We start from the raw sequence: 55944 nt of genomic DNA, 5'->3' as shown, positions 1-55944 counted from the left end.
GCACCGGAACGTCCAAGGGCTCGACTGGGACAGCGCGGGCCGGCTGTGGGCGAGCGAATTCGGTCCGGACAGAGACGACGAACTGAACCTGATCGTCCCCGGCGGCAACTACGGCTGGCCCGAGGTGACGGGAGCCCCGCACCGCGAAGGGTTCCTTGACGCCAAAGTGGTGTGGCCCTCGACGGCGGACTCCTCGCCCAGCGGGCTCGAAATCGTTGGCGACACGGCCTACCTCGGCGCCCTGCGTGGCCAGCGGCTTTGGGCGGTACCGCTGCGCGGCGAATTTGCCGGCGATCCTGTGGCCTATTTCACAGGCAAATATGGTCGGATCCGCGACGTTTCGCTCGCCCCGGACGGACGCCTCTGGGCGCTCAGCAACGGCCAAAACCCTGATTTTGTGCTGGTTTTGGGGCTGTCCAACTAGCCGGGGAGCCCCGTCGGCCGCTCGATTTCACACTGCACTAAAACTCGTGTAGAGTTTCATGTCGTTGCGGAGAACACCGCGGGAAATAAAAAGCCCGGGGCGAACGAAAACAACAGCTGCACCTCTAGCTCAACTGGCAGAGCAATTGACTCTTAATCAATGGGTTCCGGGTTCGAGTCCCGGGGGGTGCACAAGCCAAAACCCCGTCTTTTCGGTCTGACCGGAAAGACGGGGTTTTTTGTTTTGCATGGATCGGCGGCCCTGGATCCAGGGCCGCCGGGAGCGTACCCACATGCGACGCCGGCGGCGACCCGGTCAGGCGTTGCTGTCAGGCGTTGCTGTCAGGCATCGCGGTACTTCACCGACGCGAGTCCGCCGCCCACTGCGGCTGCCGTCCAGGCAAGCACAACAAGGCCGCCCTGGACCGGGGTTAGCCGCTCGGGCGAGGTCCGGATGGCGACCATGTCGCCCCCGGCGGACGCGGGCAGGAACAGGCCGACGTCCTGGAAGGCGTCCCCCAGGCCCGACAAGATGGCAACGATTACCGGAAGAATCATGAGGATGCCCAGCGTGGCGACAAGGCCGCCGGCGCTGTTGCGCAGCATGGCACCAATGCCAAGGCCCAGGACGGCGATCAGAGCCAGGAAGACGGCGGCGTTGAGAATGCTCCGGACCACACCGTCGGCGGTAAGTGCGTAGTCCAGACCCTGCGGCTGCAGTATCGGCTGGGCCACAGCGTACGAGATGAGAGCTCCGAGGATGCCGGTGGCGAAGGCGGTTGCGGCGATGACGAGCGTTTTCGACAGCACGGCGGTCATCCGGCGTGGCACGGCGGTGAGCGTCGTGGTGATCATGCCGGTGCTGTATTCGGAGCCGATCTGGATGACGGCCAAGGAGGCGATCAGGAACTGGGCGACCATGATCCCGGTTGCGGGGACTTCGCGGGCAAATATGCTGAATTCCTTCAGGATGCCCTCCCGCTCAGCTCCAGCGGGCCCGCCGTAGACGGCGAACGAGGCAGCCATGTCTGCCACGGAGAAGGCTTTGAGCATGCCGACCCCGACCATGCCGAGCAGCGCGACGGCGAGGATGACGTAGCTGGAACGCAGCGAGGTCAGCTTGATCCACTCGGCGTGCACGGCCCGGAGGAAGGTGAGCCTGGTCCCGCTGTCCCGGCGAGGGACGGCAGTGGCACCGTTGCTCGAGGTTACTGTGGTGCTCATCGGTTTCCCTCTCCGGCCCCGGCCAATGCGGCGGAGCGGTATTCGACGTCGTCGCGGGTCAGTTCCATGAAGGCCTCTTCGAGCGTCGCCCGGACCGGGGTCAACTCGTGAATCAGTGCATCGCATTCCCGCGCTATCCAGGCGATCTTCCGCGGTTCGGCACCGGAGACTTCCAGGAGGCCCGGTTCAAGTTCGCGAAAGAGGATCCCGCTGGCTGCCAGCCCCGCCTGCAACCGGGTTGATTGGTCGCTGCGCACCAGCGCCCTGTCCTGCCCCTGGGCAAGGATCTCGGCTACGGGCGCGTCCGCGATGATCCGGCCCCGTCCGATGACGATCAGGTGGTCGGCAGTCTGCGCCATCTCGCTCATCAGGTGCGAGGAAAGGAAGACCGTCCGGCCCTCGGCGGCGAGGCCTTTGGCCAGGTTGCGGACCCACTGGACGCCTTCCGGATCGAGTCCGTTGACAGGCTCGTCGAAGATGACCGTCCGGGGATCCCCCAGCAGTGCGGCAGCAATGCCGAGGCGCTGGCCCATGCCGAGCGAGAACCCTTTGACGCGCTTGCGGGCCGTCTCCGAGATCCCGGTCATCGCCATGATTTCCTCGACGCGGCTGCGGCTTATGCCGTGTGTGGCTGCCAGAACGGACAGGTGTTTGAAAGCGCTGCGGGCCGGGTGAACAGACTTGGCATCCAGGAGGGCACCGACTTCGTGCAGCGGCGCCGCGTGCCCGGCATACGGCCGTCCGTTCACCAGCACCCGCCCCGCGGTGGGCCGGTCCAGTCCCAGGATCATGCGCATGGTGGTGGTCTTGCCGGCCCCGTTCGGGCCCAGGAAGCCGGTCACCTGCCCTGGCCGGACGGTGAACGTGACGCCGTCAACGGCGGTGCGCTTCCCGTAGGTCTTGGTAAGGCCGAATGCCTCGATCATGGTCCAGCTTTCTTCTCGGCGAGTCTGGCGGCTGACGTTCCGTTCGGAGCCAGCACACAACTCACCGCCCCCGCTACCAGTAAACATGCGGGGGTGCCGCCTGCGCGGGATTCAGGCGCCGTTTTCTGCATTTCTTCTGCCGCGGGTTCTTGCGGCACGCGGGGGTTTACGGGACGCGGGCGCTGTACCCCGAGTACCGGGCCAGGCTGGTGTAGCCGGCCTTCGAGCCCACAACGCGCACACTCATGACGTCGTAGCGGTCGGCCCAGATGATCCGGTAGTAGCGGCCGGTGGCACCGGAGATTGCCGCGCCGGACCGGTACCACTGGTAGCGGAAAGCAGTGCCGGCGGTCCAAGTGCCGGTGTTGGCGGTCAGCGTGTACCCGTAGCGGGCGGAACCGGAGATCCATGGCCGCGTGGAAACAAGTGTTCCCGCCGCGATGGCACTGGTCGTGGCGGAATCCTTCACGATGGTGGTGTACCCCGCCTTGATCCCGCCGACCCGCAGCCGCATGATTTTCCCCTGATCGGCGCCCCCGAGGGTGTACTTGGGCCCGGTGGCCCGGCTGATGGGAAGACCGGAGCGGTACCACTGGTACTTCAGGAACGTGCCGGCAGTCCAGGTGCCCGGTACCGCTGTGAGCGTGTAGCCCACCTTGCGGGTGCCGCTGATCATTGGTGTCGGGCCGGTAAGGGTACCGCGCGCCACGGCAGCCGGCGAAGGCGAGTCAAGGGTAGCCGATCTCTGGTCGGGCCACGATGCCGTCACCCGGACCTTCAGGGTCTGGCCAAGGTCGCCGGCTCCGAGGGTGTAATGGGTCCCGGTAGCCCCGCTGACCGCTACGCCGGACCGGACCCATTGGTACTGGCGTGCCACGTCGGCCGGCCAGTCCTGGGGGCCGGCCGCCAGCGTCGAGCCGACCCTGGCCGTCCCCGAGAGGGAGGGCTGCGGGACCACTGCGACGGGACTGGTGGTGGCCGCACTCGGGTTGTAGCCGTCGGCGGAGCCGGTCACCGTGACGCTCAACAGGGCGCCTGCGTCCGTGGTCGCGGCCGGGTAGGTCACGGCCGTGGCGCCGGGGATCGCGACGCCGTCGCGCCTCCACTGGTAGCTCAGTGAGGCTCCTTCGGGCGACCACGTTCCCGCCGAAACCGTAAGCGCGTGTCCGACGACGGCGTCCCCGTCGATCCGCGGCACGCCGGCCGTGATGTAGGGGACGGCACTTGGCAGTACGGAGCCGACGGCGGCGGCCGCGTCCACTAGACCGTTGCCGCAGCCTCCTGTGCTGCAGGTGCCCGGCAGCGGCCTGGCCGTCTCCTTGAGGATTGTCTCGACCTGGGCCGGGGTGAGGGCCGGGTCCGCGGACAGCATGAGGGCCGCGACGCCGGCAACGTGTGGGGCGGCCATCGACGTGCCCTGCATGTAGCCGTACGTTTCGGAGCCCTGCACGGTGGTGCCATTGTTCCAGGTCGAGAGGATGGTGTTGGCCCGGCCGGTGGAGCTGTCGCCGCCGGGGGCGCTGACGTCGACCTCGGGACCGTAGTTGGAGTAGTAGGCCTTGTTGCCTTCACGTCCGGTCGCGCCGACGGTGATGATGTTGTTGCAGTTGGCCGGGGTGGAGCCGGAGGCGGGTGAATTCTCGTTGCCGGCGGCGGCGACGACGGTGACGCCCTGCGCGGCGGCGTAGTCGAGTGCGGACTGGAAGTAGCTGCCGCACTGGCCGGATCCGCCCAGGGACATGTTGATGACCCTGGCGGGGTTCGCGTTGGCCGGGACTCCCGTAACGGTTCCCCCGGCGGCCCAGACGACGGCGTCGGCGATGTCGCTAAGGTAGCCGCCACAGGTGCCGAGGGCCCGGACCGGGAGGATCTTGGCGGAGTAGGCGACGCCGGCGATGCCGATGCCGTTGTTGGCCGCCGCGCCGATCGTCCCGGCGACGTGGGTTCCGTGCCAGGACGACGATGAGCCGTTGCAGGAGTCCCCTGCGTCGCTGGCATCGCCGTCGCGGCCGTCCCCGTCGTTCGACTTAGTGCTGTCGGAGATGAAGTCGTAGCCCGGGAGGACGCTCGTCAGGTCGCTGTGGGGCGTGATGCCGGTATCGATGACGGCCACAACGGCGCCCAGGCCGGAAGTGGTGTCCCAGGCCGCGGGCACGCGCATCCCTGCAGTGTCTTCGGACAGGTCCCATTGCTGCGGGTACAGCGGATCGTTCGGGGTTGATGCCGGGCGGACGAAGGTGTCTGGCTCGGCGTATTCGACGTTGGACTGGACGCGCAGGGAGGCAAGGACTTTGTCGCTCCCCCGAGGGGTCAGCGCGCCGTCGGCCTGGACGACGGCCGCCCCGCGTGCCGTGGCGTGCAGCTCCTTGACGGAGACGCCCGAGCTCCTGGCCGCCTGGCCGTAAGCCTTGGCCCGGGCGTGGGCCGTACCGGCGGTTCCGGTCTTGAACTTCACGACGAAGCGGCCGCTGGCCCCCGCGGGGGGCGCCGAGGCAGTCGAGGGGGAAGCGACCGGGCGTGAATCGATGGCTGGATCCGTAGCCGCTGCGGCCGGGAAGGCGAAGAGGGTGCCAAGCAGGACAGCGCCCGTGCCCAGTGATGCGACGGCCGTGGAAAGACGCCTTGTGGTCATGCGGGTCCTCAGGGCATGGCCGGCGTCGGCCGGCGGACGGGCGAGAGCGGGAAACGTACGCGCTCAACCAGCCCCGGGTCTCCGAAAGAACTTTAACCCAGAAGCATCGGGTCTCGCCGCAAATTGCGGGAGCCCTTGGTCTTTCCTGCGCGTTTCCTGCCGGTGCAGACAGCAACGTCCTAACCTGTGAGCGGGGCGCGCGACGCTGTCCGGGGCCTTCTTAGGGAGCCCGGTCCCCGCGGCGCCTGAGCCCCAAAACTGCCCAGGCTGACAGGAGCAGGCCTCCGGCCGCCAGCAGGAACGCCCCCGCGCGCAGTTCAGGACCGCGGCCCTGTGAAACCTGCGCAACGACCGCGGGGGCCTCCGAAACGGCGGATTGCGGCGACGACGGCGTTCCCTCCGCCGCAGAGGGCGTAGCAGTGGCCCCGGCCGGGACCGAGGCCGCGCCCGATCCCTGGACCGGGGCCTTGGAGGGCGCCGCCCGGACGGCGGTTTTCGCGGAGGGGGCCGGTGCCGGGCTGGAGGGTGCGGCGGACGATGGTGCCGGAGCGGCCGGAGCGGCCGGCGGTGCCGACGGTGCTGCCGGAGCCGTAGCCGGGGGCTTGACGGTGCTCGACGGCGTCGGGGTGGGGGTGGCCGAGGGCTCGCATCGGCCCAGGGGGATCAACACGACCGGACCGCAGGGTTCGGCGTCGGCCGGGGCGGCGATAGCGAGGGTAGTGGAGGCAACCAAGGCAAGGACGGCCAGGGCCGTGACAGCCCAAGAGGCACTCTTACGCGTTCGCATCCTAGACATCCTACGTTCCACGGATCGGCGCCTCGGGATTTCCGGACAGCTCGCGCCCTTACGGCGCTGGCCCGGGCCTAGCGCCGACCGGCTGCCGCCAGCTGGAAATGGATGGGCAACGCGAGCTGGATCGGTTCAGTGCCCAGCGGCTCGTCGAGCAGCTCGTTGATCGAGGTCTGCCCTTCCAGCTCAGGCGGTGGCACCGTTTCCATAGGAAAACCTTATGCGAGCCTCCACCCGGGGAGGGGTCAGGACACGGGGTGGGCTGGATCAGGGAACAGCCCTATGCAGCCCCGCGTCAAACGCGGGACTCACGTTGCGACGGGACCGGCTGCCGGCGAACAGCGGCTAGGATTTCGCCGGCGCCTCTTCGTGAGGGTCGCAGCCCTCACAGAAAACAGTTGTGGCGTATTCGCCGCAGCACTGGCAGTGATGTTCCAGGGACCTGGCTTCGAGGACGTACCTTGTCATGACCTCATGCTCGCCCAGCAGGGCTGGCTTGAACCCAGTAGTAGCTACTTGTTTCCCGCGCCGGGCTATCGGGGTCCGGAGCAAGCGCCGGCAGTGCCCTAACTTGTCGGCGCCAGTGGGCGACCGCGGCCTAGTTGGCTTCGGCGGACACAGTAGGCTCCACCGCTGTGACGATCGCCTTCGCTTCCGTCGTGGACATGCGGTTGGCCAGTTCCCGGACCACGGACTGCAGCTCGTGCCGCAGGGAGTCGGGATCGATCGAAGCGGCGGCGAGCACCGAGCGCTCCATGTCCGCGGCCGCAACGACGGCTTCGCGGCCGCGGTCCGTCAGGGTGACGACGTGGCTGCGGCGGTCCGAGGCGCTGCGCTCCCTGGAGATGTGACCGTGGGCTTCAAGCCGGCTCAGGGTTTTGCCCATGGTCTGGGCTTGGACGCGGACCAATTGCGCCAATTGCGCTTGGGTCATGGGTCCTTGAGCGGAGAGCACTTCCATCGCAATGACCCCGGCATGGGTCAGGCCAATGGCCCCCAGCTTCTCGTTCCAGGAGTGTTCTACAAGGCGTGCTGCCGTGGACAATAGGCGGCCCGTGGGCCAGCGATCCATATCAGGCATACCAAAGAGTATAGCGATTGTGCGATTCGTGGGCCGCGCCCGGGCTCACTAGGCTGGAATTCCCTAAAATTGTCAAGGAGATAAACATGCCTGAACGACTCGTTCCCGGAGACGACGCGCCGGACTTCCAGCTGTTGGACTCGGCCGGACGCGAGGTCGGCCTGCAGGACTTCCGCGGCCGGAACACGGTGGTCTACTTCTATCCGGCGGCTGCCACGCCGGGCTGCACCAAGCAGGCCTGCGACTTCCGAGACTCACTGGCGGCCCTGCAGGGTGCGGGCTATGACGTCGTCGGCATCTCCCCCGATCCGGTCGCGAAGCTCGCGGGCTTCGCGGCGGCCGAAGGACTCAGCTTCCCGCTGCTCTCCGATCCGGACCACGCGGTGGCCGAGGCGTACGCGGCATGGGGTGAGAAGAAAAACTACGGCCGCACCTATGAGGGCCTGATCCGTTCCACCGTGGTGGTCGGTCCGGACGGCAAAGTCACCCTGGCGCAGTACAACGTGCGCGCTACCGGCCACGTCGCCAAGCTGCTCCGCGACCTGAAGCTGGACGCCTAGCTGCCCTGCCCCGCAGTTCGGCCCCGGCGCCGGGCTGCGGGGCAAAACTGTAGACTGGTGCCTGGCATCCGCCGTCGAGGGTCTTTCGGGCCCGCGAACGAAGGCGCCGCGCGCGAGTGGTGAAATTGGCAGACACGCAGGATTTAGGTTCCTGTGCCTTCGGGCGTGGGGGTTCAAGTCCCCCCTTGCGCACAATGCAAAACCCCGGTCTTCGGACCGGGGTTTTGCTGTTTAACTCTGGAACTAAACCGGGGACCGCCCCTCCCGCACCCGCCAAAAAGCCCGGAATCCCGGCGAAGCCGCCCGCCCGCCCCGCCGCCCTGAACCGGTTCCGAAAAAGAATTTCGATTCCCACCCATCTCTTTCCGCCAAGCCCGCGAATACCCATTGAGACACCAACCAAGGGTCGGTGCCCGACAGTCGGAGAAAGGCCACAGCGGCAAAAACGTCGCTGCAGGCAATGAAATCGGCACAACAAAGGAGAATCGAAATGCAGACCATCAAGCGCACGACTTTCGCCGTTGCAGGTATCGCTGCTGCAGCCATGCTCAGCCTCACTGCCTGCGGCGGTTCCAGCACGGGATCCAGCTCCTCGGCTCCCGCTTCCACGCCGTCGGAGTCCGCCATGTCTTCCAGCATGGCCCCGTCACCGTCCATGAGCTCCTCCGCCGCAGCGATGGACCCGGCAGCGGACCTCGTCGGCTCCGGTTGCGCCGCCTACGCCTCGCAGGTTCCCGACGGTAAGGGTTCCGTCGCCGGCATGGCGCTGGACCCGGTGGCCGTAGCCGCCTCCAACAACCCGATTCTGACCACCCTGACGGCCGCCGTCTCGGGCAAGCTCAACCCCAAGGTCAACCTGGTGGACACCCTGAACGGCAGCGAATTCACTGTCTTCGCTCCGACGGATGACGCGTTCAAAAAGATCGACGCCGCCACCATCAACAAGCTCAAGACGGACGATGCCCTGCTGAGCAAGATCCTCACCTACCACGTAGTTCCCGGCAAGATCAGCCCGTCTGAAATCGTGGGCACCCACAAGACCGTCCAGGGCGGTTCCGTGACCGTCACCGGCAGCAAGGACGCTCTCAAGGTCGACGGCGCCAACGTGGTCTGCGGTGGCGTCAAGACCGCCAACGCCACGGTCTACATGGTCGACTCGGTCCTGATGCCCAAGTAGGCATCACCAAGACCTCCTGACCCGGATCCAGCCTGACTCCCTGGATCCACCTGGAGAAACGAAGGCCCGCACCGGACGGTGCGGGCCTTCGCCTGTTCCCTCCGGGCGGGTCAACTAGACTGGGGCTGTTCCGCAGCCGGCGGCCAACAAGTTCCCAGAGGTGATTCCTTCAGTGCCCAGCAGTACCGCGCCCATCAGTACCGGCCCCCGCAGGGCGTTGCGCCGCATCGCGGCCGGCTTCGGCGCGGTCCTGCTCCTGCTGCCGCTGGCCTCGTGCACCGGAGCGCCCGGCCCCGCACCCTCGCCCACCTCCGCCAGCGCGTCCGACGCCGGGCCCACCGCCACTTTCACCTTTGGCACCGCCTCGCGCCCGCTCGGCCTGGATCCGGCCCTGGTGTCCGACGTCGACTCCTACCGCATCACCCGCCAGATCCTCGAGGGCCTGATCGGCGTCGACCAGACCAGCGGCAAGCCAACACCCCTGCTGGCTACCGAATGGACGACCAGCGACGACGGCCGCGCCTACACCTTCAAGCTCCGCGAGAACGTGAAGTTCCAGGACGGCACGGCCTTTAATGCGGCGGCCGTGTGCACAAATTTCAAGCGCTGGTTCAACTTCCCCGCCGCCCTCCGCAAGCAGGCACCCGGCAGCACCTTCAAGGGTGTGTTTATGGCGCACGCGGACCAGGCGTCGCTGTCCATCTACAAGGGCTGCACCGCGCTGGCGGCAAACAGCGTCCGGATCGATCTCACCCAGCCCTTCACCGGGTTCCTCCAGGCGCTCACCCTGCCCGCCTTCGCGATCTCCTCGCCGCACGCCCTGGCCGCACAGTCGGCCGACGTGCTGAACCAAAAGCGCGAAGGCCAGCCGGTGTCCGCCTACGCCCTGCACCCTGTAGGCACCGGCCCCTACGTCTTCGACTCCTGGGACAACAACACCGTCACCCTGAACAGCAACAGGCGCTACTGGGGCGACAAGGGCCAGATCGGGACCATCAACTTCGTCACCTACGACCACCCGCAGGCCCGGCTTCAGGCCCTGCTTGACGGGAAAATCGATGCCTACGATTCCGTGACCGTGGGCAACTTCGACCAGCTGGTCAAGCGCGGCAAACAGATCATCCAGCGCGATCCCTTCTCCGTCATGTACCTGGGCATGAACCAGGAAGTCCCGGTGCTGCGGAAGCTCAAGGTCCGCCAGGCGATCGAGATGGCCCTGGACAAGGACACCTTGATCCGGAAGTTCTTCATTGACAACACCGCCGCGGCCTCGCAATTCGTCCCGCCGAAGCTGAGCGGCTTCAACAACAACGCACCCTCCCTGGGCTACGACCAGAACAAGGCCAAGGAGCTCCTCGCCGAGTCCGGCTACAAGGGTGAGGAACTGAAGTTCTACTACCCGCTCAACGTCACCCGGCCCTACCTGCCGACCCCGGAAAAGGTCTACGCGGAGATCAGCCGCCAGCTCACCGCCGTCGGGCTCAACATCAAACCCGTTCCGGTCGAATGGTCCGACGGCTACCTCCAGAAGGTGACCTCCCCCGGCGACCACGCACTGCATCTGCTCGGCTGGAACGGGTCCTACGCGGATCCCGATAACTTCGTGGGCCCGCTTTTTGGTGAAAATACCGGTGAGTTCGGCTACCAGGACCCCCAGGTGTTCTCGAAAATCTCCCGCGCCCGGGGCCTGCCGGACGGCAAGGACCGGACAGAGCAGTACCAGACCATCAATGCGCAGATTGCCGCGACCGTGCCCGCCGTGCCGATTGCGTTCCCAATCTCGGCACTGGCTCTGTCAGACCGGGTGCTGAAGTACCCAGCGTCGCCGGTCCTGAACGAAGTTTTCACGAACGTCGAACTAAAGCCTTGACGGGACGGCCCAATTTCAGTTAGTGGGCCGTGCGGGGATATTCTGTGACAGCCAGAGCCGCTGCTATCGGAGACTGATTGTGACTTTCATTTCCAAGACCCAACATGCCGACGTCGTCCTGATTGGCGGCGGCATCATGAGCGCCACGCTGGGCGCCTTCCTGAAGCAGCTTGAGCCGAACTGGACCATTTCGCTCTTCGAGCGCCTGGACCAGCCGGGGCTTGAAAGCTCCGATCCGTGGAACAACGCCGGCACCGGCCACGCCGCCCTGTGTGAGCTTAACTACTCCCCCGCAGCCAAAGACGGCTCGGTGGACACAGCGAAGGCCCTGCACATCAACGAGCAGTTCCAGCTTTCCCGCCAGTTCTGGTCCCACCTGGTCACCAACAACCTGATCGGTTCCCCCAAGGGCTTCATCAACACCGTGCCGCACATGAGCTTCGTGGTCGGCGACGCCAACGTCAAGTTCCTGCGCACCCGCTACGAGGCGCTCAAGCCGAACCCCCTGTTCCGCTCGATGGAGTACTCCGAGGACCACGCCCAGATCGCCAAGTGGGCACCGTTGATCGTCAAGGGCCGCGATCCGAAGCAGCACATCGCCGCCACCCGCGCCGCCGAAGGCACCGACGTCGACTTCGGCGCCCTGACCCGCGAACTGACCGGCTACCTCGCCAACAACGGTGTGGAAACCAACTACGGCCACGACGTCACCGGCATCAAGCGTGCCTCCGACGGCGGCTGGGACCTTGCACTCAAGCACCCGCGCTCCGGCGAGCACGGCTCGATCCACGCGAACTTCGTCTTTGTCGGCGCCGGCGGCGGTGCGCTGCACCTGTTGCAGGCCTCCGGCATCCCGGAAAGCAAGGGCTTCGGCGGCTTCCCGGTCTCGGGCCAGTTCTTCCGCTGCACGGACGAGACCCTCGCCGGCCAGCACAGCGCCAAGGTTTACGGCCAGGCCTCCGTCGGCGCCCCGCCCATGTCCGTCCCGCACTTGGACACCCGGTTCGTCAACGGCAAGCGCTCACTGCTGTTCGGCCCGTACGCCGGTTTCTCCACGAACTTCCTGAAGAACGGCTCCTACATGGACCTGCCGCTGTCCATCCGGCCCTCCAACATCATTCCGATGCTTGCCGTGGCCAAGGACAACATGGATCTCACCGCATACCTGGTTAAGGAAGTCGCCAAGCGGCACGGAGCCAAGGTCGAGGCCCTGCGGGAGTACTACCCGGAGGCCAAGGACGGCGACTGGGAGCTCATCACCGCCGGCCAGCGGGTGCAGATCATCAAGAAGGATCCGAAGAAGGGCGGCGTGCTGCAGTTCGGCACCGAGGTCATCGCCGGCCGCGACGGCACCATCGGCGCCCTGCTTGGCGCCTCCCCGGGTGCCTCCACGGCCGTGCCGATCATGATCGAGCTGCTCCAGAAGTCCTTCCCCAAGAACTTCAAGGGCTGGCAGTCCAAGCTCAAGGAGATGATGCCGGGCTACGGCATCAAGCTCAACGAGAACCCGGACCTCGCCGCCAAGCTCGAGGCCGAGACGGCCGCGGCACTCCAGCTGGAGCCGATCAGCGCCACCCGCTGAAACTCTTCCGGGTTGCGGCACGTTCAATCCCTGTGACGTCACGCTGTGACGTACCTCCGTCGACCCATCAGGAGACCATGAGATGTTCCGGCTGGCCAAGCTTTCGCTAGGAAACCGGGCGCTGATCGCGCTGATCACCGTCTTCGCGTCGGTCTTCGGCGTAATCACGATGACCTCGCTCAAGCAGGAGCTCATCCCGTCCATCGAGTTCCCGCAGATCACGGTCATCACCTCGATGCCCGGGGCCTCTCCGGAAGTCGTAGACAAGCAGGTCAGCGGGCCGCTGGAGACGGCGCTCAACGGCGTCGAGGGGCTGGAGTCGACGTCGTCGACGTCGCGCAACGGCGTTTCGCAGATCACCCTGGCGTTCACCTACGGCTCCAACCTGGACCGTGCCCGGAACCAGATCGACCGCGCCATCTCCAACGCGAAGCAGGCGCTGCCGAAGGACGTCCAGCCGCAGGCGATCGCCGGCAGCATCAGCGACTTCCCGATCGTCTATCTTGCGGTCTCCTCGGACAAGCCGTTGAGCGAACTCAACGCGGACCTGGCCCGCCTGAGTGTGCCGCGGCTGCAGAAGCTCGACGGCGTGCGCGGCGCCGAAGTAACCGGCGGGGCCACCCAGCACATCAAGATCCTGCCGCGGCCGGCGGCCATGGCCGCCTCCGGCACCACCATCGCGTCCATCTCCGAGGCGCTGAAGAACAACGGCAGCCTGGTTCCGGCCGGCAGTATCGAGGAGCAGGGCAAGACGCTCTCGCTGCAGATCGGCAGCCCGGTGGATTCCCTTGACGCGATCAAGGCCCTGCCGCTGGGGGGCGCCCGCGACGCCGCGACAATCGGCAGCGTGGCGGACGTCAGCATCACCGAGGACGCCCGCACCTCGATCACCCGCACCAACGGCAAGGAAACGCTGGCCGTCTCGGTCACCAAGAAGCCCGAGGGCGACACGGTGGGCATCTCCCACGCGGTCAAGGACGCCATCCCGCAGCTTGAGGCCGAACTGGGGTCCAACGCCAAGTTCACCCCGGTGTTCGACCAGGCGCCGTTCATCGAGAAGTCCATCAAGGACCTCACCACGGAGGGCCTGCTGGGTCTGGGCTTCGCCGTCGCCGTCATCTTGCTGTTCCTGCTCTCGGTGCGCTCCACGCTGGTCACGGCCGTGTCCATCCCGCTGTCCCTGCTGATCACCTTCATCGGGCTCTCCGCGACCGGCTACTCGCTGAACATCCTGACCCTCGGCGCGCTGACGATCGCGATCGGCCGCGTGGTGGACGACTCGATCGTGGTGATCGAGAACATCAAGCGCCACCTCAGTTATGGCGAGCAGAAAATCACCGCCATCCTGACCTCCATCCGCGAGGTCGCCGGCGCAATCACCGCGTCCACGCTTACCACGGTGGCGGTCTTCCTGCCGATCGCGTTCGTCGCCGGACTCGCCGGTGAGCTGTTCCGGCCCTTCGCCCTCACCGTCACGATTGCTTTGGTCTCCTCGCTGCTGGTCTCGCTGACCATCGTTCCGGTGCTGGCTTACTGGTTCCTGCGGACCCCGGCGGACAAGGCCGGCGCCTACGTTTCCGAAGCCTCAGCCCGCGAGACCGCCGCGAAGGCCCACGAGGCCGAGCAGCGCAGCTTCCTGCAGCGCGGCTACCTCCCGATCCTGACCAAGACCCAACGGCACCCCGTCATCACCCTGGTGGCGGCCGTTTTGGTCCTCGGCGGCACCGCAGCGATGTCGCCGCTGCTCGCAACCGACCTGCTGGGCCGTTCCGGCGAAAACAGCATGACCGTGCGGCAGGCCCTTCCGGCCGGCACCAGCCTGGCGGAGGGCAGCGCCGCGGCCGTCAAGGTCGAGAAGACCCTGCGCGGCATCGACGGAATCAAGGACGTCCAGGTCACCACCGGCAACGCCCAGTCCGGCTTCTCAGCCTTGCAGTCCACGGGGGCGGCGAATTCCAGCTTCACCGTCGTGACCGAGGAGAAAGCCAACCAGGGCAAGCTGCAGGACACTGTCCGCAAGGAGCTCGCCAAGATCTCCGACGCTGGCAAGATCACGGTGGGTTCGCAGCAGGGCGGATTCGGCACGACGTCGACTGTCGACATCACGCTCAAGGCCGCCAGTTCCGCCGACCTCAAGACCGCCAGCGACGCCATGGTCAAGGCAATGGACGGGGTTCCCGGCTCGTCCGAGGTCAGCACCAACCTGGCCGCGAGCCAGCCCGTGGTCCAGGTCAAGGTGGACCGCGCCAAGGCCGTTGCGGCGGGCCTGAACGAACAGCAGGTCGCCGGCGTCCTGGCCGCCACGATCAGTCCGGTCCCGGCCGGCACCGTCCGCATCGGCACAAACGACTTCCCGGTCCGGATCGGCGAAGGCACCCGTTTCACCAGCATCGGCGCCGTGCGCGACCTCCCGCTGCCGACGGCGCGGGGCCCGGTCCCGCTGTCCTCGATCGCTTCCGTGGAACAGGTGGAGGTTCCGGTCTCGATTACGGCCAGCAACGGCCAGCGGACCGCTCGCGTCTCCGTCACGCCGTCGGGCGGAAACCTGGGTGCGGTAAGCACCGAGGTGCAGGACCGGCTCAAGTCGGTCCAGCTGCCGCCGGGCGTCACGGCAGAGATCGGCGGCGCCACCACGCAGCAGGCCGAGTCCTTCGGCCAACTGGGGCTGGCACTGCTGGCCGCCATCGCGATCGTTTACGTGATCATGGTCGCCGCGTTCAAATCCCTCGTGCAGCCGCTGATCCTGCTGGTCTCCATCCCGTTCGCAGCCACCGGCGCCATCGCGCTGCTGCTGGTGACGGGCGTCCCGCTGGGGCTGCCTTCGCTGATCGGCATGCTGATGCTGGTGGGAATTGTGGTGACCAACGCGATTGTGCTGATCGACCTGATCAACCAGTACCGCCAGCCGCGCAACGGCGAGCCCGGCATGAGCGTGGCGGACGCGATCACGCACGGCGCACGCCAGCGCCTCCGGCCGATCCTGATGACCGCGCTGGCCACCGTGTTCGCGCTGACCCCGATGGCTCTGGGACTGACCGGCGGCGGGGGCTTCATCTCGCAGCCGCTGGCCATCGTGGTGATCGGCGGCCTCATTTCCTCCACCGCCCTGACGCTGGTCCTGGTGCCCGTGCTGTACCGCTTGGTGGAGGGCCGGCGCGAACGGAAGGCGCTGCAGAAGGCCAACGGCGGCAAGGCCACCCACGGGCGCCGGGCCCAGCCCGCGCCGTCGGACGCCGCGGACGCCGTCGACCGGCTCGATGAGCAGGACGAGGCGGACGAGCCGAACGAGGCCGACGAACCGGACGAGGCACCGGCGCTCCGCAACTAAACTCCGCCCCCGCCCCTCCCCTCCCCAACTAGCTCGCAATAGTTGTCGTTTTGCCCGCTCAAAACGACAACTACTGCGAGCTAGTTGGGTTCGTGCGGCCCGGGCCTGTGGATAACCGCCTGGGCGCCGCCGGAATTTGCCAGCATGGGGCCATGAAGACGCCGCAGCCCCTGCCGGACCCGGTTGCCCGTGCGCCCTTCACCTTCCAGGAGGCGCTCGACGCCGGGGTCAGCTACCGCCGGCTCCGGCACCGCGGGCTAGCATCGCCGAGCCGTGGCATCCGGATTCCTTGCGCCGCGGAAACGCCGCCCGACCTGGAGCCGCTGGTACGGCCCTTCACCCGGATTACGGAATTCACGGCCGCCTCGCACGCCACGGCATTCCGGCTCTGGGAGATGCCTGGATTCCTACCGGGGGCGGATGATCCGGGCATCCACCTGTCGCGGCCTGACTCCATGGCCATCCCCCGGCGGACTGGCGTGATCGGCCACGTCGGTCAGTTCTTCCCCGATGAGATCGTGAGTATCGGCGGACTCCTCGTGACGACGCGGGTCCGTACCTGGCTCGATGTGTCCCGGTTGATGGGGGTGGACGAACTCACCGTGGTGGCCGACCATCTGATCCGTGTGCCGCGGGCTGACCTGGAGGGCCGCAGTGACCCCCACGCCAGCATCGCGGACCTGGCCGAGATGCTGGACCGGCACAAGGGCACTCCCGGAATCCGGAAGGCCCGGCTCGCCTTGGAGCAGGCCCGGGTCGGCGCGGACTCGGCTCCAGAGACCCGGCTGCGGCTTGCACTGACGCGGGCCGGTCTGCCCGAACCCGAGGTGAACCCGCGCACGGAGTTGCTCAACGGCGTCGTGCGTCAACCCGATCTGGCGTATCCGGAATTTCTGGTGGCGGTGGAATACGAAGGCGACGGGCACTCCGAGGCCTGGCAGGTGATCCGGGACATCACCCGCGAGGAAGACTTCAGCCGGGGCGGCTGGACGCTGGTCCGGTTGTCCAAACGCCACATGGCCAACGACGCCCGCTCTGCGGTGTCGAAGGTCCGCGCCGCGCTCCTGGACCGGGGCTGGAGGCCGCGTTGACCTTCCCAACTGGCTGGCAGTTGTTGTCGTTTTGGGCCCTCAAAACGACAACAACTGCGAGCTAGTTGGGGGCGGAAGCCGATTCGGCGGTGTGTGCGGGGGCGGGGTCCGGGTCGGAGAATGCCAGCTTGGGTACCAGCATCAGGGCTGCGGCCGCAGCCAGTCCGGTGACCCCGCAGATGGTCCACACCGTGAGGTAGCCCGCCAGCGGCGCCGCGGTCTGCCCGGCGGCGGCAGAACCAGCGTCGGCCAGGACGTGGTTGAGTAGGGCAATGCCGAACACCGCCGACGCGAAGGCCCCGCCGATGGTCTTGGTCGTGTTGGTCAGGCCCGTGGCCATCGCCGTCCGGTTCAGCGGCGCCGCAGCGGCCGCCGCCGAGGGCAGCGCCGCCACGAGCGCCCCGGAGCCGACGCCGGCCACCGCCATGTTGACCAGGGCCTCGGCCAGGCTGCCGTGGAAGGGCAGGAAGAGCAGGTAGCCCAGCCCCACCAAGGTCGCCGCGCCCACCAGGGTCCAGCGCGGGGTCAGCCGGCGCGTCACCACGGGGTACAGCAAAGCCCCCACCAGCAACGCCAGCACGTACACGCCGATGATGATCGAGACCTGGCCGGCGCGCAGCCCCAGCCCGTAGCCGTGTAGTGCAGGATCGGTCCGGGCGAAGGTGGAAAGCGGGGCCTGGGCGCCCAGCACGGATACCCCGAACAGCCCCGCGGTCAGCTGCACCGGCCACATGGACTTGGACCGCAGCATCCGGATGTCCACCAGCGGATCCCCGCGGCCCAGCTCGACGCGGGTGAACGGAACGAAGACCAGCAGGCCGGCCGCGACCAGCGCCCAGGCCCACCAGGCCCCGGGGCCGCCCAGCCGCATGAAGGTCAGTCCGGACGTGATCAGCAGGAGCCCGACGGCGAGCAACGCGAAGCCGCGGGTATCCACCCGGCCGCCGCTGCGCTCGGTGGATTCCGGCACCCCGAAGCGGATCGCGAACCAGCACGCCGTCACTGCCAGGGCAGGAAGCATCAGCACCAACTGCAGTTGCCCTGCGAAGGCTTCCACGAGGGCACCGGCCGCGAGGGCACCGGCGATGACGCCGAATTCCAGCGCGCCGACAAGGGCCCCGGCCGCGCGGCGGGTGCGGGCGGCGCCGTCGGGCAGCCCGTGCACCCGGCTGAAGACGAGGGCGATTTCCAGCGGCAGCCAGACCACATAGAAGCCCTGCAGCGACCACGCCGCGAGGAACGTCCAGAAATCCGGCGCCAGCGCCACGCCCCAAGAAGCGGCGGCGGTGAGCACGGTGGAGACGAGCAGGATCCTGCGATGTCCGTACAGGTCTCCCAGTTTCGCGAGCACCGGCACGGCCAGGGCACTGACCGTCAGCTGGGCGGCCTCGAACCAGTTGACGTCGGCGTCGTGGATCCCCAGGTGCCGGGCTATGTCGGTGAGGATGGGGGTGTAGTAGCCCTGCAGGATCCCGCTGGTGAGTTCCACCAGGCACAAAAAAGCGACAACGCGGCGCATGGCGCGACCTTCCGGGCGGGCTGGGCATCTGGCGGCCAGCCGATTGATTGCATCCTAGAGCCGGGCCCCGCGCGCTCCCCGCAGGACGTGGAATATCCCGGCGTGGCGGACGTTAAAGAGGGTGATAGATGCAAATGCATGTAAATCGGTTATAGTAGAAACAGCTCCCGGAAGTCTCCGGTCACGGAAAGGCACATCATGCAGATCGGCGTATTCAGCGTCAGCGATATCACCACCGACCCCACCACGGGGCGCACCCCCACGGAACACGAGCGCATCAAGGCCTCGGTTGCGATCGCCAAGAAGGTCGAAGAAATCGGCATGGATGTCTACGCCATCGGCGAGCACCACAACCGGCCGTTCTTCTCCTCCTCCCCCACCACCACGCTCGCCTACATCGCGGCGCAGACCGAGCGGATCATCCTCTCCACGGCCACCACGCTGATCACCACCAATGACCCGGTGAAGATCGCCGAGGACTTCGCGATGCTCCAGCACCTCGCCGACGGCCGGGTGGACCTGGTCCTGGGCCGCGGCAACACCGCCCCGGTCTACCCCTGGTTCGGCAAGAACATCCAGGACGGGATCGAACTCGCGATCGAGAACTACTCCCTGCTGCGCCGGCTCTGGGATGAGGACACGGTCAACTGGTCCGGCAAGCACCGCACCCCGCTGCAGAACTTCACGTCCACGCCGCGCCCGCTCGATGGCGTTGCTCCCTTCGTCTGGCACGGCTCCATCCGCACGCCGCAGATCGCTGAGGTGGCGGCGTACTACGGCGACGGCTTCTTTGCCAACAACATCTTCTGGCCCAAGGAGCACTACCAGCAGCTGATCGGCCTCTACCGCGAACGCTACGAGCACTACGGCCACGGCAAGGCGGACCAGGCGATTGTGGGCCTCGGCGGCCAGTTCTTCATGCGGAAGAACTCGCAGGACGCCGTGAAGGAGTTCCGCCCGTACTTCGACAACGCCCCCGTCTACGGCCACGGCCCCTCGCTCGAAGACTTCACCTCGCAGACCCCGCTGACGGTCGGCAGCCCACAGGAAGTCATCGAGAAGACCCTGACCTTCCGCGAGTACTTCGGCGACTACCAACGCCAGCTGTTCCTGATCGACCACGCCGGCCTGCCGTTGAAGACCGTCCTGGAGCAACTGGACCTGTTCGGCGAGGAAGTCCTGCCGGTGCTCCGCAAGGAATACGCCGAGAAGACTCCGGCCCACGTTCCCGAGCCGCCCACCCACGCCGGTCGCGTGGCCGCCTCGCTGGCGGTCCGTGAGGCCGCCCCGCAGGACGCCTGATGTCCACGAAGGCTGCGCCGGCGGAAGCTGGCCGGGCGGGGGTACCGGCGGAACCGGGCACCAGCCCGGCCTCCCCGGTGCGGCTCGCCGCGCAGACCTGGGAGTCGCTGTTCCGGGCCCAGGTCGCGGTGATGCGCCGGCTGCAGGCAGGACCTGCCTTCAAGTCCCTGGCCCTCAACGAGTACGACGTGCTGTTCACGCTCTCACGCTGCCCGTCCGGCTGGCTCCGCCAGAATGAGCTCAACGACCATGTGCTGCTGAGCCAGTCGAGCCTGAGCCGGCTGGTGGAGCGGCTGGAAAAGCGCGGCCTCGTGGAGCGCAGGCCCGCCCCCGACGACGGCCGCGGCGTCCTTATCCGGCTCACCGAAGCCGGGCGGGAACTGCAAAAGACGATCGGGCGGGAGCATGTCCGCGACATCGCCTCCCTGGTGGGCCCGGCGCTCACCGCCGAGGAACAGCGCGAGCTGCTGCGCCTGACGGAGAAGCTGCGGGCCTCGGTGGCGTCGCGCTAGCTGTCCTGCTCCGCCGTCGGCCCCTGGGCGAGCCCAGCGGAACGGCTGCTAGCGGATGGCGAGCAGCGCCGCCGGGTCCTCAACCGGCAGCTCGCCGGTGACGGTGGCGGTGACCTTCAGTTCCTTCAGCAGGAGGCTGCCGCCCACCGTGGACAGGAAGGCCGTGTCCGAGGAGTCCCGGCCGGCCGTAATCCGGAGCATGCTCTCCCGCGGCGCCAGGCCGGTCGGATCGATGACGTGCCAGGCGCCGTTGACGTGGGCTTCGGCCACGGCATGGAAATCCATCGGGCTCAGCCCCGGAGCATAGACCGCGGCCAGCCGCGCCGGGACGTTCTTGGACCGCAGCAGCGAGATGGCCAGGTGGGCAAAGTCCCGGCAAACACCGCGCCGGTGCAGCAGGGTCTCGACGGCGCCGTCCGTCCCGCGCGAGGACCCGCTGACATAGCGCAGTTCGCTGAAGACCCAGTTCCGCACGGCGTGCAGGAGCTCCCCGCCGTCGAGGCCGCCAAACTCGGCGTACGCCGTCGGGAGGAGCCGGTCGGATTCGGCGTAGCGGCTGGGCCGGACGTAGCGGATGAGCTCCATCAGCCCGGGTTCCTCCGGAACGGCGGATCCGGTGACGGTGGCGCCGTACTCCACCAGCACCTCGGTGGGTTCGGCGAACTCCATGTAGTGGAAGCGACCGCCGTGGTGGTCCGAGAGCTCGGTCAGGGGCACGTCTTCGCCTCCGGCCGTCACGGACAGCGACTCCTCGAATCCGCTGTAGCCGGGGTTGCGGGCTACAGCGACCGCCATCGCGACCTTGGTATCGGCCACGGTCTTGAAGGCCAGGCGTGCGGACACGATGCGTTCCATGAATCTCCGGAGGGTGCGAGCGAAGCCGCTGGATTGTCAGCGGGAGGGCAATGTCCCCGGGCCGCCATGGTGCCGGCGGGGGGACTAGTTTTTGATCTTCAGCGACATTAGCATCCGCTGGACATTGGCGAATTCCGAGCCCTCGTTGACGTATTTGTCCGCCTCGCCCAGAGTGTCAAAGGACTGGGCCGGGGCGACTTTCTGGTCCGGAGCGAACGCCTTGAGCTCAATCAGGTCGCCGAAGGAGTAATCGCCCTTGCCTTCGGGGCCGCGCACGACGTTCCGCAGGGCGCAGGCTTTGCCACCCGCCCCGCCGACCACGTTGGTGATGCCGTACGAGCCGAAGTACTTGTAGCCCTGGATCACGCGGAACACCACATGCGGGTCGATGGTTCCTTCCCCGCCGAGGTGCGGCAGTTCCACCGGAACGCTGCTGACCACCACGTACGGCTTGGCCGTGCCCGGCTTGCAGACGGCCGCCGCCTGCGGCCGGAGTCCGGTCTGCAGCGTGGCCAGGTACCGGCCGTCCGCGTCCTTGACCTCGATCTTGAGCGCCCCCGGCAGTGAGCCCTGCGCCGGGGTGACGGACTGGGCAATCCACTCCTGCGGCAGGTCGAAACTCACGTTCTTGCCGGGATCGGAGTACGTTTTCCAGGCCGCCGCCGTGGCACCAGCGGAGGCGGTTGCGGAACCAGAGGCGCCCGCGGAGGCCGAGCCGCCTGACGCGGCGGCCGGGGACGACGCACCGGCGGAGGAAGCCGCCGTCGAGCCGGCACCCGGACTCCCTGCCGTCCAGGCCGGCGTGCCCTTGCCTTCGCTGCTGCAACCGGCGAGCGCCCCGGCGGTGAGCGCCAGCGCGGCGGCTAGCCGGAGTCCGCGGGTAAGAACCGTGCCAGTCATGCTGCCAGCGTAGCCGGGCACCCGCGCGGTTCAGAGCCTCCGGAGCAGCGTTTCGTAGAAGCGGACGCCGTGGCACAGGGTCTCGAGCGAGATTTTTTCGTCGACGGCGTGGATCGAGCCGCGGTCCGCGGCGTCCATCGCGAAGGGCGCGAACCGGTACACGGAGTCGCAGATCCGGGTGAAACGGCGCGAGTCCGTGCCACCCATCATGATGTACGGCGTGATGATCGCCTCCGGGAAGGTCTCTGAGATACAGTCCTCCAGCAGCTGCCACTGCGGACCGGTGGAGGCGGACACCGGCGTGGGCTCGTTGCCCTCCACCACCCGCAGTTCCACCATCGGATCCCGGATGACTTTCCGCAGCCGCTCCACGGTTGCGGCCACGGTATCTCCCACGGCCACCCGGATGTTGGCGTTCGCCTTGGCCGTGGCGGCGAGCACGTTGGCGCCCGCGCTACCTTCCAGGGTGGTGATGGCCACGGTGGTCCGGGTCATCGCGTTGGTTTCGTTCCCCAGCCGGCCGAAGAGCCACGTCATTGGGACCCTGAGCAGGGACAGGTTCGCGAAAGCTACCCGCAGCGGGGCCGGGGCGTGCGGTCCGAAGCGCCGGAGCATCTCCGCGGTCACCTCCGGGAGTCGCTGCGGGAAGGGATTTTGCTCGATCCTGGTGATCGCCCGCGCCAGCCGCGCCGTCGCTCCCATCCGGGGCGGCGTCGAGGCGTGCCCCCCCGGATCCCGAGTCAGCAGCTCCACGTCCAGGATCCCCTTTTCGGCCACGCCGACGACGGCGGCCGGCCGGCTCACGCCGGGGAACGCCCCGCCCGCCACGGCTCCGCCCTCGTCCAGCACAAGCCAGGGCCGCACCCCACGGCCGGCCAGCAGCTCCACGGCCGCTGCGGCACTGTCTCCGGCAGTCTCCTCGTTGTTGCCGAAGGAGAAGTAGACGTCGTGCGCCGGGGCAAAACCCTCGCCCAGCAGGGCCTCCGCGGCCTCCAGGATGGCGACCAGCTGTCCCTTATCGTCCAGCGTGCCGCGGCCCCAGAGATGGGTTGCGTCGCTGTGGCCGGAGAACGGCGGATGGGTCCACGCCTGTTCGTCCCCCGCCGGCACGACGTCGTAGTGGGCCATCAGCACCGTAGGGCGGCTGCCGGGATCCTCCGAGGTACCGGGCCAGCGGAACAGCAGGGCCGCCCCGTTGACGCGTTCCACCTCGAGGGCTGCGTGGACCGAGGGGTAGAGCCGGGGCAGGGCCGCCAAGAAGGCCTCGAACTCTTCGGCGTCCACCTCTGCCGGAACCCGGGAGGAGACGGTGCGGAACCGGACGAGTTCGGCCAGCGAGGCGGCGGCGCGGTTGGCGGACCCGGCGGGGGCGGAGTTGTGCATGCGCGAAGTCTACGGTCCCCCAGCGGCGCTCCGAGGGCACGGCCCGCCGCGTTTCCGGCGGCGAAACAAGGCTAGGCTGGGGGGATGGCTGAACAGCATTTTGATGGAGCGGACGTTGACGGCCCGGACGGCGTCTCGCGAATGTCCGCCGTCGACATCGCGGACTGGCGGCTTCGGACCTTTGCGCTCTACGCCGCCGTGCGTAAGATCGCCGCGGATAACCCGGCCGAAGCCCACTCCTACTGGCGGCAGGAGCGCGACCGGATGTTCGGCACGCACCCCGCCTCGCCGCTGACCGACGACGCCAAGGCGAACTTCGGCGGCCTGAAGACCGCGGACTACGATCCGATCTATCGCTTCCACGTCCCCATCACGAAAGAAGGCGCCGGACGGGAGATGAACGTCGAAACCGGTACCGACGGCCTCGTTCGTTTTGTCCGGCTGGGTACCTTCGACCTGCCGGAGATGGGCCAGCTCGCCGTCTGGAAGCTCAACGGCTACGGCGGCGGCATCTTCGTGCCGTTCCGCGACGCCACCGCCGGCCAGCCCGGCGGCAGCTACGGCGCGGGCCGCTACCTGCTTGACACCATCAAGGGCGCCTTCCACGGCGTGACGGGCTCGGGGCCGGACGCCGAGTTCGTGCTGGACTTCAACTTCGCCTACAACCCGTCCTGCGCCTACAACGAGGCGTGGGCCTGCCCGCTGGCCGGGCCGTCGAACCGCCTCGCCGTGGACATCCCGGTCGGCGAGCTGTACTAGACGGATGGAGTCGCAGCTACAACAAGCGCAGCCCTCCCGGCAGTACCCGCCGGACACCACCGCGGCCTCCCCAACTTCGTCCCCCTCGGCTTCACCGCGCCGCCGCCACCGGGGCGTGCTCCGCTATCCGGTGGTCCGCCAGCTGCTGCGCTTCACCGGCGTCGGCGTCGTTTGCACCGTGTCTTCGCTGGCGCTGTATGCCTTCCTGCGGCCGTGGATCGGGCCCCAGCCGGCCAACGCGGCCGCGTTGATCCTCACGTCACTGATGAACACCGCGCTGAACCGGCGGCTGACGTTCAAGATCACCGAGCGCCACCGGATGAAGCGCGACCATCTCAACGGGCTGATCGTAATCGCCGTCGCCCTGCTGATCACGGGCGGCAGCCTCGGCATCCTGCACTGGATCAACCCGGACGCCACCGTGGCCGACGAGCTCTGGACCACCACCCTGTCCGGCTTCCTGGCCACGGCCGTAAGGTTCACGATGCTGCGGCACTGGATCTTCCGCCGCGCCCGGCACCGCTAGCATCCAGCGGGCCGCCTAGCCGAGGGCGCGGATGCTGCCGACGGCGGTGCGCACCGCGGCTGCTGCTTCCCGCAGCTCGGGGGCGGTAATGGACGAATCGAAGCTGAAGCGCACGGCGGTCTGGGCCACTTCGGCGCTGATTCCCATCGCCAGCAACACGGGCGACGGCTCGTCGGAGCCCGCGGCGCAGGCCGAACCGCTGGAGCAGACCACACCCTGCCGCTCGAGTTCCAGCAGCACAGACTCGCCGCTGGTTCCCGGGAAGCAGAACGAGGCCACCGAGGGCAGCCGCTCGACCGGATGGCCGGTCAGCACGGCGCCAGGCACTCCGGCCAGGACGCCGCCGATGAAGTCATCACGCAGGGCAGCAACCCGGGAGGAGGCTTCCTGCTGCGAGGTCCCGGCCAGGCTCAGCGCCGTTGCGAGGGCCACCGCGCCGGCAACGTTCTCGGTGCCCGAGCGGCGGCCGCGTTCCTGGCCGCCACCGTGGACCAGCGGTTCCAGCCGGGTCCGGCCGCGCACGAACAAAGCTCCGCAGCCCTTCGGGGCGCCCAGCTTGTGGCCGGAAATGCTCAGGGCATCGACGCCCAGGCCACGAGTGTCGAGCGGCAGCCAGCCCGCGGCCTGCACGGCGTCGCTGTGGAACGGGATGCCGCGACCGCGGGCCAGTGCCGCCAGCCGGGCTACGGGCTGGATGGTCCCGACCTCGTTGTTGGCGTACATGACGCTGGCCAGCGCGGTTTCCGGCCGGAGCACGGCCGCGAACGCTTCCTCGGTCACCTGCCCGTAGCGGTCTACCGGGACCACGTCGACCGCGAAGCCGTGGACACGTTCGAGGTACCTGGCGGATTCCTCCACCGCGGGATGTTCGACGGCGCTGATCGCCACCCGGTCCAGGTGCGGGTCCGCAGCGCGGCGGGCCAGGGCGATGCCCTTGACGGCGAGGTTGTCCGCTTCCGTGCCGCCGGAGGTGAAGACGACCTCGCCGGTCCGGCAGCCCAGGGCCTTGGCCGTCGTTTCCCGGGCTCCCGCGAGCGCCGCGGCGGCGGCGTCGCCGAGCGAATGGTGGCTTGAGGGGTTGCCGAACTCGCCGCTGAGGTACGGCCACATGGCCGCGAGCACCTCGCGGCGGACCGGCGTGGTGGCGGCGGCGTCCAGGAAGATCACGGCATTCCTCAGTCGAGCGCCGGCCCGGCGGCCTGGGCCATAGCCCCGGCGGCAGGTTCCAATTCGATGTCGAGGCCCAGGTCCAGGGCGGCGACGCTGTGGGTGAGCGCACCGATCGAGATGACGTCCACCCCGGTGGCGGCGATGCCGGCCACGGTCGCGAGGCTGACGTTGCCGCTGGCCTCGACCCGTGCCCGCCCCGCGACGAGTTCGACGCCGTCGGCGAGTTCGATCAGTGAGAAGTTGTCCAGCATGATGGTGTCCACGCCGGCGGCAAGCACGGGCTCAATCTGCTCCATGCTGTCCACCTCCACCTCGAAATGCGTGGTGTGCCCCAGCCGCGCCTTGGCGTCGCGCAGCACCGCGGTGAGCTTTGCCGGGTCACCACCGGTGAGCACCGCCAGGTGGTTGTCCTTGGCCAGGACCGCGTCCGAGAGGCTGAAGCGGTGGTTTGCTCCGCCGCCGCAGCGCACCGCGTAGCGCTCCAGCACGCGAAGCCCCGGCGTCGTCTTCCGGGTGTCGGTGATCCGCGCGCGGGTGCCGGCAACCAACGCGACGAACTCCGCGGTCCGGGTGGCGATCGCGCTCATCCGCTGCACCAGGTTCAGCGCCACCCGTTCGGCCAGCAGCACGCCGCGGGCGTTGCCGGTCACCCTGGCCAGCGCCGCGCCGGCCTCGAAGGCATCGCCGTCGGCCACGAGCAGTTCGACGACGGCGGCCGGGTCCGCCAGCTTCATCGCCGCGGCGAACACCTCCCCGCCGCTGAGCACCCCCGGCACCCGGGCTGCCAGCACCGCAGTGGCGCGGGCGTCGGCGGGGATGAGGGTCTGCGAGGTGATGTCGCCGTACGGGGAGTCCTCCTGCAGGGCGGCGCGCAGCACGGCCTCCACGGCGGCCGCGGGGAGGGTGCCGGCGAGGGCAGTCACCGGGAGGGCGCCCGGTCGGGCTGTGGCGGGTGCTGTCATGACGAAATCCTTTGTTTCGGGCGGGATGCGGCGGCATACCGGTGGCCGTGGGTTAGGGCGGCCGGGGCGGAACGGGCCGGGGCTGCGAGCATTGCGGTGACGACGGCGTCGCCGTCACGGGAGGCGGGGTCTGCGTCCGCCCGGAAGTGGGCGCCCACCGAGCCGGTCCTGGCCCGCGCGGCTTCCACCAGCAGGCGTGCGGCCAGCAGCAGATTCCGATCCTCGTGCACGGACTGATCCAGGCCCGCGTCCGTCACCCTCTCGGGCCGGACCACGCCAGCCCAGGCGGCAAGCTGCGCAGCCGCAGCATCGAGGTCGGCCCCCGTACGCAGCACCCCGGCAGCCGCAGTCATCAACCGCCCCAAAGCCTGCCGCGAAAACAACCCCGGACCAGGCCCAGACTCCACAAGTCCCTCGGGCAAGCCGGCCGGGCGATACTCCCGGGCGGCACCCGGGGCCGGCTGCCCACCGTCGTTCGACGGTGTTCCGGAAGCGTGCGTCAAGGCGAGGCCGCCCGCGGCCGAGACAGCACGCGGAGGAACGGCGTCGTACGACGCCCAAGCTGACGCACAGCCATGTCCCGCACCAAGGAAGTCCTCCACGGCCCGTCGCCCGAACACCAGCCCTTCGAGCAGCGAATTGCTGGCAAGCCGGTTGGCGCCCTGGGCCCCCGTGCGCGCGACCTCCCCTGCAGCGTAGAGCCCCGGTACCGAGGTGCGCCCGCGCAGGTCGGTGGCGACCCCGCCCATCCAGTAGTGCGCCGCCGGGGACACGGGCAGCGGTTCGGCGGTCCAGTCGTACCCGGCGGCGCGTGTCGCTGCCGTGATGGAGGGGAACCGCCGGGCCAGGAAGCCCGGCCCGCGGCTGGCTTCAATTCCCCGGGCATCCAGGTAGACCGGGCTGTCCGCCGGGAGCCCGGCGGCCGCAAGGTGCAGCGCGATACTGCGGGAGACGACGTCGCGCGGGGCCAGCTCCGCGTCCGGGTGGTAGTCGGGCATGAAGCGGTAGCCGGCGGCATCCAGCAGCACGGCACCCTCGCCGCGCACCGCCTCCGAGATCAGCAGCGCGGGCGGCCCGCCCGGCACCTCGGCTGCGGCCAGCGTGGTCGGGTGGAACTGGAAGAACTCCAGATCGCGGACCTCGGCCCCCGCGCGCCAGGCCAGGGCGAGGCCGTCGGCGGTGGCGACGGATGGGTTGCTGGTGCGGGCGAACAGCCGCCCGGCGCCGCCGGTGGCGAGCAGCACGGCGTCGGCGTCGAGTCGCTTCGGCTCCGCGCCGGCCAGGTAGGCGACACCGGTGACGGCGCCCGGATTTGCTCCTGACGGACCGCCGCCCTCGGTGAGGAGCTCGGTCACCAAGGCGCCGGTTTCGACCCGGACTCCACCCTGGACGGCGCGCTCGAGCACAGCGGCCACGAGCGCACGCGCGATGCGGGCCCCGGTCGCATCGCCGCCGGCGTGAAGGATGCGGGCGGCCGAATGCGCAGCCTCGAGCCCCAGCGCCGGGCCGCCGTCGGCACGGACGTCGAAGTCCACACCGAAGCGGCGCAGCCCGGCGATGTCCCGGACGGCCTCCGTGCACAGGATCCGCACCGCCTCGGGATTGTTCAGCCCGGCCCCGGCGGCGAGGGTATCGGCGATATGCGCCGCCACGGAGTCACCCGGTGCGGCCTCCCCCGGCGCCAGCACGGCGGACACGCCGCCCTGGGCGTAAAAGGTGTTGCTCTCCTCGAGCGCGCCCTTGGTCAGGAGCACCACCTCAGGGGCGGACGCTCCCGAGGCGAGCAGCGCCGCGTACAGCCCGGCGATCCCGCTGCCGACGACGATGAGCCGCCTGGTCACGGCCGGGCCGCCAGCATGCGTTCGAGCGCCACGCTGGCCGGAGCCGCGACGTCGTCCGCCACCGTGATGCGGTTGACCACCTCGCCGCGGACCAGGGACTCCAGCACCCAGGCCAGGTAGCCCGGGTGGATGCGGTACATGGTGGAGCAGGGGCAGATCACCGGGTCCAGGCAGAAAATGGTGTGCTGCGGGTTTTCGGCGGCCAGCCGGTTGACCAGGTTGATCTCGGTGCCGACCGCGAAGACGGTGGGCTCGGTGGCGGCGGCAATGGCCTTGCGGATGAAGTCGGTGGATCCGGCAGCATCGGCAGCGTCGACCACCTCCATGGGGCACTCCGGGTGCACAATGACCTGCACGCCCGGGAACTCGGCGCGCGCCTTCTCGACCTGGGCCACGTTGAAGCGCTTGTGGACGGAGCAGAAGCCGTGCCAGAGGATCACGCGGGAATCCTGCAGGGACTGTTCGTCGTTGCCGCCGAGCTCCTTGCGCGGATTCCACATCGGCATCTGCTCCAGCGGCACACCCATGGCCTTGGCGGTGTTGCGGCCCAGGTGCTGGTCCGGGAAGAAAAGCACGCGCTGGCCCCGCTCGAACGCCCACTCCAGCACGGTGGCGGCGTTCGAGGAAGTGCAGACAATGCCGCCGTGCTCGCCGCAGAAGCCCTTGAGCGCTGCCGAGGAGTTCATGTAGGTGACCGGGATGACGGGCACCCGGCCGTCGGCGTCGGGGTCGGTGCCGAACAGCTCCTCCAGCTGTTCCCAGCACTCGGTGACCGAGTCGATGTCCGCCATGTCCGCCATCGAGCAGCCCGCGGCGAGGTTGGGCAGGATCACGGCCTGCTCCGGCCGGGACAGGATGTCCGCGGTTTCGGCCATGAAGTGCACACCGCAGAAAATGATCGCCTCGGCGTCGGGCCGGGTCAGAGCCGCATTGGCGAGCTGGAAGGAGTCGCCCACGAAGTCGGCGTATTCCACCACCTCGTCGCGCTGGTAGAAGTGCCCCAGGATGACGGCCCGGTCCCCAAGCGCTGCCTTGGCGGCCCTGATGCGGGCGTCCAGTTCGGCGTCGCCGGCCAGGCGGTACTCCTCCGGGAGCTGGCCCTGGCGGGGGGTGGACGGCGGGGCCACGTCGGCCACAGAAGCTCCGGGGCCGTAGGCGGGCACACCGGCAAGGGCCTCGGCGAGGTCGTAGTCCCAGGGACCCCGGGCGAGCGCGGGGCTGCAGGTGGACCCCGCGGTGCTGCCTTCAGCCTGTTCGCGCGTGATCAGCTGGATCGCCGTGTTGACGCTGCTCATGGTGTGCTCCTGTTGTCTGGATCGAGGCCTGGGCGGCCGGTAAAGCGGTAGAGGCGGGGCGGGCGGTGCTTGCCGCCTTGGAGGTATTCGTCGGTTTCTTCGATTTCGGGGGCGGCTTTGATCTGGCGGCGGAAGTTGGCCGGATCCAGCTCGCGGTCCAGGACTGCCTCGTAGACTTCCCGGACCTGGGCGAGGGTGAAGTACTCGCCCAGCAGGTGGTAGGCGATGGAGCCGTAGGCCATCTTGTTCCGCAGCCGCCAGAGCGCGTACTCGATGATGGTGTTGTGGTCGAACGCCAGTTCGCCGAGCCGGTCGGCCCGGAACCAGCGGACGTTTTCGGATTCGTCCGCGAGCGCGGCCTCGGTGGGCTGGACCAGGGCCCAGTAGACGATCGAGACCACCCGCTGGGTGGGCGAGCGGTGCAGGCCGCCAAAGGCGTAGAGCTGCTCGAGGTAGCTTGGCGCCAGTCCGGTGGTTTCGCGGAGGTTCCGGGAGGCGGCGTCCTGCAGCGACTCAGCATGCGTCAGCGGCCCGCCCGGCAGCGCCCACAGCCCCTTGAATGGCTCCCTGATCCGGCGCACCAGCGGGATCCACAGCGTGGGGCGGCCCGAGCGCTCACTCGGGCGCAAGGCGAAGATTACCGTGGAGATGGCCAGCGACGGCGGCGCGAGCTGGCGCTCCGAGACGTTGGCTGGAGAGGTGTAGACGGTGATCAACCCCCGCATTCCGGGGTCCGGACCGGTCCCGTGGAGACTGCCCGGACGGTTCCGGCCCTACCGCCGGAATAGTTATAGTCAAAGTGACTAGAACTAATTCTACGACGACGCCGGTCCGGCGCAAAATGTTGCGGTCCCCGGGCTGGCGGAGCGGCTACTCCCGCTGCGCGGCGGCTTCCAGCAGCGGCAGGGTCCGGCCCTCGAAGTGGGTGTTGAGCACGATCACCGAGGAGGAACGGAGCACGGTCCGGGTGGCGATCATCGCGTCCAGCACCCGCTGCAGGTCCGGGTTGGAGCGGGCCGCAATCCGGGCCATCAGGTCCGAGCTGCCGGACACGGTGTGGATCTCGATCAGCTCCGGAATGCGCGCCAGGGCCTCCACGACGGCGTCATGGCCCAGGTCCTGGTTGATGGTCAGGGAGCAGAAGGCGACCACCGGATAGCCGAAGCGGGCGGGATCCGGTTGCGGCACCCAGGAGCCGATGACGCCGCTGTCCTGCATCCGGTCCAGCCGCGACTGCACGGTGGCCCGGGCGACCTTCAGCACCCGGGACGCCTCCAGCACGGAGGCCCGAGGGGCGTCCGTGAAGAATCGGACAATCTTGGCGTCCAGCGGGTCCACGTTCACGTCAGTTTCCTTGCCTGCAGGGATTCAACCGCACAAATCGTCGTGATTCGGTGCGGTTATTCAACAAACTGCAACCATGCTCTCACGCCGCCCGCGCGCGAGGGCACCCCGGGGACGGTAAATTCGAATGGTCCCAAAAGGACGCATCCACCACCGTAAGAAGGTTCGCCAGCATGACAACGAAGTCCACCGCGGAGCGCCCGGCCGTGAAGCTCGGCCACAGCATGAAGCCCCGCCAGCTCACCATGATGGGACTCGGCAGCGCCATCGGCGCCGGCTTGTTCCTCGGATCGGGGGCCGGAATCCAGGCCGCCGGCCCGGCCGTCCTGATCTCCTACCTGGTCGCGGGCACCCTGATCATCATCGTGATGTGGGCCCTCGGCGAGATGGCCGCCGCAAACCCGAACAGCGGCGCGTTCTCCGTCTACGCCGAGAAAGCCATGGGAAAGACTGCCGGCGCCACCGTGGGCTGGCTCTGGTGGCTGCAGCTCGTCGTCGTCATCGCAGCCGAGGCGCTCGGTGCGGCCGGGCTGCTCTTCACGATCTGGCCTGTTGTTCCGGTGTGGGGACTCGCCCTGATCTTCATGGCCGTCTTCACGGCCATCAACCTCGCCGGGGTGAAGAACTTCGGCGAGTTCGAATTCTGGTTCGCGATCCTCAAGGTCGCCGCCATCGTGCTGTTCCTGGCCATCGGCGCCGCGCTGCTGTTCGGCTGGCTGCCGGAGGTTCCCAGCCCGGGATTGAGCAACATCACCTCCAACTTCGCCCCGGCGGGCCTGGGCGGAATCGCGGCGGCCTTGTTCGTGGTCATCTTCGCCTTCGGCGGCACGGAAATCGTCAGCGTCGCCGCGGCAGAGACGGAGAACCCCGAACGCAGCGTGGGCCACGCGATCCGCACCGTCGTCTGGCGCATCCTGGTGTTCTACATCGGCTCCGTGTTCGTCATCGCCGCCGTGCTGCCTTCGACGTCGGCAGCACTGAAGTCGCCGTTCGCGGGCGTCCTGGATCTGGCCCGCATCCCCGGCGCCGGCGCGGCAATCACCCTGGTCGCCGTCGTCGCCCTGCTCTCGGCCCTCAACGCGAACCTTTACGGCGCCTCCCGGATGGCCTACTCGCTGTCCGTGCGCGGCGAAGCTCCCGCCTTCCTTTCGCGGCTCAACACGGCCCGGGTCCCGGTCATCGCCGTCAGCATCTCGGTGGCCTTCGGCTTCCTGGCGGCCGTGCTCGAACTGCTGTTCCCGGAAAAGATCCTCCCGGCGCTCTTCCAGCTGGTGGGCTCGACCTGCCTCGTGGTGTGGGGCTCGGCCCTGGTATCCCAGCTGATCCTGCGGCGCCGGGCGGACCGTGCGGGCACCGTCCTTCCGCTGCGCATGAAGGGCTTCCCGGGGCTCACGGTGTTCGGCCTGGTTCTCCTGGCCCTGATCTTCGCCGTCGGCTTCAGCAGCCCGGAGAGCAGCAAACAGCTCTTCAGCACCATGGCGCTGATCGCCGGCATCGCCGCCGCCTGCTGGATCGGCGCCCGGCTCGGCCGTGCACGCCGCGCCGACTGAGGCTCCCCGCTGCAGCCTTTCGGGACTAAATTTGGGGGTGCATGTCGAGAAGTCTTGACCGGCTCCGCTCACTAAGTGGAAGACCACGACAGGCGTGGCCCCAAAATAGGAGATCATCATGCCGAAGTATCTGCTCCTCAAGCATTACCGCGGCGGCCCCGTGCCGCACCGTCCAGTGCCCCCGATGGACCAGTGGGCCCCGGCGGACGTAGAGGCACATATGGCTTTCCTCAGGCGGGTCAGCGAGGTGCTTGAGGAGAACGGCGAGTACGTCGATGCGCAGGCGCTCACCCCTGAGCGCACCTGGGTTCGCTACGGAGGCCCGGGCGCCGCACCCGTCACCACAGATGGCCCGCTTCCTGAGACCAGCGATCTGGTTGCCGGGTGGTACATGATCGACGTCGAGTCACGCGAACGGGCAGTCGAACTCGCAGCCTTCGTCTCCTCCGAGCCGGGCCCGGGCGGCGAGCCCCTCTACGAGTGGATCGACATCCGTGAAGTCATGTCCGGGGCACCCTCTCACGACTAACCGGGCGTGATCATCGATCCGATGCGAACACTGGACGAGGGCGCCCTGCGTGCCCTCGTCCGGCGGGTGCTCGCAGGTCTGGTCCGGCGGGGCGAGGACTTCGACGAAGCTGAGGATGCGGTCCAGGAGGCGCTGCTCGAAGCGCTGCGGGTCTGGCCGGAACACCCACCGCGCGAACCGCATGCCTGGCTGACCACTGTCGCCATCCGCCGGCTTGTCGACGCCCGACGCAGCCAGGCAGCCCGTCACAGACGAGAAGAGGCCACTCGCGACGAGCCGCAGTCCCCTCTGACAGACGAGGGCGATGACACGCTCTTTCTACTTTTCTGCTGCTGCCACCGTAGCCTTGCACCTGCCTCCCAAGTGGCTCTGACCCTCCGCGCTGTCTGCGGCCTCACTACCCGCGAGATCGCCGACGCCTTCTTCGTTCCGGAAGCGACAATGGCGCAACGGATCAGCCGCGCCAAGCGCTCCCTGCAGGGGCGCCGCCTAGACCAGCCCGGCGACCTCAGCGTCGTACTGCATGTGCTCTACCTGGTCTACACGCGCGGCCACGCTGGCCGCCTCGACCTGGCACAGGAAGCCATCCGACTCGCTCGCCAGCTCACCCTCGTGACTGAAGAACCGGAGGCGCGCGGGTTGCTGGCCCTCATGCTCCTCAACCACGCTCGGCTCCCGGCACGGTTCGATCCCGAGGGCCGGATTGTCACCCTCGACCGGCAGGACCGCGGCCTGTGGGACGGACGAGAGATCGCGGAGGGCGTTCGCGTCCTGCAATCAGCGCTGGCCGCTCAGCGCTTCGGCAGATACCAGATCGAGGCTGCGATCGCAGCACTTCATGACGATGCCGCGACCGCCGAAGAGACCGATTGGCCGCAAATTCTTGCCTGGTACGACGACCTCGTCGCGCTCACCGACGACCCGGCGCGTCATAACCCGGCCGCAGCACTCGGGCGCGCGGTCGCAGTCGGCCACGTTCACGGCGCCTCTGCAGGGCTGCAAGAGACCTACCTGCTACGGGACGTGATCGGCGAGCGGCACCGCTGGCATGCAGTCCTGGGCTATCTGCACGAGTTGGGCGGCTGTTTCTCCGCCGCTGCTGCCGCCTACGCCGAAGCTGCCCGCCGTGCGACGAACGTCGCCGAACGCGACCACCTTGTCCGGCAGGCCTCCCGCGCACGGACCAGGGCCGAGTAAATACACTGTACAAACTGCCAAGCGGGATGAGGCCGGGAACGGCAGCTTTTGACAGAATGGTCAGTGTTACCTGAGCTGATTGCCTAGAGCTTGGCCCGTGACTAGGGTCACAGGCATGGACACACTCCCCCTCGCGGTCGCCGGCGACGACGCCGGTCCGCTCACCCCCGGCCAGCTGCGCGAGCTCTACTCGCTGATGGTCGCGGTCCGGCACCTCGACACCTCCGCGATCGCCTGGCAGCGGCAGGGCATCATCCCGGGCTACGCCCCGGAGCTCGGCCAGGAGGCTGCCCAGGTGGGCAGCGGCTACGCCGTCGACACCAGCCGCGACTTCGTCTTCCCCACCTACCGCGAGATGGGCGTCGCCCGGACCATGGGCGTGGACATGGTGGGCTACATGTCCACCCACAAGGCGACCTGGCACGGCGGCCTCTACGACCCGATGGCGTCCCGGCTCGCCCCGATCCAGGCCGTCGTCGCCGGATCCGTGCTGCACGCCGTCGGCTGGGCCCACGGCCAGACCCTGGACCAAAAAGACGGCGTGGCGCTGACGTACTTCGGCGACGGAGCCTCCTCGCAGGGCGACGTCCACGAGGCGATGAACTTCGCCGCCGTGATGAAGGCACCCGTGGTCTTTTTCGTGCAGAACAACGGCTGGGCCATCTCGGTCCCGACCGACCGCCAGGTGGCCGGCGGCTCCGTCGCCGCCCGCGCGGCCGGCTACGGCATGCCGGCGCTGCAGATCGACGGCAACGACGTCGTCGCCGTCGTCGAGGCGACCCGCCGCGCCTTCGCGCACGCCCGCTCCGGCAACGGCCCCGTGCTGATCGAGGCGATGACCTACCGTCGCGGGCCGCACTCGACCTCCGATGACCCGGGCCGCTACCGCTCCCTTGACGAGGAGCGCGACGGCGCCGGCGAGGATCCGCTGGAGCGGCTCAAGCAGCGGCTGCTGGCGGACGGATCCGCCGACGCGGCGTTCTTCGCCGAGGCGCTGGCCGCCGCCAAGGCCGAAGAGGAGCAGATCCGCACCGGCATCCAGGCCCTTGGCCCGCGCCCCGGAACCGAAATGTTTGACCTGGTCTTCCAGGAAACCACCCCTGCCTTGCAGGCCCAGGCCGCCAACTGGCGCGAGGAGTCCGAACATGTCTAACTCGATTCTCGAAAACAGTGCCGCTGCAAGCACGAGCGCAGATGCCCCCGCTTCCACCACGGTGATGTCCATGCAGCAGGCGCTCAACCGCGCCCTCGACGAGGTGCTCGCGGAGAACCCCAAGGCTGTGATCTTCGGCGAGGACTGCGGCCGGCTCGGCGGCGTCTTCCGGATCACCGACGGACTGCAGGCCAAGCACGGCGCGCAGCGGGTCTTCGACACCCCGCTGGCGGAGTCCGGCATCCTCGGCATGTCCGTGGGCCTGGCGATGGCCGGCTTCCACCCCATCCCCGAGGTCCAGTTCGACGGCTTCGCCTACCCGGCCATCAACCAGATCGTCTGCCAGATCGCCCGGATGAACTACCGCAGCCGCGGCACCATGCCGATGCCGATCACCCTGCGGGTGCCCAGCTTCGGCGGCATCCGGGCCCCCGAACACCACGGCGAAAGCCTCGAGGCGCTCTTCGCCCACGTGCCCGGGCTCAAGGTGGTTTCGCCGTCGAACCCGCACGAGGCCTACCACCTGCTCAAGTACGCCGCCACGCGGCCGGATCCGGTGATCTTCATGGAGCCGAAGTCCCGCTACTGGCAGAAGGGCGAGGTCGATCCCGGCAACGCCGATCCCTCCGGCGGCGCGCCCGAAGGCGCCAAGGTCATGCGCGAGGGCAGGCACCTGACGCTCGTGGCCTGGGGCGCCATGGTGGCCCGCTGCCTGCAGGTGGCCGAACTCGCCGCCGAGGACGGAATCGACGTCGAGGTCCTGGATCTGCGCTGGCTCAAGCCGATCGACGCCGCGGCGCTGGCCGCCTCCGTGCGCAAGACGCGCCGCGCCGTCGTCGTCCACGAAGCGCCGCTGACCTCCGGGCTGGGCGCCGAGGTGGCGCAGCTGATTACGCAAAGCTGCTTCGACACCCTTAAGGCACCGGTGGAGCGCGTGACCGGCTTCGACGTCCCGTACCCCTCCGGCGACCTCGAAGATGAATACATCCCGAACATTGACCGGATCCTCTTCGGCATCCAGCGAGTATTGGAGTACAAACGTGGCTGAAATTTCCTTCCCACTGCCGGATCTTGGCGAGGGCCTGATCGAGGCAACCGTGCTGGAATGGCTGGTCTCGCCGGGCGAGCAGGTGGAGCGGAACCAGCCGCTGGTGGAGGTCGAAACCACCAAGTCGGCCGTCGAATTGCCCAGCCCGCAGGCAGGTAAGGTAGTGCGTATCTACGGCGGGCCCGGCGACAAGATCAATGTCGGCGAGCCCCTGATCGTGTTCGAGGTGCCGGACAACACCGCCGGCATCGTGGGCACGGTCCCGAAGGAAGAGGCACCGAAGCGCCGGGTTCGCCTGAGCGCCGTACTTGATGAGGACTGACACCATGAGCGGCAGGCACACCGGCGAGCAGCATTCCCACACGGTCGAAGGCACCGACCCCCAGCTTTACGTCGGGGTGCACGATCCGAAGGACGACGCCGGGCTGCGTCCGGTCCTGCTGCTGCACGGCTTCTCCTCCTCCTCCAAGCTCAACTGGGAGGACACCGGCTGGATCACCGCCCTCACCGACGCCGGCCGCCGCGTCATCACCGTGGACCTGCCCGGCCACGGCCGCAGCGGCGCCCCGGAGGACCGGGATTCCTACTCCCCCAGCAAGATCCGCGCGGATCTGCTCCAGATTGCGTTCGACGCCGGCGCACGTCCGCTGCGCGACGGCGATCCGGCCAGCGGCCTGGACGTGATCGGCTACTCGCTGGGGTCCCGGCTGGCCTGGGAATTCGGCGCCACCCAGCACGAACTGGTCCACCGGCTGGTGCTCGGCGGGCCCAACGTGGCGGACCCGTTGGCGGACTTCGACCTGGTCGCCGCGCAGCGCTACCTGGCGGACGGAACGCCGATCGCGGACGCGTCCACCGCCGGGCTGCTGAAGATGGCGCAACTGCTGCCCAGCAACAACATCTTTGCCCTGCTGTCCCTGATCGAGGCGATCAAGGACGAGCCGTTCGACCCCGCCGAGGCGGTCCCGCAAATGCCGGTGCTGCTGGTGGCCGGGGAGAAGGACGAACGGGCCGCGTCCATGCCCGAGCTCGCCGCTCTCGGCGCCAAGGCCGGGGCGATGGTGGAACAGCTCATCCTGCCGGCGCGGAACCACACGAACGCCGTGACCAGCCGGGCCTTCAAGCAGGGTGCCATCAGCTTCCTGGGCGTCTAAGCACTCGCTTAAACAGCAACGCGGGGTCACTTACGGCCCATCCGGGGGTTCCGGATGGGCCGTAAGTGACCCCGCGTTGTTTTTGGCTGCCTAGTGGTGGCGGCTGACGCCCAGCGGACGGCCGCGGGTTTCCTTGGCCAGGATGACGCCGACGGCGGAGATGACGCAGAGGATCATGATGTAGATGCCGATGGAGCCGGTCCAGTGCGTGCCCTGCAGCAGGGCCTCGGCGATGGTCGCCGCGAAGGCGCCGCCCAGGATGGCGCCGAAGGCGTAGCCGATGGAGATGCCCGAGTAGCGTACGTTCGCCGGGAACATCTCGGCGTACATCGCGGACATCGGGCCGTAAGACAAGCCCAGGCCGATGGTCAGGACGAACAGCGCCGTGCCGTAGAGAACGATGTCCTTGGTGTCGATCAGGGCGAACATCGGGATCATCCAGGCGAAGACGATCCCGTAGCCGATCAGGAAGGTCTTGACGCGGCCAATCTTGTCCGAGAGCCAGCCGCCGACCAGGGTGAAGATGAGCCAGCCGAAGGACGCCAGTGTGGTGGCCAGCAGGATCTGCGGGGTGGGCATCTTCAGCGTCTTGGTGGCGTAGGAGATGAAGAAGGCGATCAGCAGGTAGCCGGCAGCGTTGTTGCCGATGAAGATCATCGTCGAGTAGAGGACAGCCTTCTTGTGCTTGCGGATCAGCTCGCCCAGGGGCGCCCTGCTTTCTTCCTTGCGCTCCTGCATTTCCTTGAAGACCGGGCTCTCAGCCACGGCGCGCCGGATGAGGTAACCGACCACGATCAGGACGATCGAGAGCAGGAACGGCACCCGCCAGCCCCAGCTGCCGAAGTCTTCCTTGGACATCGACGTGTTGAGGAAGTAGAGCAGGCCGGTGGCGAGGATCATGCCCACCGGGACGCCGATCTGCGGGTAGGCGCCGAACAGGCCGCGCTTGCTCATCGGTGCGTGCTCGACGGCCATCAGGGCAGCGCCGCCCCATTCACCGCCGGCGGAGAAGCCCTGGATGATGCGGAGCAGGATCAGGAGGATCGGGGCCCAGACGCCGATCTGCGCGTAGGTCGGCAGCATGCCGATCAGTGCCGTCGCGGCGCCCATCATGACCAGGGTGAAGACAAGCATGGCCTTGCGGCCCAGGCGGTCGCCGAGGTGGCCGGCAACGATGGCGCCCAGCGGGCGGAACAGGAAGCTGATGCCGATCAGGGCGAAGGACAGGATCTGCGCCAGGCCCGGGTTGGAGGCATTCAGCGGCGCGAGGAAGAGCGGGGACAGCAGCGTTGCTGTCAGTTGGGCGAAGATGAAGAAGTCGTACCACTCGATCGTGGTACCGACCAGCGTCCCGGCGAGGACCTTGCGTTCCTCATGCTTGCTGCTGGGGCCCGTCTCTGAATCGACGGTTGAAGTTGCGGTCATTGGAACTCCGTTGCTGGGGGCAGAGATGCTGCCCGGGTGGGTGCAAGTGAAAAACTAAATGCCTATAGAATTACTGATCGAACGGTCAGTTAGTAACTGTGATACTACTATGAAATGTGTGATCAGGCACACATTTCCGCCAAAAAGCTTCGCCGCCCCGGAAAGTGACGGGGAAACCCGCTGGCAGAACTCCCGGTCGGCGTCGGCCGGCGACTCCCGGCCGCGGGCCCGGGAAGGCGCTTGTTAGCCCTCACCGCGTGTTCTATAATCGAACAAGCAGTTCACATATAGAACGCTACTTCACTGTGAGCCGGAACACAAGACTCCCCCGCCCGCCTCTAGGATGGACTCCATGACCCCGAACGCCGGCAGCACCCAGGCCCCGCCGTCCCAGACGCTGTCCCGGGGCATCCGGGCCCTGGAGATCCTGGCCGACGCCCCGGAGCCGCTCACCATCGCCGAGCTCGCCGACGCCATGGGTGTCCACCGTTCGGTCGCCTACCGCATCCTGCGCACCCTCGAGGACCACTCGCTGCTGGTCCGGGACGACGCGGGCAGGGTCCAGCCCGGCCCCGGCCTGGCCGTCCTCGCCCGCGGCGTCGCCCGCAATCTCCAGACCGCCGCGCTGCCTGAGCTGACCCAACTGGCCAACGCCCTGACCATGAGCGCCTTCGTGGCCGTCTGGGACCGCGAGGACTGCGTCACCCTCGTCACCGTCGATCCGCGCCACACGGGGGCGGCCGTGGTCCAGCACCCGGGCTCCCGGCACCCGGTCAGTGCCGGAGCGCCCGGCATCGCAATCCAGTCGGCGCTTTCGGAGCAGGAATGGCACCGCCTCGCCCCGGGCATCCCCTACCGGTCGGAGGCGGCCGAGGCGCGCCGCCGCGGCTTCGCGGCCAGCCATGACGAGGTCATCCCCGGCGTCTCCTCGCTGGCCGTGCCGGTCAGGGTTCCCGGCGGGCGCCCGGCCGCCCTGGCGGTGGTCTACATCCGCGCCGCACAGGACCCGGATGAGGTTGCGGCCACCCTGTCGGCGAGCGCCGCGCGGATCGAGGCGCAGCTGGCCTGAGGCCCCGGCCCGGGTTCTCTCTTGACAAGGCGGTCCAGTTCGGGCAGTTTTGTATCGTATACGATTTCATACTCAATGAGGAGATGCGATGGAGCAGCTTTCGCAGGACGCCCTGGCCGCCACCGGCAAGGTCATCGCGGTGCACATCAACTACCCGAGCCGCGCCGCCCAGCGCGGCCGCACCCCGGAGCAGCCCTCCTACTTCCTGAAGCCGTCCTCCTCGCTGAGCCTCTCCGGCGGCACCGTCGAACGCCCCGCCGGCTGCGAACTCCTGGCCTTTGAGGGCGAGGTGGCGCTGGTGATCGGCAGCCGGGCCCGCCGCGTTTCCCCGGACGAGGCCTGGCGCCACGTCGGCTTCGTCACGGCCTCCAACGACCTCGGCGTCTACGACCTGCGCTATGCGGACAAGGGCTCCAACCTGCGTTCCAAGGGCGGGGACGGTTTCACCCCCGTGGGCCCGGGCCTCCTCCCGGCCGCCGAGGTCGACCCGGCAGGCCTCCGCATCCGCACCTGGCTCAACGGCGAACTGGTGCAGGAGGACACCACCGGCACGCTGCTGTTCCCCTTCGCCCGGCTCGTCGCGGACCTCTCCCAGCTCCTCACCCTGGAGCCGGGCGACATCATCCTGACCGGGACGCCCGCCGGCGCCTCCGTGGCCCAACCGGGCGACGTGATGGAGGTCGAGGTGGACGCCCCGGCGTCGGGGCTCACCACCGGCCGGCTGACGACGACGGCGGTCCAGGGCACCGTGCCGCTCGCCGACTACGGCGCGCAGCCGCGCAGCGACGAGGCCCAGCGCGCCGAGGCGTACGGCACGCCGGCAGCCGCCGCCGCCGAACCTACGGCAGCGGCGGAACCGGCCGCGCCGAAGAATGCGCTGACCCCCGAGCTGAAGGCGAAGCTCGAGTCCGTCGCCACCGCCACCTTGAGCTCCCAGCTGCGCAAGCGCGGCCTGAACAACGTCAGCATCGACGGCCTGCATTCGACCCGGCCGGACCGCACCGTAGTCGGGGTGGCCCGGACCCTGCGCTACGTGCCCAACCGCGAGGACCTCTTCAAGACCCACGGCGGCGGCTTCAACGCCCAGAAACGCGCCATCGACTCGCTCCGGGAAGGCGAGATCCTCGTTATGGAGGCCCGCGGCGAAAAGGGCACCGGGACGGTCGGGGACATCCTGGCCCTGCGCGCCCAGGTCAACGGTGCCGTGGCCGTCATCACCGACGGCGGCGTCCGCGACGTCACCGCCGTCGGCGCCCTGGAGATGCCCACGTTCTTCGCGAACGCGCACCCCGCAGTCCTGGGCCGGCGCCATATCCCGTGGGACGTGGACCTCACCATTTCCTGCGGCGGCGCCACGGTTCAGCCCGGGGACATCATCGTGGGCGACGCGGACGGCATCCTTGTGATCCCGCCGGCACTCGCCGAGGAAGTGGCCGACGACGCCCTGGTCCAGGAGTCTGAAGAGACGTTCATCGCCGAGATGGTCGCCGCCGGGCACAGCGTGGACGGCCTGTACCCGATGAACGCCCAGTGGCAGGAAAAGTACAAGGCGTGGGCCGCGGACCGCGGGCAGTCCCGGCCATGACCAGCACCGTGAGCACGGCCGGCCCGGCTGGCGCCACCTCGAGCAAGTCGGAGCAGGCGTACGCGGCGGTCAAGGCCAGCATCCTCAGCGGCGAATACTCCCCCGGCTACCGGCTCGTGCTGGCCAAGATCGCCGAGGAGCTGGGCTTCAGCGTCGTCCCGGTCCGCGAAGCCATCCGCCGGCTCGAGGCGGAAAACCTCGTGGTGTTCGAACGCAACGTCGGCGCCACCGTGGCCGGCATCGATCCCACCGAATACCTCTACACAATGCAGACCCTGGGGATCGTCGAAGGCGCCGCGACGGCGTTGTCCGCGCCGCTGATCTCCGCCGCGGACATCGCCCGGGCCCGCGCGGTGAACGAACTAATGCGCGAGTGCCTGGAAAACTTCGACCCGGTCCGTTTCACCAGCCTGAACCGCGACTTCCACAGCGTCCTGTTCGAGCACTGCCCCAACCCGCACATCCTCGACCTGGTGCACCGCGGCTGGAACCGGCTGCAGGCGCTGCGTTCCTCCACCTTCAGCTACGTGCCCGGCCGGGCCCGGCAGTCGGTCGAGGAACACGAGTCACTGCTGCGGCTGCTGGAGGCGGGCGCCCCGGCGGACGACGTCGAACGCGCGGCCCGCGCGCACCGCGCCGCCACCCTCGATGCCTACCTCGCCCACCGGGCTCCGTCCCCCTGACCCCAGCGGGCCGGCCCCGGCCGCCCCTCCCCCGAACGATAAGGAAAAAACAATGAAGTTCCGTTCCGATCCCCAGCAGCACCTCAAAGGCTCCCTCGCCGCGATGTTCACCCCGTTCACGGCGTCCGGCGATGTCGACCACGACAGCCTGCGGAACATGGTCCAGTGGCAGATCGCCAGCGGATCCTCCGGCATCACGATCGGCGGGTCCACAGGCGAGCCCAGCGCCCAGTCCGTCGAGGAACGCGCCACCGCCATCCGCGCCACCGCCGAGGCGATCGGCGACCGCGTGCCGTTCATGGCCGGCACCGGCACCGCAAAACTGCAGGAGACGCTGGAGCTGACCCAGGCCGCCGTCGACGCCGGCGCGGACGCGTCGATGATCATCACGCCCTACTACTCCCGGCCCACGCAGGAGGCCCTCTACCGCTGGTACGCCACGATCGCCACCGAGTTCCCGCAGATGCCGTTCGTGATCTACAACGTGCCGTCCCGCACCGCGGTGGACATGGCCCCCGAAACCGTGGCGCGGCTGTTCCGTGACTTCGACAACATCGTCGGGATCAAGGAGACCACGAAGGACTTCGAGCACTTCTCCCGTGTCATGCACCTGGCCGGCAAGGACCTGCTGGTCTGGTCCGGCATCGAACTGCTGTGCCTGCCGCTGATGGCGATCGGCGGCGTCGGTTTCATCTCGGCGCTGGCAAACATCGCCCCGAAGGCCTCCGCGGACATGTACAAGGCCTGGGTCGAGGGTGACTTCGAGACCGCCCGGAAGATCCACTACGGCGTCCACCCGCTCGTGGACCTGTTGTTCGTCGAGACCAACCCGGCGCCCAGCAAGTGGCTGATGGCCGAGGCGGGGCTGATCTCCTCCGACTACGTCCGCCCGCCGCTGATCACGCCCACCGACGCCGGGCTGAAGAAAATCACCGAACTGATGGAGGCCGGCCGGGACTACCTCACCCCGGTGGACGGCTTCCGGATCACCAAATAACACCTCCCCACCACTTCAACGCCGAAGCAAAGGATTGACCCATGGCTGAGCACTACATCCCGGACGATTTGCCCACCCGCATCCAGCACTACATCAACGGCGAGTTCGTCGACTCCGTCAGCGGCAAGACCTTCGATGTCCTGGACCCGGTGTCGAACGAAACCTACGCCACCGCGGCCGCCGGGCAAAAGGAGGACGTCGACCTCGCCGTCGCCGCCGCCCGCACGGCCTTCACCCAGGGTCCCTGGCCCCGGATGAAGCCGCGCGAACGCGCCCGCGTCCTGAACAAGGTCGCCGACGCCGTCGAGGCCCAGGAGACCCGGCTGGCGCAGCTGGAGACCTTCGACACCGGCCTGCCGATCACCCAGGCCAAGGGCCAGGCGCTGCGGGCCGCAGAGAACTTCCGCTTCTTCGCCGACCTGATCGTGGCCCAGTTCGACGACGCCATGAAGGTCCCCGGCGCGCAGATCAACTACGTCAACCGCAAGCCGATCGGCGTCGCCGGCCTGATCACGCCGTGGAACACGCCGTTCATGCTCGAGTCCTGGAAGCTCGCACCGGCGCTGGCCACCGGCAACTGCGTGGTGCTCAAGCCGGCCGAATTCACACCGCTCTCCGCCTCCCTCTGGGCAAAGATCTTCAAGGACGCAGGCCTGCCCGACGGCGTCTTCAACCTGGTCAACGGCCTCGGCGAAGAAGCCGGCGACGCCCTGGTCAAGCACCCGGACGTGCCGCTGATTTCCTTTACCGGCGAAACCACCACCGGCAAGACGATCTTCCGCAACGCCGCGGAGAACCTCAAGGGCCTGTCGATGGAACTCGGCGGCAAGAGCCCGGCGATCATCTTCGACGACGCCGACCTCGACGCCGCGATCGACTCCACCCTCTTCGGCGTCTTCTCGCTCAACGGCGAGCGCTGCACGGCCGGCTCCCGGATCCTGGTCCAGCGCGGCATCTACGAGGAGTTCTGCGAGAAGTACGCCGCCCGCGCGAAGAACATCGTGGTCGGTGACCCGCACGACCCGAAAACCGAGGTCGGCGCGCTGGTGCACCCGGAGCACTACGAGAAGGTCGCCCGGTACGTGGAAATCGGCAAGTCCGAGGGCCGGCTGCTGGCCGGCGGCGGGCGTCCGGAGGGACTTCCGACCGGCAACTACATTGCCCCGACGGTGTTCGCCGACGTCGCCGCGGACGCCAGGATCTTCCAGGAGGAGATCTTCGGCCCGGTCGTGGCAATCACCCCGTTCGAGGACGACGCCGAGGCGCTGGCCCTGGCGAACAACACGAAGTACGGGCTGGCCGGCTACGTCTGGACCAACGACCTGACCCGGGCGCACAACTTCTCGCAGAACCTGGAGGCCGGCATGGTCTGGCTCAACAGCCACAACGTCCGGGACCTGCGCACCCCCTTCGGCGGCGTCAAGGCCTCCGGCCTGGGCCACGAGGGCGGCTACCGCTCCATCGATTTCTACACCGACCAGCAGGCCGTCCACATCACCCTGGGCAGCGTCCACACCCCGAAGTTTGGTGCCACGGCCCGCTGACGGCCCACCGCCCGTCTGCCACCCGCCACCGCACCCGCCAGCTCAAAGAGGAGTCACATCATGGCCAACGACATCATCACCCCCACGGTCCCCGCGCCGGACATTGTCCGCTGCGCCTACATGGACCTCGTGGTCACCGACCTGGAAAAATCCCGGGCGTTCTACGTGGACCTGCTGGGCCTGCACGTCACCTATGAGGACGAGGACGCGATCTACCTGCGTTCCTTCGAGGAGTTCATCCACCACAACCTGGTGCTGCGCAAGGGCCCCGTGGCCGCAGCCGCCGCATTCGCCTACCGGGTCCGCACCCCCGAAGATGTGGACAAGGCCGAGGCCTACTTTGCCGAAATGGGCTGCCGCACGGAACGCCGCAAGGACGGCTTCGCCCGCGGGATCGGCGACGCGGTCCGGGTGGAGGACCCGCTGGGCTTCCCCTATGAGTTCTTCTACGAGGTGGAGCACGTGGAACGCCTCACCCAGCGCTACGACCTCTACAGCGCCGGCGAACTGGTCCGGCTGGACCACTTCAACCAGGTCACCCCCGACGTCCCGCGCGGCCGGAAGTACCTGGAGGACCTGGGCTTCCGGGTCTCCGAGGACATCAAGGACTCCGACGGCGTCACCTACGCGGCCTGGATGCACCGCAAGCAGACCGTGCACGACACCGCCCTCACCGGCGGCGACGGGCCGCGGATGCACCACATCGCCTTCTCCACCCACGAGAAGCACAACATCATCCAGATCTGCGACAAGATGGGCGCGCTGCGGATCTCGGACCGGATCGAGCGTGGACCCGGGCGGCACGGCGTGTCCAACGCCTTCTACCTCTACATCCTGGACCCCGACGGCCACCGCGTGGAGATCTACACCCAGGACTACTACACCGGCGATCCGGACAACCCCACGGTGACCTGGGACGTGCACGACAACCAGCGCCGCGACTGGTGGGGCAACCCCGTGGTCCCGAGCTGGTACACCGAGGCCTCCCTGGTCCTGGACCTCGACGGCAAGCCGCAGCCGCTCGTGATCCGCACCGACAGCAGCGAAATGGCCGTCACCGTCGGCGCCGACGGTTTCGCCTACACCCGTGAACCAGGCGAGGAGCGCGGCTTCAAACTCGGCTCCCAGCTCTAGATCACCTAACTGACTCGCAGTCGTTGTCGTTTCAGCCCGCAAAACGACAACAACTGCGAGTCAGCTGGGGTTATGCGGCCGCCCGGTTTCGGCGCTGGAGGACGACGGCGGCTGCCGCGCCGAGCAGGAACAGCGCCGCCGCGGCGCAGACCGGAACGAGGAACGCGGCCGAATAGCCGGAGTTCTGTGCCAGCTGGCCGGCGATGGACGAGCCCAGCGCTGTCCCGGCGACAATGCCGCTGGCCAGCGCCGTCATCACCGTGCCAAGTTTCCCCTCCGGGGCCACGACGCCGCCGATCGCGAACACGGTGACCATCAGCGGACCCACCGGCAGGCCCAGGACCAGCAGCACCAGGATCATCGGCAGCGCCGTCGAGGGCAGGAGCAACAGGGCCGCGAGCCCGGTCATCAGCGCCGCGCAGGCCAGCCAGCGGGCGTTGACGCTGAAACGCCGCGGCCAGTACGCCACGGAGAGCGCCGCGGCGGCGGAGCTCAGGCCCATCACCGCGTAGAGCAGTCCGGCCAGCTCGGACGTGGCGAAGCTCGCCGAGAAGGAACTGAGGGAGGTCTGGGTCGAGCCGAAGAAGGTGCCCATGCAGACCATGGCCAGGACCGGCAGCCCGACGGCGGCGAAGGTTGCCGCGCGCTGCCCGGTGGTGAGGGCTCTCCGTTGTTGTCGTGCGGCGGCCGAGGCCGCGCGGCTCCGGGCCGGGGTGCGCGGCACCGCGCGGTGCGTCGGGTGCACGGCGAACGCGGGAACCAGGGTGAGGGTGAGCGCGGCGGCCAGCGCGAGCGGCAACCAGGGGCTGAGGAGGCTGGCGAGGATGCCCACCAGCGCCGGGCCCAGCACAAAGGTCAGCTCGTCGGCCGTGCTCTCATAGGACAGGGCCGTGTCCAGGTCTTCCGCGTGTCCGCCGCCGCGGGAGCTCAGCGCCATCCAGCGGACCCGTGCCAGCGGGCCGACCTGCGGGCAGCTGGCGCCCGCCACGAAAGCCGCGGCAAGCACCGGCACGGCGGCGGCCAGCTCCCGGCCGCCCGGGACCAGGTATGCGGCGAGGATCAGGGCGGTCACGGCGACCGCGTTGAAGACGGCGGAGAAGAGCAGGACGGGGCGCTGGCCCAGCCGGTCGGCGAGGGCGCCCAGCACCGGGGCCCCGAGTGCCGAGCCGATGCCGACGGCGCCGGCCGCGGCGCCGCCCACGGCATAGGAGTCGGTGACTGCAGTGACGAGGGTGAGGGCGCCGACGGTCAGCATGGCCAGCGGGAGACGGGCGAAAAGCCCAAGCGGGATGAAACTCCGGCCGGCGAGCAGGGGCAGCCGGGCAAAGCGGCCGCCGCTGCGGGCTGCCGCGGGCGCACCGGAAAGGGACGTCGTGGAAGACGGTGAAGGGTTCATGATTCCGGGTTCGTTCGATAGTGCGCATCGTCCCTCCTCCCGATGCGCGCGACCCGGTAACCCTCCGATTATACCCGAGCCGGCGGGCCTCAGGCCGGGGTGTCGTCGGAGATGTGCAGGGTGGATCCGTTCCGGCCCTTGACCACCTGGAGCTGGGTGGTGATCCGCTGCTTCATTTCCGCGACGTGGCTCACGAGGCCCACGACCCGGCCGCCGTCGCGGAGCCCTTCGAGCGCGTCCATGACCTGTTCGAGGGACTGTTCGTCGAGGCTGCCGAAGCCCTCGTCCACGAAGAGGGTCTCAATGTCCACCCCGCCGGATTCCATTTGCACCACGTCCGCGAGGCCGAGGGCCAGGGCGAGCGACGCCATAAAGGACTCGCCCCCGGAGAGCGTGGCGGTGTCGCGGCGCTGGCCGGTCCACTGGTCCACGACTTCGAGGCCCAGCCCGGATTTTTGCCCGCGGGCTGCCTTGGCGTCGGTGTGTTGCAGGGTGTAGCGGCCGTCGCTCATGCCGATCAGCCGCTCCGAGGCCGCAGCCGCCACCTGTTCCAACCTGGCCGCGAGCACGTAGCTGTTCAGGCTCATCCGGTAGTTGTTGTCTCCGCCGCCGCGGGCCGCCTCGGCGACGGCGGTCCACAGCGCTGCCCGTTCCCGGGGCTCCCGGCCGGCAGCCGCGTGCTCTGCATACTCGGCGGAGATCCGGCCCAGGGTCTGCACCGACTTCCCGGCGAGCCCGGAGGCCAGTACAGCCTCCCGGGCCTTGCGTTCCGCCGACGCACACTCGGCCCGGAGCTGATCGAGAACGGCGCCGTCCACGGGGCCGTCCGCGGCCAGCTCCCGGGCGGCCAAGGCGAGTTCCTCACCGGCAAAGAGTTCCGTAAGCCGGGCGGCTTCGTCCTGCCCGGCACGGACGGCGGCTTCCAACCCGGCCGCATCCGGTGCCGGCAGGAGCACCGATCGGGCCGCGTCCGCCGACTCGAAGCCGGCGTCCGGGAGGGCCCGCTCAAGCTGGGCACGCGCATCGGTGGTCCGCGCGCGGGCCTGTTCAAGGCTGCCGGCGGCCGCGTCGGCGCGTTCGAGCAGGGCCGTCGTTTCGCGAACGGAGACGAGGCGCTTGCCGAGGCTCGCGTGCCCGGCGCGCAGGCCCGCCAAGGCGGCCTCAAGGCCCTCGACCTGTCCGAGGACCTCGCTGATGGTGGATTCGGTCTGGGCGATCCCGGAAGCGGCCGCCGTCCGGGCCTGTTCCGCGGCCAGGATCTCCTCGTCCAGCTCCGAACGCCGGGCCCGGTTGGCCGCCAGCTCTGCGGCGGCGCGGGTGGCTTCGGCCGACCGCTCTTTCGCCAGTGTGGCCTCTCTGCGGGCCACGTCAGGCTCGGTGTCGCCGCCCTGGGCTGCCAGCACGGCGAGGTCCTGCTGGGCTTCGCCGAGTTCACGCTCCAGCGCCGACAGCACAGCCTCGGCCGCCTCGGCGTCCTCCTGCGCGGTCTTTTCAGCCTCGGCGATGGCCAGCGCGGACGCCGCGGCCGGAGCGGGGGCGGGGTGCTCGGCGCTGCCGCAGACCGGGCACGGCTGGTCCGGGAGCAGCTGGGCCGCGAGTTCCGCGGCGGCATTGGCGAGCCGCTCCTCCCGGAGGTCCAGCCAGCGCTGCCGGCGGTCCTGGTGGCTGTCGCGGGCCACGCGGTGGCGGTCGGTGATCCGTGCGCAGTTCTCCGCGGCGGAAGCGTGGCGGGCCACGATGGCGACCAGCTCTTCCGCGGCGGCGGCTTCCTTGGTGCGCAACTGGACTTCGGCGGCAAGTTCTTCGAGCGGAGCCAGAGCGGCAAGGAGTTCGGCGGTTTCGGCGCGCAGGGCGTCGAGGGTTGCGGCGCCGGATCGGCTGGCCGTGTGCAGTCCGTCCAGGGTGAGCTGCAGTTCGGCGCGGCGGCCGATCAGGACGGCAAGACGGTCCTCGTCCGGCAGCCGTTCCTCCAGGACGGCACGGAGGGAGCGCAGCCGGCCGAGCTCGCTCCGCAGCACTGATCCTTCGAGAAGCGGCTCGCCGGCCGGTCCGTCGGAACCCGGAGGCGCGGCAGGCAGCGCGGCCAGCTCCGGGTCGGTGAGCGCCGCGGCCCGCAGTTCCGCAGCCGCGCCGGCGGCGGCCGCGGCCGCGCGTTCCTCGGCCATCTCGGCACTGTCTACCGCCTGCAGCTGGCCGCCAAGCACTTCGGCTTTCCGGTGCTGTTCCAGTAATGCGGTCTTCTTCCGCAGCTCCGGGACTGCCGCTTCGGCGGCGGCGCGGCGGCGCTCGGCCGCCGCAAGTTTTGCCTGCCGCGCGGCGCGCGCCGCCGTGCCCTCGAGAAGGGCGGCCAACTCGGCGCCGACCCGCTCGGACTCGACCGCGGCGGCCTGGCGTTCCCCGGCGGCCGAGCCGGCGCTGGCCTCAAGCCAGGCCAGCAGCTGGTCGGCGTCGTCGCGGCGGGGTGCCCCGTCCAGCTCGACGCCCAGGCCCGCGGTTTCCGCTTCGGCCTGGGCCAGCAGCAGTTCGAGCTTGTTGTTGAGGCTTTCCACTTCGGTGCGGGCCGCGGCGGCGCGCCGCCCCAGTTCCTGTTCCACCGCTTCGAAGCGCTGGGTGCCGAAGAGGCTTTGGAGCAGCACCAGCCGGTCGGAGGCCTTGGAGCGCAGGAAGGCAGCGAAGTCGCCCTGGGGCAGCATCACCACCCGGGTGAACTGCTCCCGGTCCATGCCCAGCAGTGCGGTGATTTCCGCACCTGCCTCGTCGTTGCGGCCGGACTTTTCCAGCCACTCGCCGTCGATCCGTTCCCGCAGCAGGGTGTTGGCCTTCTGCTCGGTGAACCCGTTCTTGCCCCGGGCGCTGGGCTTGTTCCAGGCGGGCGTCCGGGAAACTTCGAAGTGCCTGCCCTGGGCCGAGAACTCGCAGGTGACGCGCGGCTCGGCGGCGGGGTCCGCGTGGTCGCTGCGCAGCCGCTTGCCCTCCTGCCGGGCGCCGGGCACGGAGCCGTAGAGGGCAAAGCAGATGGCGTCCAGGACGCTGGTCTTTCCCGCGCCGGTGGCGCCGTTGAGCAGGAAGAGACCGTGCGTGCTGAGCCGGTCGAAGTCGATGTGCTCCGTGCCGGCGAAGGGGCCGAACGCGGAAATTTCCAGGCGGTGGATCCTCACCGGGAAACCCCTTCCAGTCGGACGGCTTCGAGGGCTTCGGCCAGGACTCCGGACTCGGCCTCGTCGGCGGCGCGGCCGCGGACATGTTCCAGGAACCCGCAGCAGATCGAGAGGTCGTCCCCGGCCTGGGCCAGCCGGCTGCTGTAGCTGGTCTTGGCCGAGGCTTCGGCGCCCTCGGGGTCGAAGCCCAGGACGAGGGTGTCGGGAAAACGCGCCCGCAGCCGTTCCATGGCCTGGTTCGGGCGCTGCGCGTCGGTCAGCGTGATCTGGCAGTAGGCGCCTTCGGCCCAGGCGAACGCCTCGTCGGTGAGCAGCTCGTCCAGTTTGCCGCGCAACGTGGCGAGGCGGCGGGGCGCTTCCCACAGGACTTCCGTGACGGCGGTGACGCCGGTGGCGTCGACGTCGATCAGCCAGCCGCCCTTCTGGTGCTTCGCTTCGGAGAACGAGTAGGCCAGCGGTGAGCCCGAATAGCGGACCGCGGACGAGAGTGACTGCCGGCCGTGCAGGTGGCCCAGCGCGGTGTAGCTGAAGCCGTCGAAGAGGTCCAGCGGCACCGCGCCGACCCCGCCGATGCTCAGGTCCCGTTCACTGTCGGAGCTGATGCCGCCGCTGGCGAAGGTGTGGGCGAGCACCACCGAATGGACGGTCCGGGTCTTGGACCGGGCCGCGATGTCGGCGCGGACCAGCCCGGTGGCGGCGCGGGTCACCTCGAAGTGGCTGGCGGTCTCGACGCCCAGTTGCGCGGCGACCAGCCGCGGCTCCAGCCAGGGGATGCCGTAGATCGCCAGCACCGCCCCGTTGTCCTCGTCCGCGCCGGCGCCATTCGCCCCGGCGTCGTTCGAGAGCGGGAGCAGCAGCGGGGTGTCCAGCTCGGCAAGCCGGGTGCGCAGGTGCACTCCCCCGCGTTCGAGCAGGCGGGAGGCAAAGCCGAGCCGGATGGCCGAGTCGTGGTTGCCGCTGGTCAAAACCACCTTCGCCCCGGCGCCGCTGAGCCGCACCAGTGCGTCGTCGAGCAGGCCCACGACGTCGACGCCGGGCAGCGCACGGTCGTACACATCACCCGCGATGAGGACGACGTCGACCGACTCTTCGCGGACGACGCCGACGAGTTGGTCGATAAAGGCGCGCTGGGCGTCAAGCATCCCGACGCCGTGGAACGACCGGCCCAGGTGCCAGTCCGAGGTGTGCAATAACCGCATGCCACTACGCTATCGGCTGCCACCGACACTATTGCGCACCGGCCCGGCGCCAGGGGTGACAGACGTTACAGGGTGCGCTTGTCGAAGAAGTCGCGGGCCTCATCCGCGGACGTCGCGGAAGTCGCCGGCGCTGCCGGTACGGCGTCCCCCGCGTCGGCCGCGTTGTTGGGCTCGCCGGGCTCGTCAAGACTGTCGTCGTCGACGTCGGCATACCCGCTGGTCCGCTCCGGGCCGCCGGAAACCGCGCCGGCCCGCACCGAGGTGCTCGCGAACCCCCGGAACACCAGCCCGGCAACCGCGGCGCCGACCAGCGGGGCCACCCAGAAGAGCCACAGCTGGCCCAGGGCGTCCGGGCTGCTGAAGAGCGCGGAAGCCGTGGCACGCGCCGGGTTGAAAGGGGCGTTCCCGATGCTCTGGCCCAGCTGCAGCAGCACGGCCATGCTCAGGCCGACGGCGAAAGGCGCAGCGGCCTTTGCCGGGTTGCGTCCCGCGGTGGTGCCGAGATAGACCGCCACCAGCAGGGCGGCACCGAGCACCTCGAGCAGCAGTACACCGGCCATCGGAGCCTGGATGACCGAGCGGCTGTCAAAACCCGCCGCGACCGTGTCGAAGGCCGTCTGCGTGCCGTTGAGTTTGGGAACCGTGCGCAGCACGCCGAACAGCGTCAGCGCCCCGAGCACGGCGCCCACCAGCTGCGCGCCAAGGTAGGCCGCGGCGTCGAGCGGCCTGATCCGGCCGGCGATCGCGTTACCCACCGTGACCGCGGGGTTGAAATGGCCGCCGGACAGGTAGCCGAAGGCCAGCATGGCCGCCGTGAGGGCCAGACCCGCCGCCAGCGAGGCGGACATCGGGTTGTACTGAGGAACGGCGAACAGCGGCACGCCCAGGCCCACCACCACGACGAACAGGGTCCCCAGTGCCTCGGCGGACAGCCGGGCGATGAGGCCCGGCTGTCGGTCATCGGGTACGAGGGCCGGCTGGGCGACGTCCGGCTCGGAGGCGTGCACTGGCTTGGTCATGGCGCGGAAATCCTTTGGCTGGGGGTCATGGTCTGCTTGGAGTCTGCCAGCGGGGGCTGGGTGTTCGCTGGAGCCCCGCCGTGCCGGGCGGCGGCTACGTCCCGAGCGCAATCGCCGCCACCGTACTCGCGGCGAGCGCCAGGACAGCCGCCGTCGCGCTGATCATCAGCGCCGCCGGGGCCGCGTCGGTGGAGCTGCGCAGCTGCCGGGAGCGCACCCGGACGCAGACAAAGAGGACCACCGTGGACCCGAGCGCCGCTGCGGCACACAGGCCGAGGGAGTCGAAGCGGCCGGCGGCCTGGTCCCCCGGGCCGGACAGCGCCCAGGTGCGCCAGATGAACAAATCCGCGACGACGAGGGCCAGCAGCGTCCGGCCCCAGGCCAAAGTCGTGCGTTCCGGCTGCAGCCCGGGGCCCTGCGGCGGTACGGTCACCGTGCGATCAAGATCAGGATGGCGATAGTGAGCGCGGCGACGGCGACGCCGACGGTCATGACCAGCATCAGCCCGGAGTAGGGCAACTCCCGGTTGTTGCGCATCGCGGCTTCCATGCGGCCCCAGCGGTGGTAGGCCAGCGCGGCCAGTCCGGCGCCGAGGACCGCCAGCACGACGCAGATGGCGATGCGCACCGGCCCCGGGGCGATGTTGGGCGCCAGCTGATCGATGGCGAGCGCGCCGGCGATCAGGGCCAGCGAGGTCCGGACCCAGGCCAGGAAGGTCCGCTCGTTGGCCAGCGTAAACCTGTAGTCGGGCGTGCTGCCGGTCTTCCGCCACGCTGGTTCGCGCATCACTCTCCCTTGTCCGTCCTTTGTCCGGGGCCGCGGCCATGACGAACCTGGCACCACCAGCACCCTACCCGGCTCAGCCGGGCGCCGCGTTCCCGTGCGGGCCGGGCACCGGGGTAAATTTGGAGGTATGAGCATTGAGCCCGGCAGCACCCCGGCGGCCGCCCCGGCGCCGACCCATGAGTCCCGCATCCACGGCTGCCTGCTGGGCGGCGCGCTCGGGGATTCGCTGGGCTACGCCGTCGAATTCGCGAAAATCGACGAGATCCGCGCCACCTACGGCCCGGAAGGACTGCGGGACTTCACCGGGCTCGACGGCGTCAGCCACTTCTCCGACGACACCCAGATGACTCTGTACACGGTGGACGGCCTGCTGGAGGCACTCGAGTGGGCCAACTCGGGCGTGGCGGCGGACACGAATGCCTGCCTCTGGCTTGCCTACCTGCGCTGGCTCGGCAGCCAGGGCGAGGCACTCCCGGACTCCGCCCCCTTCCAGCCGCCGCGCTGGATAGACAGCCACGCTGTGCTCCGGCACCGCCGCGACCCGGGCAATGCCTGCCTCAGCGGCCTCGCCACCGGGGAAATGGGAACCGTGTACCGGCCGGTCAACCCGGAGTCCAAGGGTTGCGGCACGGTGATGCGCTCGGCGCCGTTCGGACTCATCCCCTACGTCCCGGCGGACGCGGTCTACAAGATGAGTGCGGACGCGGCGTCGCTGACCCACGGGCACCCCGCGGCCCGGCAGAGCGCCGGCGTGTTCAGCCTGCTGATCCATGCGCTGGTCAGCGGCAAGGACCTGCATGAGGCGGCTGGCGCCGCGCTCTCGCAGCTCCAGGACGGCCCGCTGCCGAAGGGTGAGGAGCCCGATCCGGCCCTGGTCGACCGCTTGACGGCGTCCCTGCGCCTGGCCGCGGCGGCAGCGCCCGGGGCCGGAAGCGGAGGTTCCGGGGGCCTGCTCGGCGCGGAGGAACTGGTGCGGGAACTGGGCGAAGGCTGGGTTGCCGAGGAGGCACTCGCCGTCGGCGTGTATGCCGTGCTGGCCACCGCACCGGCGACGACGTCGGCGGCCGCCAGCCCCGAGGAGCACTTCCGGGCAGCGATCGCTGTGGCGGTGAACCACAGCGGCGACAGCGATTCGACCGCCTCGATCGCCGGGAACATCCTGGGCGCGCACTACGGCGAAGAATGCCTGCCGGCGGACTGGCTGGCGGCCCTCGAGGCCCCCGACGTCATTCGGGGCATGGCCGCACGGCTGGCGGCGGTTACGGGCGCCTGAGCGAAATGTTGTTGCAGGCTTCGCAGACATCCTCGGGGATGAGTCCGCGGCGCTGCAGCAGCCCGAAGATCGCACAGCCGAGGCAGAAGCCGGCGAAGGCCTCCAGCGAGGCGGCGGCGATCAGGGCCACGAGCAGGACCCAGGCCACCGGCGCCAGGCCCGCGGCGAAAAGGATGGCAGCCGCCGTGGACAGGGCCGCTCCGATGCCTTGGGCGAAGCGCTTCGGTGGCCCGGGAACCAGCCGCTTCTTCCCCAGCAGCGGAGTCAGGACCTTCACCGAGAGCACGCCGAAGGGCGAAATCCGCGGCCCGAACAGCACCCGCAGCCAGAAACCGGCGGCGATGACCGCCAGCCCCCAGCCGGAGCCGGTCAGGAGCGTCACGAGGGACAGCAGCACCACGAGCGCCGCGGTAATCCGCGCGGAGTACTCGTTCACCGGATTGGGGAAGGCAAAGACCTTGGCCCAGTCGATTCCGCCGTGCCGGTCAGCGGCGGGAGCCTCTGCTGCGCGGGCGGGTGAAGAGATCAGTTTGCTCATCGTTCAAGGCTAGGAGCGGACCGATCCCGGGCGAAATGATTGTTGCGCCGTATGACCTAGCGCCTACGTCAGGGAGTGAACGTGGCCGCCCACCATCTGCAGGAACTCCCCCTCCGAGAGGACCTCGATCCGCTGGCCGCGGTCATGCAGTTCCAGGACCCGGCGCGCCTTGCCGGTCAGCCGGCCCGAACGCAGGTCGGCCGCGACGAAGCCGTCCCCCACCACCAGCACCGTGGTGCGGGCGGTGACGCGGCTCTCGGGCCGGGCCCCCAGTTCGGCGGAGCGCAGTTTTGCCTCAGGCCGCGGAATCGCGAGTTCTCCGGTGAACACCACGGTCTGTCCGAACAGCGGGTGGTCCGGTTCGGCCCCGGCGTTGGGCACGGGGTTGGCGCCCTCGTCCGGCCAAGCGGGACGGAACGGCCGGGTGGCCGGAGCCGCGCCCTGTCCGGCGGCGA

50 protein-coding genes and 2 tRNA genes (2 of these 52 cut by a window edge) are annotated in these 55944 nt (G+C 68.9%); 27 read left to right on the top strand and 25 right to left on the bottom strand.

Annotated features, from left to right (window positions below):
* Both AC1DH3_RS04000 and AC1DH3_RS03995 read left to right on the top strand, forming a co-directional pair.
* Positions 1-424, top strand: partial view of a PQQ-dependent sugar dehydrogenase gene (locus tag AC1DH3_RS04000; RefSeq protein WP_476908626.1) — the end only. The gene continues 719 nt to the left of window position 1, outside the view; the window shows 424 of its 1143 coding nt (coding positions 720-1143); the start codon falls outside the window, past its left edge; the stop codon is at positions 422-424.
* Between the two features lie 118 nt (positions 425-542).
* A tRNA-Lys gene (locus AC1DH3_RS03995) sits at positions 543-615 on the top strand.
* 150 nt (positions 616-765) lie between these two features.
* Here AC1DH3_RS03995 and AC1DH3_RS03990 read toward each other — a convergent pair.
* The 6 genes from AC1DH3_RS03990 to AC1DH3_RS03965 all read right to left on the bottom strand — a co-directional run bounded on the left by AC1DH3_RS03990 (position 766) and on the right by AC1DH3_RS03965 (position 7067).
* The gene (locus tag AC1DH3_RS03990) at positions 766-1647 is read right to left on the bottom strand and encodes an ABC transporter permease (protein ID WP_476908625.1); all 882 of its coding nucleotides are present in this window, start codon (positions 1645-1647) and stop codon (positions 766-768) included.
* A complete protein-coding gene (locus AC1DH3_RS03985; protein WP_441417424.1) occupies positions 1644-2573 on the bottom strand; it encodes an ABC transporter ATP-binding protein in 930 nt (309 codons plus the stop codon). Before AC1DH3_RS03985 ends, AC1DH3_RS03990 begins: the two co-directional genes overlap by 4 nt.
* A 166-nt stretch (positions 2574-2739) precedes the next feature.
* On the bottom strand, positions 2740-5205 hold the full coding sequence (locus AC1DH3_RS03980; protein WP_476908624.1) for a S8 family serine peptidase: 2466 nt from the start codon (positions 5203-5205) through the stop codon (positions 2740-2742).
* 317 nt (positions 5206-5522) lie between these two features.
* Complete coding sequence (locus tag AC1DH3_RS03975; protein WP_476908623.1) at positions 5523-5855, bottom strand: hypothetical protein; 333 nt, start codon at positions 5853-5855, stop codon at positions 5523-5525.
* A gap of 214 nt (positions 5856-6069) precedes the next feature.
* Positions 6070-6204 (bottom strand): hypothetical protein, encoded by a 135-nt coding sequence (locus AC1DH3_RS03970; RefSeq protein WP_441417421.1) that lies wholly within the window; start codon positions 6202-6204, stop codon positions 6070-6072.
* Between the two features lie 389 nt (positions 6205-6593).
* On the bottom strand, positions 6594-7067 hold the full coding sequence (locus AC1DH3_RS03965; protein ID WP_441417862.1) for a MarR family winged helix-turn-helix transcriptional regulator: 474 nt from the start codon (positions 7065-7067) through the stop codon (positions 6594-6596).
* A gap of 95 nt (positions 7068-7162) precedes the next feature.
* Between AC1DH3_RS03965 and bcp the strand changes: the two genes are divergently transcribed.
* From bcp to AC1DH3_RS03930, 7 genes are all read left to right on the top strand, one after another.
* Complete coding sequence (bcp, locus tag AC1DH3_RS03960; RefSeq protein WP_441417420.1) at positions 7163-7636, top strand: thioredoxin-dependent thiol peroxidase; 474 nt, start codon at positions 7163-7165, stop codon at positions 7634-7636.
* Between the two features lie 110 nt (positions 7637-7746).
* Positions 7747-7828: transfer RNA gene (locus AC1DH3_RS03955), tRNA-Leu, on the top strand.
* Between the two features lie 298 nt (positions 7829-8126).
* A complete protein-coding gene (locus AC1DH3_RS03950; protein WP_441417419.1) occupies positions 8127-8813 on the top strand; it encodes a fasciclin domain-containing protein in 687 nt (228 codons plus the stop codon).
* A gap of 217 nt (positions 8814-9030) precedes the next feature.
* Entirely contained in the window at positions 9031-10683 is a 1653-nt protein-coding gene (locus tag AC1DH3_RS03945; protein ID WP_476893374.1) for an ABC transporter substrate-binding protein, read from the top strand.
* 79 nt (positions 10684-10762) lie between these two features.
* A complete protein-coding gene (locus tag AC1DH3_RS03940; RefSeq protein ID WP_476908622.1) occupies positions 10763-12265 on the top strand; it encodes a malate:quinone oxidoreductase in 1503 nt (500 codons plus the stop codon).
* A gap of 82 nt (positions 12266-12347) precedes the next feature.
* On the top strand, positions 12348-15593 hold the full coding sequence (locus tag AC1DH3_RS03935) for an efflux RND transporter permease subunit (protein ID WP_476908621.1): 3246 nt from the start codon (positions 12348-12350) through the stop codon (positions 15591-15593).
* Positions 15594-15745: 152 nt separating this feature from the next.
* Entirely contained in the window at positions 15746-16684 is a 939-nt protein-coding gene (locus AC1DH3_RS03930) for an endonuclease domain-containing protein (RefSeq protein WP_476893351.1), read from the top strand.
* A gap of 61 nt (positions 16685-16745) precedes the next feature.
* Here the strand turns inward: AC1DH3_RS03930 and AC1DH3_RS03925 are convergent, their stop codons facing one another.
* Positions 16746-18173, bottom strand: a complete 1428-nt coding sequence (locus AC1DH3_RS03925; RefSeq protein ID WP_476908620.1) for an MFS transporter — start codon at positions 18171-18173, stop codon at positions 16746-16748.
* A gap of 228 nt (positions 18174-18401) precedes the next feature.
* On the opposite strand from AC1DH3_RS03925, the gene AC1DH3_RS03920 reads away from it, so the two are divergent.
* Both AC1DH3_RS03920 and AC1DH3_RS03915 read left to right on the top strand, forming a co-directional pair.
* Entirely contained in the window at positions 18402-19505 is a 1104-nt protein-coding gene (locus AC1DH3_RS03920) for an LLM class flavin-dependent oxidoreductase (protein ID WP_476893350.1), read from the top strand.
* A complete protein-coding gene (locus tag AC1DH3_RS03915; protein ID WP_476908619.1) occupies positions 19505-20017 on the top strand; it encodes a MarR family winged helix-turn-helix transcriptional regulator in 513 nt (170 codons plus the stop codon). Before AC1DH3_RS03920 ends, AC1DH3_RS03915 begins: the two co-directional genes overlap by 1 nt.
* Before the next feature lie 48 nt (positions 20018-20065).
* Here the strand turns inward: AC1DH3_RS03915 and AC1DH3_RS03910 are convergent, their stop codons facing one another.
* The 3 genes from AC1DH3_RS03910 to AC1DH3_RS03900 form a co-directional block, all read right to left on the bottom strand.
* Complete coding sequence (locus AC1DH3_RS03910; RefSeq protein ID WP_441417412.1) at positions 20066-20872, bottom strand: transglutaminase-like domain-containing protein; 807 nt, start codon at positions 20870-20872, stop codon at positions 20066-20068.
* Positions 20873-20956: 84 nt separating this feature from the next.
* On the bottom strand, positions 20957-21772 hold the full coding sequence (locus tag AC1DH3_RS03905) for a hypothetical protein (protein WP_476908618.1): 816 nt from the start codon (positions 21770-21772) through the stop codon (positions 20957-20959).
* A gap of 30 nt (positions 21773-21802) precedes the next feature.
* Positions 21803-23155: a M20/M25/M40 family metallo-hydrolase gene (locus tag AC1DH3_RS03900; protein ID WP_476908617.1), complete on the bottom strand. Its 1353-nt coding sequence runs from the start codon at positions 23153-23155 to the stop codon at positions 21803-21805.
* Positions 23156-23239: 84 nt separating this feature from the next.
* Here AC1DH3_RS03900 and AC1DH3_RS03895 point away from each other — a divergent pair, with 84 nt between their 5' ends.
* Together AC1DH3_RS03895 and AC1DH3_RS03890 are read left to right on the top strand one after the other, a co-directional pair.
* Positions 23240-23914, top strand: a complete 675-nt coding sequence (locus AC1DH3_RS03895; protein WP_441417409.1) for a DUF1684 domain-containing protein — start codon at positions 23240-23242, stop codon at positions 23912-23914.
* A 4-nt stretch (positions 23915-23918) separates the two neighbouring features.
* Positions 23919-24440: a GtrA family protein gene (locus tag AC1DH3_RS03890; protein ID WP_476908616.1), complete on the top strand. Its 522-nt coding sequence runs from the start codon at positions 23919-23921 to the stop codon at positions 24438-24440.
* 15 nt (positions 24441-24455) lie between these two features.
* Here AC1DH3_RS03890 and AC1DH3_RS03885 read toward each other — a convergent pair whose 3' ends face one another.
* The 6 genes from AC1DH3_RS03885 to AC1DH3_RS03860 form a co-directional block, all read right to left on the bottom strand.
* A complete protein-coding gene (locus tag AC1DH3_RS03885; RefSeq protein ID WP_476908615.1) occupies positions 24456-25607 on the bottom strand; it encodes a cysteine desulfurase family protein in 1152 nt (383 codons plus the stop codon).
* An 8-nt stretch (positions 25608-25615) separates the two neighbouring features.
* Positions 25616-26572: a carboxylating nicotinate-nucleotide diphosphorylase gene (nadC, locus tag AC1DH3_RS03880; RefSeq protein WP_476908614.1), complete on the bottom strand. Its 957-nt coding sequence runs from the start codon at positions 26570-26572 to the stop codon at positions 25616-25618.
* Entirely contained in the window at positions 26569-28413 is a 1845-nt protein-coding gene (locus AC1DH3_RS03875; protein ID WP_476908613.1) for an L-aspartate oxidase, read from the bottom strand. The genes nadC and AC1DH3_RS03875 overlap by 4 nt, the downstream gene beginning before the upstream one ends.
* Positions 28410-29708, bottom strand: coding sequence for a quinolinate synthase NadA (gene nadA, locus AC1DH3_RS03870; protein ID WP_476908612.1), 1299 nt, complete (start codon positions 29706-29708; stop codon positions 28410-28412). The genes AC1DH3_RS03875 and nadA overlap by 4 nt, the downstream gene beginning before the upstream one ends.
* Complete coding sequence (locus AC1DH3_RS03865; protein ID WP_441417403.1) at positions 29705-30433, bottom strand: NUDIX hydrolase; 729 nt, start codon at positions 30431-30433, stop codon at positions 29705-29707. The genes nadA and AC1DH3_RS03865 overlap by 4 nt, the downstream gene beginning before the upstream one ends.
* A 145-nt stretch (positions 30434-30578) precedes the next feature.
* Positions 30579-31052 (bottom strand): Lrp/AsnC family transcriptional regulator, encoded by a 474-nt coding sequence (locus AC1DH3_RS03860; protein ID WP_441417402.1) that lies wholly within the window; start codon positions 31050-31052, stop codon positions 30579-30581.
* A 173-nt stretch (positions 31053-31225) separates the two neighbouring features.
* On the opposite strand from AC1DH3_RS03860, the gene AC1DH3_RS03855 reads away from it, so the two are divergent.
* The 7 genes from AC1DH3_RS03855 to AC1DH3_RS03825 all read left to right on the top strand — a co-directional run bounded on the left by AC1DH3_RS03855 (position 31226) and on the right by AC1DH3_RS03825 (position 37683).
* Complete coding sequence (locus AC1DH3_RS03855) at positions 31226-32602, top strand: amino acid permease (RefSeq protein WP_476908611.1); 1377 nt, start codon at positions 31226-31228, stop codon at positions 32600-32602.
* Between the two features lie 118 nt (positions 32603-32720).
* Positions 32721-33131, top strand: a complete 411-nt coding sequence (locus tag AC1DH3_RS03850; RefSeq protein WP_476893338.1) for a YciI family protein — start codon at positions 32721-32723, stop codon at positions 33129-33131.
* A 6-nt stretch (positions 33132-33137) separates the two neighbouring features.
* Positions 33138-34328 (top strand): RNA polymerase sigma factor, encoded by a 1191-nt coding sequence (locus AC1DH3_RS03845; RefSeq protein ID WP_476908610.1) that lies wholly within the window; start codon positions 33138-33140, stop codon positions 34326-34328.
* Between the two features lie 115 nt (positions 34329-34443).
* A complete protein-coding gene (locus AC1DH3_RS03840) occupies positions 34444-35481 on the top strand; it encodes a thiamine pyrophosphate-dependent enzyme (RefSeq protein ID WP_476908609.1) in 1038 nt (345 codons plus the stop codon).
* The gene (locus tag AC1DH3_RS03835; protein ID WP_476908608.1) at positions 35474-36529 is read left to right on the top strand and encodes an alpha-ketoacid dehydrogenase subunit beta; all 1056 of its coding nucleotides are present in this window, start codon (positions 35474-35476) and stop codon (positions 36527-36529) included. The genes AC1DH3_RS03840 and AC1DH3_RS03835 overlap by 8 nt, the downstream gene beginning before the upstream one ends.
* The gene (locus AC1DH3_RS03830) at positions 36522-36851 is read left to right on the top strand and encodes a biotin/lipoyl-containing protein (protein WP_018775751.1); all 330 of its coding nucleotides are present in this window, start codon (positions 36522-36524) and stop codon (positions 36849-36851) included. The genes AC1DH3_RS03835 and AC1DH3_RS03830 overlap by 8 nt, the downstream gene beginning before the upstream one ends.
* Before the next feature lie 4 nt (positions 36852-36855).
* Complete coding sequence (locus AC1DH3_RS03825) at positions 36856-37683, top strand: alpha/beta fold hydrolase (RefSeq protein WP_476908607.1); 828 nt, start codon at positions 36856-36858, stop codon at positions 37681-37683.
* 90 nt (positions 37684-37773) lie between these two features.
* Here the strand turns inward: AC1DH3_RS03825 and AC1DH3_RS03820 are convergent, their stop codons facing one another.
* Positions 37774-39108 carry an MFS transporter gene (locus tag AC1DH3_RS03820; RefSeq protein WP_441417395.1) on the bottom strand — a complete coding sequence of 445 codons (1335 nt, stop codon included), beginning with the start codon at positions 39106-39108 and terminating at the stop codon, positions 37774-37776.
* 352 nt (positions 39109-39460) lie between these two features.
* Between AC1DH3_RS03820 and AC1DH3_RS03815 the strand changes: the two genes are divergently transcribed.
* The 6 genes from AC1DH3_RS03815 (at position 39461) to hpaD (ending at position 46120) form a co-directional block, all read left to right on the top strand.
* Complete coding sequence (locus AC1DH3_RS03815) at positions 39461-40177, top strand: IclR family transcriptional regulator (RefSeq protein WP_476908606.1); 717 nt, start codon at positions 39461-39463, stop codon at positions 40175-40177.
* Positions 40178-40265: 88 nt separating this feature from the next.
* Positions 40266-41762, top strand: a complete 1497-nt coding sequence (locus AC1DH3_RS03810; RefSeq protein ID WP_476908605.1) for a fumarylacetoacetate hydrolase family protein — start codon at positions 40266-40268, stop codon at positions 41760-41762.
* Positions 41759-42445: a GntR family transcriptional regulator gene (locus AC1DH3_RS03805; RefSeq protein ID WP_476908604.1), complete on the top strand. Its 687-nt coding sequence runs from the start codon at positions 41759-41761 to the stop codon at positions 42443-42445. The genes AC1DH3_RS03810 and AC1DH3_RS03805 overlap by 4 nt, the downstream gene beginning before the upstream one ends.
* Positions 42446-42497: 52 nt before the next feature.
* Positions 42498-43442 (top strand): 4-hydroxy-tetrahydrodipicolinate synthase, encoded by a 945-nt coding sequence (gene dapA / locus AC1DH3_RS03800; protein ID WP_476908603.1) that lies wholly within the window; start codon positions 42498-42500, stop codon positions 43440-43442.
* A 41-nt stretch (positions 43443-43483) separates the two neighbouring features.
* On the top strand, positions 43484-44986 hold the full coding sequence (gene hpaE, locus AC1DH3_RS03795; protein WP_476908602.1) for a 5-carboxymethyl-2-hydroxymuconate semialdehyde dehydrogenase: 1503 nt from the start codon (positions 43484-43486) through the stop codon (positions 44984-44986).
* Positions 44987-45046: 60 nt separating this feature from the next.
* The gene (gene hpaD, locus AC1DH3_RS03790; protein ID WP_476908601.1) at positions 45047-46120 is read left to right on the top strand and encodes a 3,4-dihydroxyphenylacetate 2,3-dioxygenase; all 1074 of its coding nucleotides are present in this window, start codon (positions 45047-45049) and stop codon (positions 46118-46120) included.
* Between the two features lie 70 nt (positions 46121-46190).
* On the opposite strand, the gene AC1DH3_RS03785 is transcribed toward hpaD, so the two are convergent.
* The 6 genes from AC1DH3_RS03785 to AC1DH3_RS03760 form a co-directional block, all read right to left on the bottom strand.
* Positions 46191-47516, bottom strand: a complete 1326-nt coding sequence (locus AC1DH3_RS03785; protein WP_476908600.1) for an MFS transporter — start codon at positions 47514-47516, stop codon at positions 46191-46193.
* An 89-nt stretch (positions 47517-47605) separates the two neighbouring features.
* Positions 47606-50674 carry an AAA family ATPase gene (locus tag AC1DH3_RS03780; RefSeq protein ID WP_476908599.1) on the bottom strand — a complete coding sequence of 1023 codons (3069 nt, stop codon included), beginning with the start codon at positions 50672-50674 and terminating at the stop codon, positions 47606-47608.
* Positions 50671-51873, bottom strand: coding sequence for an exonuclease SbcCD subunit D (locus AC1DH3_RS03775; protein ID WP_441417386.1), 1203 nt, complete (start codon positions 51871-51873; stop codon positions 50671-50673). Before AC1DH3_RS03775 ends, AC1DH3_RS03780 begins: the two co-directional genes overlap by 4 nt.
* Before the next feature lie 65 nt (positions 51874-51938).
* Positions 51939-52892 (bottom strand): MIP/aquaporin family protein, encoded by a 954-nt coding sequence (locus AC1DH3_RS03770; protein ID WP_476908598.1) that lies wholly within the window; start codon positions 52890-52892, stop codon positions 51939-51941.
* A gap of 94 nt (positions 52893-52986) precedes the next feature.
* A complete protein-coding gene (locus AC1DH3_RS03765) occupies positions 52987-53325 on the bottom strand; it encodes a DUF202 domain-containing protein (RefSeq protein ID WP_476893325.1) in 339 nt (112 codons plus the stop codon).
* Positions 53322-53678: a YidH family protein gene (locus AC1DH3_RS03760; RefSeq protein WP_476908597.1), complete on the bottom strand. Its 357-nt coding sequence runs from the start codon at positions 53676-53678 to the stop codon at positions 53322-53324. The genes AC1DH3_RS03765 and AC1DH3_RS03760 overlap by 4 nt, the downstream gene beginning before the upstream one ends.
* Positions 53679-53805: 127 nt before the next feature.
* Here AC1DH3_RS03760 and AC1DH3_RS03755 point away from each other — a divergent pair, with 127 nt between their 5' ends.
* Positions 53806-54951 (top strand): ADP-ribosylglycohydrolase family protein, encoded by a 1146-nt coding sequence (locus tag AC1DH3_RS03755; protein WP_476908596.1) that lies wholly within the window; start codon positions 53806-53808, stop codon positions 54949-54951.
* Here the strand turns inward: AC1DH3_RS03755 and AC1DH3_RS03750 are convergent.
* Both AC1DH3_RS03750 and AC1DH3_RS03745 read right to left on the bottom strand, forming a co-directional pair.
* Positions 54938-55489: a DUF4395 domain-containing protein gene (locus tag AC1DH3_RS03750; RefSeq protein ID WP_476908595.1), complete on the bottom strand. Its 552-nt coding sequence runs from the start codon at positions 55487-55489 to the stop codon at positions 54938-54940. The genes AC1DH3_RS03755 and AC1DH3_RS03750 overlap by 14 nt on opposite strands.
* A 63-nt stretch (positions 55490-55552) precedes the next feature.
* On the bottom strand, positions 55553-55944 hold the end of the coding sequence (locus tag AC1DH3_RS03745; RefSeq protein ID WP_476908594.1) for a 3'-5' exonuclease. It continues 622 nt past the right edge of the window; 392 of the gene's 1014 nt are visible here — the last part of the coding sequence; the start codon falls outside the window, past its right edge; the stop codon is at positions 55553-55555.

Source organism: Arthrobacter sp. 05L428, from assembly GCF_056397665.1.
Note: the sequence above shows the minus strand (reverse complement) of the source record. Positions and strands in the feature narration are given on the sequence as shown.

Excerpts from the sequence above, each read along its gene's own strand:
- AC1DH3_RS03990 (WP_476908625.1), bottom strand. The coding sequence starts at position 1,647 with ATGAGCACCACAGTAACCTCGAGCAACGGTGCCACTGCCGTCCCTCGC.
- AC1DH3_RS03985 (WP_441417424.1), bottom strand. The coding sequence starts at position 2,573 with ATGATCGAGGCATTCGGCCTTACCAAGACCTACGGGAAGCGCACCGCC.
- AC1DH3_RS03980 (WP_476908624.1), bottom strand. The coding sequence starts at position 5,205 with ATGACCACAAGGCGTCTTTCCACGGCCGTCGCATCACTGGGCACGGGC.
- AC1DH3_RS03975 (WP_476908623.1), bottom strand. The coding sequence starts at position 5,855 with ATGCGAGCCCTCGGCCACCCCCACCCCGACGCCGTCGAGCACCGTCAA.
- AC1DH3_RS03970 (WP_441417421.1), bottom strand. The coding sequence starts at position 6,204 with ATGGAAACGGTGCCACCGCCTGAGCTGGAAGGGCAGACCTCGATCAAC.
- AC1DH3_RS03965 (WP_441417862.1), bottom strand. The coding sequence starts at position 7,067 with ATGGATCGCTGGCCCACGGGCCGCCTATTGTCCACGGCAGCACGCCTT.
- bcp (WP_441417420.1), top strand. The coding sequence starts at position 7,163 with ATGCCTGAACGACTCGTTCCCGGAGACGACGCGCCGGACTTCCAGCTG.
- AC1DH3_RS03950 (WP_441417419.1), top strand. The coding sequence starts at position 8,127 with ATGCAGACCATCAAGCGCACGACTTTCGCCGTTGCAGGTATCGCTGCT.
- AC1DH3_RS03935 (WP_476908621.1), top strand. The coding sequence starts at position 12,348 with ATGTTCCGGCTGGCCAAGCTTTCGCTAGGAAACCGGGCGCTGATCGCG.
- AC1DH3_RS03930 (WP_476893351.1), top strand. The coding sequence starts at position 15,746 with ATGAAGACGCCGCAGCCCCTGCCGGACCCGGTTGCCCGTGCGCCCTTC.
- AC1DH3_RS03920 (WP_476893350.1), top strand. The coding sequence starts at position 18,402 with ATGCAGATCGGCGTATTCAGCGTCAGCGATATCACCACCGACCCCACC.
- AC1DH3_RS03915 (WP_476908619.1), top strand. The coding sequence starts at position 19,505 with ATGTCCACGAAGGCTGCGCCGGCGGAAGCTGGCCGGGCGGGGGTACCG.
- AC1DH3_RS03910 (WP_441417412.1), bottom strand. The coding sequence starts at position 20,872 with ATGGAACGCATCGTGTCCGCACGCCTGGCCTTCAAGACCGTGGCCGAT.
- AC1DH3_RS03905 (WP_476908618.1), bottom strand. The coding sequence starts at position 21,772 with ATGACTGGCACGGTTCTTACCCGCGGACTCCGGCTAGCCGCCGCGCTG.
- AC1DH3_RS03900 (WP_476908617.1), bottom strand. The coding sequence starts at position 23,155 with ATGCACAACTCCGCCCCCGCCGGGTCCGCCAACCGCGCCGCCGCCTCG.
- AC1DH3_RS03895 (WP_441417409.1), top strand. The coding sequence starts at position 23,240 with ATGGCTGAACAGCATTTTGATGGAGCGGACGTTGACGGCCCGGACGGC.
- AC1DH3_RS03890 (WP_476908616.1), top strand. The coding sequence starts at position 23,919 with ATGGAGTCGCAGCTACAACAAGCGCAGCCCTCCCGGCAGTACCCGCCG.
- nadC (WP_476908614.1), bottom strand. The coding sequence starts at position 26,572 with ATGACAGCACCCGCCACAGCCCGACCGGGCGCCCTCCCGGTGACTGCC.
- nadA (WP_476908612.1), bottom strand. The coding sequence starts at position 29,708 with ATGAGCAGCGTCAACACGGCGATCCAGCTGATCACGCGCGAACAGGCT.
- AC1DH3_RS03865 (WP_441417403.1), bottom strand. The coding sequence starts at position 30,433 with ATGCGGGGGTTGATCACCGTCTACACCTCTCCAGCCAACGTCTCGGAG.
- AC1DH3_RS03855 (WP_476908611.1), top strand. The coding sequence starts at position 31,226 with ATGACAACGAAGTCCACCGCGGAGCGCCCGGCCGTGAAGCTCGGCCAC.
- AC1DH3_RS03850 (WP_476893338.1), top strand. The coding sequence starts at position 32,721 with ATGCCGAAGTATCTGCTCCTCAAGCATTACCGCGGCGGCCCCGTGCCG.
- AC1DH3_RS03840 (WP_476908609.1), top strand. The coding sequence starts at position 34,444 with ATGGACACACTCCCCCTCGCGGTCGCCGGCGACGACGCCGGTCCGCTC.
- AC1DH3_RS03835 (WP_476908608.1), top strand. The coding sequence starts at position 35,474 with ATGTCTAACTCGATTCTCGAAAACAGTGCCGCTGCAAGCACGAGCGCA.
- AC1DH3_RS03825 (WP_476908607.1), top strand. The coding sequence starts at position 36,856 with ATGAGCGGCAGGCACACCGGCGAGCAGCATTCCCACACGGTCGAAGGC.
- AC1DH3_RS03820 (WP_441417395.1), bottom strand. The coding sequence starts at position 39,108 with ATGACCGCAACTTCAACCGTCGATTCAGAGACGGGCCCCAGCAGCAAG.
- AC1DH3_RS03815 (WP_476908606.1), top strand. The coding sequence starts at position 39,461 with ATGACCCCGAACGCCGGCAGCACCCAGGCCCCGCCGTCCCAGACGCTG.
- AC1DH3_RS03810 (WP_476908605.1), top strand. The coding sequence starts at position 40,266 with ATGGAGCAGCTTTCGCAGGACGCCCTGGCCGCCACCGGCAAGGTCATC.
- AC1DH3_RS03805 (WP_476908604.1), top strand. The coding sequence starts at position 41,759 with ATGACCAGCACCGTGAGCACGGCCGGCCCGGCTGGCGCCACCTCGAGC.
- dapA (WP_476908603.1), top strand. The coding sequence starts at position 42,498 with ATGAAGTTCCGTTCCGATCCCCAGCAGCACCTCAAAGGCTCCCTCGCC.
- hpaE (WP_476908602.1), top strand. The coding sequence starts at position 43,484 with ATGGCTGAGCACTACATCCCGGACGATTTGCCCACCCGCATCCAGCAC.
- hpaD (WP_476908601.1), top strand. The coding sequence starts at position 45,047 with ATGGCCAACGACATCATCACCCCCACGGTCCCCGCGCCGGACATTGTC.
- AC1DH3_RS03785 (WP_476908600.1), bottom strand. The coding sequence starts at position 47,516 with ATGAACCCTTCACCGTCTTCCACGACGTCCCTTTCCGGTGCGCCCGCG.
- AC1DH3_RS03775 (WP_441417386.1), bottom strand. The coding sequence starts at position 51,873 with ATGCGGTTATTGCACACCTCGGACTGGCACCTGGGCCGGTCGTTCCAC.
- AC1DH3_RS03770 (WP_476908598.1), bottom strand. The coding sequence starts at position 52,892 with ATGACCAAGCCAGTGCACGCCTCCGAGCCGGACGTCGCCCAGCCGGCC.
- AC1DH3_RS03760 (WP_476908597.1), bottom strand. The coding sequence starts at position 53,678 with ATGCGCGAACCAGCGTGGCGGAAGACCGGCAGCACGCCCGACTACAGG.
- AC1DH3_RS03755 (WP_476908596.1), top strand. The coding sequence starts at position 53,806 with ATGAGCATTGAGCCCGGCAGCACCCCGGCGGCCGCCCCGGCGCCGACC.
- AC1DH3_RS03750 (WP_476908595.1), bottom strand. The coding sequence starts at position 55,489 with ATGAGCAAACTGATCTCTTCACCCGCCCGCGCAGCAGAGGCTCCCGCC.